Below are 57671 nucleotides of genomic sequence, written 5' to 3'. Positions count from 1 at the left end.
GTGGATCCACTCCAAATCCGTTCGATTCGTGAGAAAATCCGCATTAAATATGGAGATACTTCAGGCGAATGGGTGCCTCAATACGACGAACCCCGCGACGTGGTGCTGACGATGTTCGGAGACTTCATCGCTTATGAGGACAAGAACAAGACGGACATTCCTACGGCGATCGTGCTTACGAAGAGTGACATGCTGCATTCGTTGAAGGACGAGGACGGCGAATACATTAAATCGAACAGCAACATTTTTAACAACATGGTTCACCGTAAACATTTGGATATAACCGAATTCGAGAACATCGACGGCGAAATCCGGCGATTTATCGAGAAGGTAGACCGCCCGTTCAAAGGAACGATGGATGTGTATTTCTCCGATACCGCCTACTTCGCCGTGTCTGCACTCGGCAGCAATCCGGTCAATCAGAAGCTGCAGGGCGTTGTCAGTCCGATCCGCGTGGACGAGCCGTTCATTTGGCTCTTGTATAAATTGAATTACATCGAGGGGAGAGAACAGCTGTGACGCCTATGACTCCCACACCGATCCAGCAGCAGATGTACACGCGAGAGCGGCGCGGGATATTTCGCTCTACGGAAGGCTATGACACGATTGCCAAGTCTGATGGGCTGGACCCTAACTTTATTAAAAAGGTGCTGCATCCGTTCTGCGTCTATGACGCCCCAGCGGGGCTGACCGCACGCGGTGAGAAGGACGATGCCGCTTATCCGAAGGCAGTACACCTGTTTCATACGGACACAGGGCAGATGGTGCTCGGCTGCAGCGTCTATCAAGCGACTGATTTTACGGGATTGCGCAGCGCCTTCTTCTCTCATAACTATGTCATTCCTGCGGAGCGCGCGGCGGATACGGCCAGAGATTATGTCTCTTTACTGAATGCATCGTTTGCCGAAAGCTATGATATCGAGACAGGCATGACGCTTCCGGAATTGGAGCGTTTGCCCGTCGCAGCAGACCCGTCTCTTCCAGCTTCACCCGCAGCGCTGCTCGCAAGCCTCGGCATCGATGAGAAGCTGTTCAAGCAGCTGCTGTTCGCGATTATGTCTTCGGTTGCAACGAAGCGGAAGGTGTACGTTGCGCTGGATGTCCCCGTGGAGTCCATGTCGGGGAACGCAAGGCAATTGCTTAGCGTGCTGTATGCCAGCCTGCCTTATGCGTACCGCAGCGTGCTTGGATTCATCACCTACGCGATGGAGCCGAAGAGCAAGAAGGGCATTCATCTTACCTTTGTCGAGCAAGGAAGCTTGCGTCCGAACGACCGCAATATCGACAAGGATTATACGTTCGATCTCGCTTCGCAGCGCGTCACGAATGTGGACATCGACTTTGCGAAGCAGCCTTATTTGAGCTTTGCTTGGTCGAATCTGGAACATCCGGATAGAGCGGACAGCTTCTACCAATTTGCCGAGCAAATGTTGGCGGATATGGACCCAAAGCGGCATACTGCTATAGCGAGTTATCATGAGCTTGCCGTGTTTTTTCAGATCGAAGAAGGCAATGACGCGTTGTATGATGCGAACAGAAGCATGGTGCTGCGGGCGATGCTTGAATATTTGTCTCCGGCGGGAGCGATTGCGGCCAAGGAGCGCCTGAATGACCTGTTCCTAGGCCGATTCAACCGTGAATTCGAGCAGGCGAAGCAGCGGCAGGTGCCGGAGCTGTCCATTGTGAAATGCTTCAAGGAGTACAATGAGCTGGACGGCGCCAATATGGGCAACAATTTGATTGGTTATTTGATCTGCGCCATATATAATGCCGCGATGGATAAGGGCAAGGAGCGGGTTGAATCATTCTATGGCTTGATTGAGAGCCATCCGGAATTAAGCCGATCGTTCTTCGACACGGTGCTGCGCGGCGGCAAATCCAAAGAGCTGTTCGAGCCGTACATCCAGCATAAATTCCATGCCGCGCAGAAGGCGATTGACGTCGTGCAGCTGGCGCATCATTGGTCAAGTATGCATCCGCAAGTGCTGCGTGATGCTTATTTCATGGAGCTGGCTTCGACACAGCTGGTGGAGAAGCTGCGCCGGGAAGTGGAGCCGGTAGCGGCTGTGAACGAGGTGCTCGAGCGGATTGCGCGACTGCCGAGCGATGATTCCCGATCTTCGGGCGCAGACTATGCGATGTTTATGGAGCGGCTGTCTTATGCGGCGAATGTGTTCCTGCTGTCCGATTTGGACTTGGAGCAGGTGCGGAAGGAGTCATTTTTACAAATTGATTTCTTGCAGCATCCGCATGAGGTGAAGCAGTGGGTTGCGCGCTTCAATCAGCAGGTGCAGTCCCAGGCGGCGGTAATGCTGTCCGCTTATCGCTGGTTCAGCGAACGGGACCCAGACGCAACGGTGTTCGACGATCTGTCGTTGACGGAAATGGATCGGGTGCAGCAGTTAGGCCGCAGCTGGCTGCAGAAGGAGCTTGTGCCTGCTCAATTCGGCAGGCTGGTGCTTGCCTTCTACCGTGAAGCCGATAGGGCGTTGGTTGAATATGGGGCGCTGCTTCATTACTTGAATCAGCATGCTCCGGATAAAGAGACGGTGTACCAGTTCATGAACTGGTCCGAGAAGCATCCGCTCTTTGCTGGTTCGAGAAAGCTTATTCCTGCATATGCAACGGCGATTGTGTCGTACTTCACAAAATATGATCGCGATGCGTTCAAGAAGCGCACCAATCGCCAATATTTTGCACAGGCTGGAACTGGGCTGCAAGCCGTATATGAGAAGGCGCGACTAGAGCTGTCTTCGCCGTTCATGAAGCTGATAAGACGGAACAGAAAGGCAAGCTTGTTTTCATTAGCGGCTGTCGTCGTTATTGGGGGGGCGCTGATTGGTCTGTTTGCCGCAGGGGTATTCGATAAGGACAAGCTGGCGTTGGCGGACAAGTCTGCAGAAGATGCGAAGACGCTGGGTGATGTGCAGACTGCTGTGGATAAGCAGCCGGCGGTATTCGCGCGGGACGTAGAGGAAAACGTTGATGGCGTGAAAAAGCTGGCGACGGAGCTTGTGTTCGACTTCGGCACGGCTTCTGAGTGTACGGCGTTTCAGGCAAAGGCGATTATAGTGAAGCTTGATGACGGTACGGAACGGTCGTTCACGGATAAGCAGCTGCAGCATGCTTGCACGACCGCTGCCGGATCCGGAGAGACTTCGTCAGCGGGTGCGACCAGCGGTACATCAGATTCATCCTCCTCCGATACCGCCGCCGACTCCGACAATTCTGCTGAATCTGATAAGAGCGGGGACAGCAACAATGAGGATGGCGCCGATTCTGCCGCAGATAAGAAGAGCGCAGACGCCGGGAATGTGGAAGTGAAGGATGGCGATAATGTTGCAGAAGCGGCTAACGGTGCTCTCAATGCGGAAGGCAGCGACACTGCACCGGGCACAGATTCGAGTCAGTCGGCTGGTCAAGCGTCCGGCGAGCCGAAGTATCAAGTCGTCGTTCCATTGGGGGAGCAGCTTACGCTCGCGAACATCAATCAGGTCATCGTGGATGGAAAATTGATTCCATACATTGTGAAATAGGGGGCGTTACCCCTATTTTACTGATCTGGAATTTACCGAAATGATGCCGTCAGAACCATATAATTTCTCCGAGATTTATAATATAATATGTCGATATGTATTTTTGCAGGTAGATATAGTAAAGATTGCAAAGGGGTTTAAATAGCATTGAATGTGAATTTAGAACCAACAAATCGACCGTTGCCTTCTTCTTCAACGAATGGCAGCAATGTGCTAAAGCTGCTGTTTACACAGCTGAGACCAAAACAGTGGACCAAAAATTTACTTGTATTCGCGGCCCTGCTATTTTCTTTGAAAGCAGTCGATCTGTCAGCGTTCATCCGTTCGCTGGCAGCTTTTTTTCTGTTCAGTTTTGTGTCCGGGTGCGTCTACATCATTAATGATTATGCAGATAGGGAAGCCGACCGTATACATCCGGTCAAAAAAAACCGGCCTATGGCTTCCGGAGCTTTGAACCCTGCACTGGCATTATGGTTTGGCGGGTTACTGCTGGCTGCTTCGCTGGTTGCATCGTATTTTATTAATCCGCTCCTGACTGTCCTGTTGGTTGTATATTTTATTTTGAATGTGTCATATTCTTTCAAGTTAAAACATATGGTCATTCTGGACATCATGGTCATCGCTTCGGGTTTTGTCCTACGGGCTATTGCGGGGGGCCTGGCCATTTTCGTCCATCTAACGCCGTGGTTCTTGTTGTGCACGATGCTGTTATCTCTATTTCTCGCTATCGGGAAACGGCGCCATGAGTTATTTTTGCTAGAGGATCAAAAAGGCTCTCACCGGAAAGTGCTCGAAAACTATTCCTTTGCGCTGCTTGATCAGCTGACTGGTATTGTCGCTACGGCGACGATTATCAGCTATTCGCTATTTACTTTTACAGCTGGACGCACTATCTATCTCATGTGGACAATACCGTTGGTCATCTATGGTATTTTCAGATATTTGTACCTTGTTCATATAGAGAATAAAGGCGGGGCGCCTGATCGGATGCTGCTAGAGGACAAACACATCCTGGTAACCGTCATTTTATATGTGATCAGCGTTGTGGCTATTTTGCTCCTGTTTGAATAAGGAGTAAGGGGGTTGATATAAATATGCCAACAAAAATGGCGTTTTTCGATATAGATAAGACGATTACTCGGCACGATTCCATGCTATTGTTCGTCAAGTACGGCATCGCGAAAAAACCGAAGGCTATGATTCATTTATTCTCAATTGCATGGAATCTATTGCTTTACAAGCTGAGAAGGATACCTGCCGATAAAGCAAAGCAGGCGTTTTTTCATGCGATTGCTTACATGGACGAGGCTGATTTAGAAGCTTTTTATGATGATATTCTCGTCAAAGATATGTACCAGGACGCTGTGGCTGAATTAAAGAGAAAGAAAGCGCAAGGTTACCATATACTGCTCGTCACGGCTTCACCCCATGCATATATGAAATATTTCACTAAACTGGGCTGTGTCGATGACGTCATCGGGACCCGGCTTGAAATGCGGGGCGGCTGCTATACCCGAAAGATTCAGGGAGTTAACTGCAAAGGGGAAGAAAAGGCGGTGCGGATTCAAGAATACTTGAATCGGCATCAACTTGCCATTGATTATGAGGCGTCGTGCGCTTATTCGGACTGCATGAGTGATTTGCCCATGTTCAAGCTTGTCGGAAATGGTTACTTGATTCACAGTAATGAAGGTCAAAGTGAAGGGCTGGAGGAAAAAAGATGGAGCTCATGAATTTTCGGCACACGGGGAAGGTGCTGATGCTCATTTCGGCTTTTTGCACAGCAACAGGACAATTGTTCTGGAAATGGGGAGTGCACCAGCTGATTTATCTTGGAGTAGGATTTGTGTTCTATGGCATCGGTGCACTGCTCATGATTAAGTCCCTCTCGCTGGAACAGCTGTCCGTCGCTTATCCGCTCATGTCCAGCAGCTATATTTTTGCGCTCATCTATGGCGGCTTGCTCTTGAACGAAACCGTCAATCTGCAGAAGGGGATCGCCGTTCTGTTGCTGATGATCGGAGTGGCGTTGATAAGCTATGAGAAGTGAATGGTTATGGGGCCTGCTTGTATTGATGACGTTATTCGGCTCGGCCGGAAGCGCGTGCTTCAAGATGTTTTCCCTGCGTAAAAAAAAGTGGATTCTGCTCATCGGATTTCTTCTTTATGGAATTGGAGCGCTGCTCAATATATATCTGCTGCGATTTCTTCCATACACGGTTGTCCTCCCAGCTAACGCGTTGACCTATATTTGGACGATGTATCTGGCAAAAGCATTATTCAAAGAAACGATCGGAATATATAAGATGGCAGGCATTGCTTTTATTTTTTCTGGTTTGCTGCTGCTCGTGTGGTGATGGAGACCAGGCCATCTGAATTAAATGGAGGAAATTGATCATGGGATTTTGGAGATCCGTGTTTTCCGTAAAGCGAGATAACCGGAAAGCACTGCTGCTGCTTTTGTTTTTTTTCATATTTTATATAGCTATGAATATTCCTTTTTTGACGTATATGGAACAGAATAAAGCGGTTTTAAATCAGCTCAGTCCTTTTTACGGAGCGCCTTTTACGCTCAATTTGTTCAATTTCGACCCTTCTCTATATTATGCGCCGCAGTCTTCTGTGATCCACCCGCTGCTTAATTACTTGTCAACACCGCTGAAGCAGCTTGCCGGGCTAACCTTTGGCAACGCTCTCTTTCTCGGTATTCAAAGTATGGTTAATGCGCTCGGTGTTGTCATTATGTATTATTATTTGCGCAAAAATAACTGTGGCAATGTATTAGCTTTGGGAACGGCAGCATTCTATGGAGCCAGCTCCTATAGTATATTTACAGCTCTGATTCCGGATTCCTATCCCTATGCCGTATTTGTCATTCTGCTCACAGTATTGTACTGCCAATATTGCAGGCTGAATGATAGGCTGGATACGCTGCCCGCAGCATTGCTGTTATTTCTTAATTTTGGCATTACGGTCACCAATGTAGTCACAACAGCAGGAGCTTTATTCTTCAGCACGCTGGGCAAGGGCAAACAGTTATTGTCCAAATGGATAAGGATAGCCATCGTATCTTTATTGCTTGTCGCTCTCTTTACGATGCTGCAATTCTTTGTTTTTCCCGGTAACTCTTGGATTACGACATGGCAGCAAAATATACAAGCTGGTGGTTTTAGCTACGTCGCTCCGTTTTCACTGCAGCATCATTGGAAAGTAATATACACCATGATTGAGAGCCCCATTGTCACACCCAATCTTGTTATGATTAGTGACTCCATTATGGCTTTTGTCACTAACATGTCCGATCCTTTTCCGCTGTACGGTCACCTAATAGGGGCGGTTATCATCGGGTTGACACTGCTGGCTCTAGTGAGAGGATATGCTTCCAAAGAGGTTCGCTCGCTAGCTGTATTCCCCTTGGTTGCTCTGCTGCTGCACATTGTCATTGGCTTTGGGCTGGGCGCGTTTGAATATGATATGTATTTGTACGCCGGTCATTATCTGTTTGCCTTTTTCCTGCTGAGCGCGTGGTTTGTTCACAGCCTGCGGGGCAAAGCTCGCAGCATTCTCACAGGGGTCATTGTCATCTGTGCGCTAATTACGTTCACCAGTAATATTGTCGGCCACATGAAAGCGTTGGAGAGCGTGAAGCAAATCTATCATGAAGCGGTACCTTCTGGGAAATCCGTAGAGTAAATGGCCTACGTCATGATAAGATGGTGAACAGAATGTAATACTATTGTAAAGGAAGTACGGCAAGTGAATAAAATGTATGAAATCAAGTTGGAATCAAGGCGCTTCCTGCTGCCAACGGTGGTGGTTACGTCATTGCTGCTACTAGTGAAATTATCTATTCTCCGCTTTTTCTATTTTGGAGAAATCACGGCAATCGGATTGCTGAAGGATACGGTGTCCCTGCTCGTGATTATGAGCTTGCTGGAGATCGCGTTGCCTCGTAAAGCAAAGAGCACCGTATTTTGGGCGTTTAATGTTGTTTTTTCGCTCATTCTTTTTGCAGCTACTTTGTATCAGATTCATTTTAACTCGGTGCCGACGTATACGGCGTTTGGAGAATTGGGGCAGGTACCTCAGATCCAATCCAGCATTCGTCCACTGATCAAACCCTCACATTTTCTGTTTTTTGGAGATTTTGTGATTGCCGCGATCATCGGGGGGATTCGCTTCTCCGGCCGCCGTCGGGACTTTCATATTCAGACTTCGGGTATAGCATTTGGCTCCTCGCGGGTCATCGGATACAGATGGAAGGTTGCTACTGCCTTCATTTTGGTGCTATGCATCGGTTTCTCAATGCTTTTCATTCATAATGGAGAAGCCATTGATAATGAACTTGTGAAGGCTGAGAATCTCGGATTTTTGAATTTTCAGGTGGCTACCGCTATTAAAAATAAAAGAGAGAATGATTTGATTGCCAATGGAAATATGCAGCTGACGATAGCACAAGTGAAGTCGCTGCAATCGACCTACCCTTATCAGGAAGATAGCTCACAAGCAGCAAAGCCTGCCTATTTCGGTTCAGCCAAAAACATGAACTTAATTATTGTGCAAATGGAAGCATTTCAGAACTTCCCCATTCATTTAAAATTGGAGCAGCAGGAAATTACACCTGTACTGAACAGCCTTGCCAAAGAAAGCTATTATTTCCCGTTCTTTTATCAGCAAATCGGCCAAGGCAATACGTCGGATGCGGAGTTCTTGTCCAACACTTCCATCTACCCGACGGGGAAGGTTGCCATGTCAACGGGTTTTGGAAACAGACAGCTGCCGAGTCTGCCGCGTCTCCTGCATGAACATGAATATCAATCGGCAACCTTTCATATCAATGATGTTCAGTTTTGGAGCCGTGATTTATTGTACCCGGGACTTGCTTTTGATCATTACTATGATAAGCCTTTTTATAACAATGACTTTTTTAATGACTTCGGCGCTTCGGATGAAGAGATGTACCGAGTCGGCATCGAGAAGCTGGTCGAGACGTCCAGCAACGGCAAGCCATTCTATGCCCAGTTCGTTACGACGTCCAGCCATGCCCCGTTTGTCATTCCGGAAGATCGCCGGAGATTGAACGTCCCAGCAGATATGAAAGGAACGCAGCTGGGCAATTATTTGGAAGCTATCAACTATACCGATTACGCGCTTGGCCAATTCATTGAACAATTGAAAGAAAAAGGGCTCTGGGATAATACGATGCTTGTTGTCTATGGAGATCACTCCGGAGTCAACCCGAAAGAGACGGATGGGAAGGAAATTACGTCTCGGCTGGGCATTCCTTACGATAATCTGGTCAGTCGCTTTAACATCCCTCTCTTCATTCACGTTCCGGGCCAAGGCGAAGGCAAGGTCGTTGAACGAATAGGCGGACAGATTGATATATTGCCGACTGTAGCCAATCTGATGGGAATATCGCTGAAGGAGCAACAGTTCACTGCGTTTGGACGCGATTTGTTGAACACGGATAACAACGTTATTGGGATGCGATATTATCTGCCCACAGGCTCCTTTTTCAATAACGATGTATTATTTGTTCCAGGTGAAGGCTTTGACGATGGAACGGCCATTTCTTTAAAGACGCTCCAACCTGTACAAGTTCAGAGTTCATATCGCAAGGACTATGATTATATAATGTCACTGATGAAATTATCGGACGAATACGTTCAACTATTGCCAAAACGATAGGAACGAATGAACTGCGCCGAGTCGGCAGCAACCTCGGCTTTTCAGACAAGGCGATGTGGTGTACTCTAAAGGAAGAATCGGATACCTACTTTATTGAAAAAGGAGATACGATCTTACCATGGCATACTTTGCAGCAATACTGGAAATGAAAGATGCATCCAAAAATCAGACGTTTCGCCAACAGCATTTGGATTACTTGGACAAGCTGAAGGAGCAGGGCAAGCTATTTGCCAAAGGTCCATTCGGTGACGGTTCGGGCGGTATGGTCGTATACATCGCCGACTCGATGGAGGAAGCTCGGCAGATTGCGGAGAACGATCCGTACGTGGTGGAAGGCGTAAGACAACTCAACTTGCGAGAGTGGAAAATTTAAAAGTACGGAACGTTAGCAACAAAGAAACAAAAGAAACAAAAGCAACGAAAGTAACAAAAGCAACAAAAGCAACGAAAGCAACGAAAGTAACAAAAGTAACAAAAGTAACAAAAGTAACAAAAGTAACAAAAGTAAAAAAAGTAACAAAAGTAACAAATGCTACGAAAGAAACAAAAGCAACGAAAGTAACAAATGCTACGAAAGAAACAGCAACAAAAGAAACAGCAACAAAAGCAACGGAGTAAAAAAACCGCTCCTGCCCTGGAGGCTCAACATGATGGATGAAATGAACCGATTGACGGATAACGGCATAGAAAACATAGAACAAGATGGCGATGTCATCGACGGGCTGGATAATTTGCTGCTGCTGGATCGGACGAATGATCTTGCGGAAGAGGATGCGCTCTATCCGTTCGCGCTTGATGAGCTGTTATGTAGGCATGTGGGCATGGGCGGTGCGCCGTTGTGTCATCTATGGCGCCATCCCCGTGCCTTCGTCATGGGGCAGCGCGACAGCCGCCTGCCCGGAGCCGGGGAAGCGCAGCGCTGGCTACATTCGCTTGGGTACTCGACCGGCGTGCGCAATACCGGCGGCGCGGCTGTGCCGCTCGACCTAGGCGTCGTCAACATTTCGCTCATCCTGCCGAAGCATGAGCGGGGAGACAAGCATTTTCACAGCGACTTCGAGCGGATGTACCACCTGATTCAGCTTGCGCTCCGCGAGACCGGCTGTCGGGTGGACAAGGGCGAAGTCGAAGGTGCCTACTGCCCGGGCGACTTCGATCTCAGCATTGGCGGCCGCAAGTTCTGCGGCATTGCCCAGAGGAGGCAAGCGCACGCGTATATCGTGCAGGCGTTCGTTATCGCCGCAGGCTCAGGACGGGAGAGCACGCAACTGGTGCGCGCGTTTTATGAGCGAGCGGCCGCCGGAGCGGAACGACTGGATCACCCCGTCGTTACAGAGGAGAGCACGGCCAGCTTGGAGGAATCGGCCGGACTCGGTTCCGGGGCGGCCGAGGTGTTCACGGAGGCGGTGAAGCGCGTCATTCGCACTCGGCAGACGGCGCAAGGATTGACCGAAGCCGCAGCCAAGCTGTGGCTGCCAGAGCCAGATCAGGTGCGGGAGACGATGGAATTGTTCCAGCGCCGGTATGGGATTGCGCCGTAGGCTGGTCCGTGGCAACAATTCGCAAAAATGTTAACAAGGGATGGGATAATTATATCCGGTCCCTTGTTTGCATATAACCCATATAACCCATATAACACATATAACACATATAACAACCACTACAGCAATCTCATTTGAATCATTAGTAGAGAATGTGACATCATTCGCTCCTTTGCATCACTCTTTCCTTCCATCAGGAGATATATTTCGCCTGCATCCTAGTGTGTTAATTTCCCCTTCCTTGAGAAGGGGTTCTCGTTTACTCCTTTGCATCACTCTTTCCTTCCATCAGGAGATATATTTCGCCTGCATCCTAGTGTGTTAATTTCCCTTTCCTTGAGAATGGGTTCTCGTTCACTCCTTTGCATCACTCTTTCCTTCCATCAGGAGATATATTTCGCCTGCATCCTAGTGTGTTAATTTCCTCTTCCTTGAGAAGGGGTTCTCGTTTTCTCCTTTGCGTCACTCTTTCCTTCCATCAGGAGATATATTTCGCCTGCATCCTAGTGTGTTAATTTCCTCTTCCTTGAGAAGGGGTTCTCGTTCACTCCTTTGCATCACTCTCCCCTTTATTCAGAACAGCATAACGTTCCCCTGAAAACGAGAATATTTCATAATATTAGAAAATAAACTTGATAAACGAACATTTGTTCTGTATAATGAGTATAGGAACATATATTTTTAAGTTAGGCCAAATCATTACGGGACGAGGAGGATGACTTTATGGAGGCATTGCAATCTGTCGATACATTGGAAGAGTTGCAGCGTCAGTTTCATAACGAATCTTCTTGCGTCTCTTTCCTATATAATTTGAAGTGGCCACATGGTTTTGTCTGCCCACGCTGTCAGCACGCCCATGCCTACGTCATCCGGACACGCCGGCTTCCACTGTACGAGTGCCGCGCTTGCCGCCATCAGACATCGCTCATCGCTGGCACGGTCATGGAAGGCAGCCGCACGTCCTTGCAGAAGTGGCTTACTACATTCTGGCTTGTCTCTCGTTCCGATATCGGCATCAACGCCGTTCGGCTCAGCTCGATTATCGAGGTTACATACAAGACCGCTTGGTTGATGCTGCATAAGATCCGAGCCGCGATTAGCCGTGGTGATACCGTTCGGCCGCTGGCAGGGATAGTTCATGGCTTTGTGGCCTTCTATGGCCATCATCCTTCTAGACAACTTAACCCTCGGGAATGCCCTCTGATCGTTGCTGAATCCGTCATGCCAGACGGACAAACGGGCGAACTCAAGATGAAGCTAGTGGAGCCAACTCACCACTCGAACAAGTTGCTGCTCCGCTCTGACTGCGAACACTTCGCTGATCTGCATGTTGCTAAGACTGCTACCGAGACATCCATCATCCGACACAATTTCCAGGTTCGCCGCAACAGTCCTTTATATCAATCCTTCAAACTGGCGTGGCGCTGGATGAACGACACATTTCACGGGATAGGCGCCAAATATCTTCAGGCATACCTGGATGAATTTTGCTTTCGATTCAATACATCTCTCCAACATACGTCCGCTTGGGAGCAACTATTGTACTTATGCGTGGCTGTGCTTTCCCCTTCCTCAGCTGCTTCTTGCACCCGATTTGAGGAGCCCTTAGTTTCAGGCATACAAATAGCAGCATGACATATTTGATTGCGTCGCACCTTGAACGAGTCGTTATTGCGAAACGTGTTACACCTCATTAGTTTATTCCGTTTCAACTGCGGCTGTTTGAGAGTTCTGGCAGTATTTCTAGCACTGTCCCAGTTGTCGATGATTGAGCGTCTTGGCAGTATTTCTAGTACCGTCCCAGTTGTCGATGATTGAGCGTCTTGGCAGTATTACTAGCACCGTTCCGGTTGTCGATGATTGAGCGTCCTGGCAGTATTTCTAGCACAGTTCCTCTTGTGACTGTTTGACGGTTTTAGTTGTGACTTTTTCACGGTTCCGCTCGTTACTCCTTCGGCGTTCTTTATGTTGAAAATCTTTTTCTGAAATATTCATCTTATGTTGTAGCTCTCAAGTTTTTACTTTTCGGAAAATGAAAAGGTGCTGCTATAATCAAGCACAAGCGCTGGTATCGCCATGTATCAACTTAATGTAGTTTCTGAACTAAGGGGAGAGTGGAGCTAAGTGCTAAAAGAAAGGATCCTACTATGAACGTAATACCTGAAGGATTACAGCGTTTCAAGCGTAGTCTGTAGGCCCGCATTATAGACCGTAGACTGCATTCCGTAGACCGTAGACCCGCATTCCGTAGACTGTATACCGTGGAACGTAGTGTTCAGGTCTAGGGTGCAGCAGCACCAAATGGAATAGGTAAATGGTAGGATAGGAAAATAAGACCGTCTGCTTCAGAGAGGCGGTCTTGTTTCTGTTCTGGAAAAGGGCGGAAACGTTAGTGTTCACATTTTTATCACATTATCGCTATCGCTCATGAAAACAACATGGAACTGGATAATTGTTCTGCTCCAAAGCGCATTGTATCGCACAAAAAAACTTAAAATAACCGAAAATTCATCATTTTTTGACATAAGTTGATTTGCATTGTCGAAAAATCGAAAGTAAAATGAAGGTAGGCGTTTAAGTTTTCATCTTAACGTTCCGATGTATTATATGGGTCTTGAGTTGGATGTTCTATCTGTTTCTCAAGTTTATAACCATGTTTTGTATACTTTAGACCTAATCGACGCAGCATGTCGCGAATGCCAGTGCGTGACATTTCAAGATGAAATTCTGACTGCAGCAAGGCATGAATATCGCGCATGCTCCAATGAGAAGCCCCTTGAGCAAAAGGCGAAGGAGTGGAGACGATACGACGAATCAATTCTCGTTCCTGCTCCTGGGACAGCAACCTTGGTTTGCCTGGAGCGAGGCTGCGGGCAAGTAAATGCTCCATGCCACCTTCGTTGAACAGTTTGACATAAACGGATACGGATTGGCGATGGATGCCCAACTGCACGGCTACGTCTTTGGCGAAAGCACCGGACATGATGAGTTGGATGGCCCGCACTCGATTGGCGAGTTGAACATCGTCTAAGCTGGAAGCCAGTTGTTCTAGTGTTGGCTCGTCCCAGCCATGATTGTTGGAGATAGATAGTTTTTTCATCATACTCACTCACTTGAGATTTTATTTTAGTATAGGTCTTCATGAACAAAGGTATTCATTTCCAGTGGGTGGATGTGTAAACAAATACGTATGAAAACCGAAATATATAACTTGATAAAGGCAAACTTATCGAAAGGTAAGGACGCAAAGCCTCGGGCCTAACATCCAGCAAGCGGATTATGGCGGCCGGGTTGCCATTCTATGTTGCGGTACATCAACATTTATTTGGTGACGAGGCTATTGGGGACAATAGTCTTTTTTTTGCGTTTAGAGGATGAATCGGATTATGAATATTGTCATGTTGAAATTGGAGGGTGGTTCTCCTCACGATAAGATGAACCGGCTGATTGACAGACTAATCCCGCATATTACTCCTGAAAAATACAAAAGACTGGACAGGCTCCGTAAGCATAAGGAGCGGCAGCGCTTGGTCGTCGCGGATATTCTGGTCCGCAGTCTGCTTTGTCGAAAATTGGGACAGCGAAACGATGAGCTTTTTTTTCGCACCAATGAATACGGCAAGCCCTATCTTAAAGGGAATCCCGTTTATTTCAACGTCTCCCATTCAGGAAATATCGTCGTGGCTGCGGTTGATAACGCGCCAATCGGAATTGATATCGAACGAATGAGAGAGTGGGATATGGATGTGGCTCGTCTTATATGCGCGCCGCGCGAGTGGGATATGCTCACATGTACAGACGGTGATCGCGCGCGCCAGGAACGGTTCTTCACCATTTGGACGGCGAAAGAGAGCTGTCTCAAGGCGATCGGAACGGGGTTCGGCATGCTTCCGAGCTTGCTCGAAATCGTGACAGAAACCGCTGCTGTACCGCATAGCGATCCTGTATGGAGTGTTGACGATTACTATGTAAAACAATACTCCGGGGTTGAAGCAGGCTATAGTATGGCGGTTTGTGCACAGCATGCAGAGTTCGCCGAGCAAGTAGAATACATAACAGTGGAACAATTGACTCATCGATTTATGATTTATCGTTGAACGAGATAAAGGAGTGGACATAGATTGGCTTCAATTCAATTGACAGTGGAAAAGTTGGTCGGACACGACGCACATTCTTTTGAGCTGCCGGCGGATACGGTACGCCTCTTGACCGAGCGTTCGAGCGAGCATTCCGTCAAGCTGGAATCCGTTATTTGCGGGGCTTGGGCTGCACTGCTTTCTCGGTTTTACAACTCGGAACAAGTGGCCCTTCATGTTGTGGGATCGGAGAACGGCAAAGGCGCTCATACCATAGTTAGCCAGAGCGACGTAACGATAGCTGGCATCGTGAGCATTCATGACAGTCTGTCGTCCTGCGCTGACACAGTGAGCGTGACTTGCTCAGCAGCATTAGAGGACAGTGGCGTTGCGACTTATTGCTGGTGCGGCGCCGGAATCTGTCCCGAGCTTCCGAAGGACCAAGACGTAAGCGGGCTGCACGGCAGATTTCAATATGCTGGCGCAGATGGTGTGACATCACCGATATTTACGATTTATTATGAACAAAATCACTTCCAGCAAACGACGATAGAACGGTTGGCGGTCTACTTCCTGCAGCTCCTTCAAGAGGCGGCACGGCATCCGCAGAAAACAATCGGCGAGTTGGAAATGCTGACGGAACAAGATAAGCGACAGTTGATTCATGATATGAACCGGACTCAAGTGGAATATCCGAAGACTTTCACGGTACAGGCACTGTTCGAACAGCAGGTGCTTCAAGCTCCAGACCGAGTTGCTGTTGTGGAAGACGAGCGGGAGCTCACATACCGGGAATTGAACAAAAAGGCGAATCAATTAGCCCGCCGTCTGCGGAAGCAGGGGGTGACCCGCGAGCAAACCGTCGGTATTATGGCAGAGCGAACCGCGGAAATGGTCATAGGGATACTAGCGATTTTAAAAGCAGGAGGAACTTATGTCCCTCTAGATCCCGATCACCCGCAGGACCGCATTCAATACGTATTGGAGGACAGCGGCACTCGATTGGTACTGACGAGCCGGTTAGCGGCCGATTATTTACCCGGTGCAATCGAACGCGTCATCATCGACGACCCGGATCTTGCCACTGAACTGGAGGATAATCTGTCCCCTGTCAATCAGCCGGAGGATCTTATCTATATCATTTACACATCAGGCTCGACGGGCCGGCCGAAAGGTGTGATGGTAACGCACCGTAATGTCATCCGGCTGGTCAAACATACGAACTATGTGAAGTTCGGCCAAGACGATCGCATTTTGCAGACGGGATCGCTGGTGTTCGATGCATCGACCTTTGAAATCTGGGGCTCGCTCTTGAACGGATTGGGACTGGTGTTGGTTGATAAAACGACGATATTGGATGCAGAGCAGTTGGAACAAGCCATTATCCGTCACGACGTGACGATTATGTTCCTGACGACGGCGCTGTTCATTCAATTGGTGGACCGCAACCCGCGCATATTCGCTCCGCTCCGCCAACTGCTAGTCGGTGGAGAACTGATGTCGCCGAAGCATTTCTACCGCGCGGCGAAAGAGTGTGCGCCAATCGCGATATCCAATATTTACGGTCCGACCGAGAATACGACCTTTTCCACCTCTTTCGAGCTAAAGCACGAGGTGGATGGGACGATACCCATCGGTACACCGATTACGAACTCGACTGCCTATGTCGTGAATGAGTACGGCAAGCTGCAGCCAATAGGGGCGGTAGGCGAGCTGTGGGTCGGCGGCGAGGGCGTTGCGCGCGGCTATTTGAATCAGGAGGAGCTGACCCAGGAGAAGTTCATCGATAGCCCATTCGTGCAAGGGGAACGGATTTATAAGACGGGTGACCTTGTGCGGATGCTGACGAACGGCAGTATTGAATTCGTAGGCCGCAAGGATCACCAAGTGAAGATTCGCGGCTATCGGATGGAGCTCGGTGAGATTGAAGCGCAAATTCATGCTCACGAGCAAGTGACGGAAGCGATTGTCATCGACTTCGAAGAGACTCCGGGTCAGAAGGCGCTTTGCGCCTATATCGTGGCGGAAGGCGGTATGACGGCGGCCGAAATCCGGGAGTATCTGTCACAGCATCTGCCGGAATATATGGTGCCTGCCTATTTCATGTTCCTGGACCGGATGCCGCTTACGATTAACGGCAAGATCGACCGGGCGAAGCTGCCGCAGCCAGAGAAGCGGGAGCGGGCTGCCGCCGGCTATACGGCGCCTGTCAGCGAGACGGAAATCAAGCTCGCGTACATGTGGGAGGAACTGCTCGGCATTGCGCCAATCGGAACGAAGGACCATTTCTTCGAACTGGGAGGGCACTCGTTGAAGATGGCTCAGCTGCAGGCGAAGATTGCGGCCGCATTCCGTGTCACGCTGTCCTTCAAGGAGCTGTTCGCGAATCCGTTCATCGGCAAGCTGGCCGCGCTGATCGATGAGGGCGAAGCAGGACGGTTCGAGGCGATTGAGCCAGCGGAAGCGAAGCCGCATTATCGTCTCGCTCCGGCGCAGACGCGTATGTTCGCGCTGCAGCAGCGGGGCGGAGTCGGCATGGCCTATCACATACCGCTCGTGTACCAGGTGAAGGGAAAGCTAGACGCCGGACGGCTCGAACAGGCGCTAAATCGGCTAGTGGAACGCCACGAAGCGTTCAGGACCTCGTTCCATTGGGAGCAGGATGAAGTTATCCAGAAGGTGCATGCTCACACCGGCTTCCGGATGCCGCTCATCGAAGCGGAAGGCCGCACCGCAGCGGAACTGGCCGACGAATTTGTCCAGCCATTCCAACTGGACGAGGCGCCTCTGTTCCGGGCGGCATTGGCCAAGCTCGGGGAAGATGATTATGTTCTCTTGCTGGACATCCACCATATCGTCTTTGACGGCACGTCGCTCAGCATCTTTGCAGAAGAGCTGTCGGCGCTGTACGAGGGGAAGGATCTTACGCCAGTACGATTGCAGTATAAAGACTATGCTGAATGGCAATCGCAGCGGAAGCAGGATATTGCCGCACATGAAGGGCATTGGCTGCGCGTTCTGGAGGGAGAGCTTCCGGTACTGGAGCTTCCAGCCGATTCCCCGCGTCCGAACGTGCAATCGTTCGAGGGGGACATCGTGCGTGTGACACTGCCGGCTGAAGCGACTGCAGGCTTGAAGCAGATGGCCCTTGACCAGGGAACGACGCTATATATGGCGCTGTTGTCCATTTACAACGTGCTGCTCTCCAAATATGCGGACAAGGAAGATGTCATCGTCGGCTGTGCGATTGCTGCACGTACACATGCTGATCTGAACCGTATGATGGGCATGTTCGTCAATACGCTGCCGATTCGGAGCTACCCGGAAGGTGAAAAAACGTTCGCCTCTTACTTGGAAGAAATGAAGGTTACTCTTCTGTCGGCGTACGAGCATCAGGATTATCCGCTGGACAGCTTGATCGATCGTCTGCAGCTAAAGCGGGATGTGAGCCGGAATCCGCTGTTCGATACGGTATTCGTCATGCAGAACATGGGAGATACATCGCTCCAGATGGGGGACGCAGCATTCGTGACGGTACCCTACCACAATGGAACGTCGAAGTTCGATTTGACGCTGGAAGCGGTGGAGAACGAGGAATCATTATCGCTTAACTTCGAATTCTGTTCGAAGCTGTTCACTCAGGCAACGGTGGAACGGATGGCCGAGCATTTCGTGCAGCTGGCTGCACAAGCGGCGGAACAGCCGGAGCGCAAGATCGGCGAGCTGGAGATGATAACCAGACAAGAACAGCAGCAGCTGATTCACGAATTCAATCAGACGGAGGCAGATTATCCGCGTAATTCCACTGTGCATGCTCTGTTCGAGGAACAGGCGCGCATCACGCCGGGGCGCATCGCGCTGGTGGCGGGTGAACGGGAGCTTACTTACGGAGAGCTTAACGCGGAAGCGAACCGGCTGGCCCGGTATTTGCGGCAGCAAGGGACGAATCCCGAACAACCGGTAGGTCTGTTCACGGAACGGACAGCAGAGATGGTTATCGGCGTGCTCGCGATTATGAAGGCGGGTGGAGCTTACGTTCCGATCGATCCCGATTATCCACAGGAACGGATTCAGTATTTGCTGGAGGATAGCGGCGCTGCTATCGTGCTGACAAGCGGACATTTGGCTGAGCGTCTGCCAGAAGGCTTGCAGCACATCGGCTTCTCCGATCCAGAGCTGTCCCATGAATCGATAGATAACCTGGAGCATGTGAATGATGCAGACCATTTGATTTACTTGATGTACACATCTGGTTCCACAGGCAAGCCAAAAGGAGTTATGGTCACACATCGCAACGTCGTTCGCTTGGTGAAGAACACGAACTTCGTGACGTTTCAAGAGGATGACTGCATTTTGCAGACGGGCTCGCTCGTATTCGATGCTTCGACGTTTGAAATCTGGGGAGCGCTGCTGAATGGACTTCGGCTCGTGTTGGTGGATAAGACGACGATCCTGGACGCAGAGCAGTTGGAGCGTGCCATCGCTCAGCACGGCATTACAATGATGTGGCTTACTTCGCCGCTGTTTACCCAGCTGGTGGAGAAGAATGAGCACCTGTTCGCACCGGTGCGGACGTTGCTCGTCGGCGGTGATGTCTTGTCGCCGAAGCATATTTATCGTGTGCTGCACGCGTGTGCGCCGATCGCGATTGTGAACGGCTACGGTCCGACAGAGAACACCACCTTCTCGTGCTGCCACCAGATTACGGCGGAACGGGACGGCTCAATCCCGATCGGGATGCCAATTGCGAACTCGACAGCTTATGTGGTGAACGGCTACGGCAAGCTGCAGCCGATTGGCGTGGCAGGCGAACTCTGGGTTGGCGGAGACGGGGTAGCGCGCGGCTATTTGAACCGAGATGATCTGACGCAGGAGAATTTCATTGACAGCCCGTTCATTTCTGGCGAGAAGCTGTATAAGACGGGGGACCTTGTGCGGTGGCTGCCAGACGGCACCATCGAGTTCCTTGGGCGTAAAGACCATCAGGTCAAAATTCGCGGCTATCGGATGGAATTGGGCGAAATTGAAGCGCAAATCCGCAGCCACGAGCTGGTGAAGGAAACGCTCGTTACGGATATCGAGGAATCAACGGGGCAAAAGGCGCTGTGCGCGTACATTGTGGCTGAAGGCACATTGACGGCTGCTGACATCAGGCAGCATCTGCTCTCACACCTGCCGGATTACATGATACCGACCTACTATGCGTTTTTGGAGCAGATGCCGCTTACGACGAACGGGAAAATCGACCGGGCGAAGCTGCCGGCGCCGTCAAAGCAGGAATGGACCGCGGCGAACTATGTATCTCCAGCCAATGACACCGAAATGAAGCTGGCGGATATGTGGCAAGAGCTGTTAGGGATTGCATCGGTCGGAGTGTGCGACAACTTCTTTGAACTGGGTGGCCATTCCTTGAAGGCTATCACGCTCGTTGCCCAGTTAAAGCAGGAGTTCGAAGTCGATGTCAGCGATATATTTGCCTATCCGACGATTCGGGAGCTGGCACAGCATATGAAGTATCGGCCGAATCATATGAAGGACAAGCTGGAGCAGATTCGGGAAGCCTATCTGCACGCAGTATCCGTTGAAGAAGACAAGGCGGTAAGCGAAGGGTGGATTCAATACCGGAGCCGAAATGAACGGTATGGCCGAATGGATCTATCGGAACGAGCGCGATACCGCAATGTGCTGCTGACCGGAGTGACAGGATATTTGGGGGCCTATTTGCTTCGTGATCTGCTCGTCTGCACAGACAGCAAGGTTACTGCTGTTGTTCGTGGGGAGTCTTCCGAACAGTCGCGGCAAAGATTGAACGATAAGCTTGCTTATTATTTCGGACCTTCTTTGGCGCAGCAGCACGGGCATCGAATTGTGGCAATCAACGGCAATTTGAGTGAAGAGCGCCTTGGACTGGAAGAGGACGTATACTCCAAGCTGTCGGACGAAGTTGATTGCATCATTCATGCGGCCGCTAATGTGAAGCACTACGGACATTATTCCGAATTTGTGCTGAACAATGTGACCGCGACGGAGCGCTTGTTGGAATTAGCCGCTGCAGGGAACAAGAAGGAGTTCCACCATGTGTCGACGATGTCCGTCGGGATGGGGACGATCGAAGGAGAGTCTGAGATTCTGTTTACCGAAGACGATCTGGACATCGGCCAGCGGCATGATAACTATTACGTGCAGACGAAGTTCGCGGCAGAGAAGCAGGTAGAGCAGGCCCGGGAGAACGGCGTGAATGCCAACATTTATCGTATCGGCAACATCGTGTTCAACTCCGAGAACGGCCAATTCCAGGAAAATATCCATGACAATGGCTTCTATAACACGGTGAAAGCCTTCATCGAGTTAGGCGCGGTTCCAGAGGCCGGACAGGATACAGATTTGTCTTACGTGGATCAAGTGAGCCGGGCCATCATTACGTTATTTGACAAGCCTGCACTGCATAATGAGACATTCCATATTTATAACCCGCATCGCATCGGCATGTCGGACATGCTTGCGAAGCGGCCTGAATTTTCCGTCATGCCGCTGCCGATGGATCGCTTCTTGGATTATTTGTTCGAGCGCTACGAGCAGAAGGCGGACAGAGAAGCGGTAGAGAACGTCATGCTGCACAGCGGTTGGATGGACGAGGGAACGGCACAGACCTCATTCGCTCATGCCGCCGAGCGGACGACGACCGTGCTGGGCTATCTCGGGTTCGCTTGGACAGCACCGGGAGATACGCAAATTACGAGCATGCTGAACCATTGCCGCGAAGTAGGATTCCTGTCGTACCCGGACAAGTGAATCGGTTGCGAGACTACGTATGGGAGGGATGGCATCGAGAATAGAGACAACCGATAGCAGTATGAAAGAGCACTAACGAATTTGAGCAATAGACGTGGTTATGGAACCACTACATTAGAGGAGGAACGATACGATGTTTGAAGCAAATTATAACGCAGCAAAAAACCGTGTATACGTTAAGCTTGAAGGTATGATGGCGATGGACGAGGCAAAAGATTACGATAAAGCCGTTCGTGACCAAGTGGATAAAGCTAAGGAAGGGTACACGTTCTGCATCGACATGGCGAATGCGCAGCCGGCACCTGCGGAAGTAAACGATTATTTGATAGGCTTGCGTGAATATATGGCACGCAAAAATATTAAAGGTTCCGCGATGATCGTAAGCTCCGCGTTGACGAAGCTTCAATTGTCCCGGTTAGTTAAAGATCTTGGGGGCGCGTACGGCGTGTCGCAAAGCATTGAGGAAGCGGATCGCTATTTGGATACCCTCTAGGAAGCAATCATTGATTCACGTTTCATAGAAAGCATATTGGCAAAAAAGACTTGCCCGTTTTCGGACGGGGAGTCTTTTTTATCAACTGAACATCGTTACGTGCCGATATGGCACTCTATTACAAAGAAGGTGAGATCGCAATGAAACCTCAGTCAATCAACGAACGAATTCGAACATTATGGAGTCGCTGCTTTCAATCGCTTCTAGCACGCATCTTATTGCCAATCTGCCTGTTGACCCTGCTTGTCATTCAGGCGACTTGCTGGGTAAATATAAGTTATATGAAGAACATCATCAACGATCTCATGGTGGAAGATACGCAGACGGTGGTGCGGCAAATCGGAAAGCTCGTAGTGGAGCACAACGGTGAAAATCCGAAGGCCGTGTTGAATACGGTAGCTTTCAAAGATCACAGCTATGCTTTGCTCGTAAAAGACGGAAAAGTCGTCGCACGGGCAGGCATGGGGCTGTCAAAAGAGGAAGACGATTTAAGTCCGCTCTATTCGGGAGAACAGCATGAAATGCACCTTGAAACTGGGCTAGGGGGCTACGCTTTTGCTGCCAAAGCAGGCGAGTACATCGTCATTTCCGTGAGCGATTTCGATGACTTTGATAACGGACTTGATAGTTATAATTGGATCATGTATGGCGTCTCGGTCGGGGCTTTGGTAGTCATCGCAGGGGTAACTTGGCTGCTTGTGAGGAGATTGTTCGTCACTCCGATTCAGAGTGTGTCCTACACCATTGAACATATTGGCGAAGGTGACTTTACAGATCATGTTGCTTTAGATACGTCTCGTAAAGATATTTGGGGAGCCGTTGCACGCAGCTTCTCGGACATGAGGACTAATCTGAAGAGCTTAGTGGATCATGTCGTAGATACGAGTGAGAAGATTACGCTAACGTCGAATGAGTTCGCGATAAGCTCCCAAGAAACGAGTAAATCGTCTGAACAGATTACGATATCGCTGCAAGATATTTCGATGGGTGTCGATGAGGGTTCCAAGAAGCTGGCTGAGGTCAGCCAAATGATTGAGGACGTTACGATGGCGATTGGAGAGGTTGATCAAGTAGTCAAGACGATAACCAATGAATTTGCGAAAGCCAATGACAAGGTCGTGCTTGGAAATGACATCGTAAACCAGACGGTTGGCCAAATGAATCAGCTATCTGAAAATGTTGAATCCAGCTCGAAGATTATGCACAATTTGGAGCAGAAATCGGGTAAAATCGGTGAAATTATAAAAATTATTACCGACATTGCAGGACAGACGAATTTACTTGCTCTCAATGCTGCGATCGAAGCGGCGCGAGCGGGGGAGCATGGCAGAGGGTTTGCCGTTGTAGCCAACGAGGTGCGTGTTTTGGCGGATCAATCGAACAAGGCTGCAATGGAAATTCATGAAATTATATCGGAAGTTCAATCCGAAACGGTAAAAGCGGTCGAAGTGATGGACAAAGGGAATCAGTTCGTCAAATCGGGGATTGGCAGCGTGAATGAGACGGGCGACGTATTCCATGCGATGGTCACCATGATGCAGGAAATATCCAATCTGGCCAGCATGGTGGAGGCTATTGTCCAAGAAGTGAATACCAGTTCGCAAGAGATGCTCGAGCAAGTGCAGGGCGTCGCCCAGATTTCCGAAGAATCAGCGGCTAGCGTCCAATCCATCGCTGCTGCAACGGAAGAACAAAATGCGGTGATGGAAGAGTTGGCTAGCTCAGCGGAAGAATTCAAACGGATGTCACATGGCCTGCAGGAGGCCCTTGGCAAGTTCAAGTTTTAATGGTTGTTGAACCAATCATTTTTTAGAGAAAGCAGAGAACCGATACTCATGATGGGTATCGGTTCTCTGCTTAACTTGCAGTTCATCCCGCGGATTGTTTCTGCAAGTCGCTACGGCTTGCAGAATGAGCACTGGATAGTGCCGAAACCGTAATTCCACTCGTCATGCCGAGCGAACGGAGGAACTCACGTCGAATTGGCCGAACCGCGCAACTTTCTTGTTACATTTGGATGACCGAGTTGACGACGCTATCCTGATCTTGATAGAAGTGATGACGATACTCGACGCGCCCGATCTTGCAGCCGGGGCCAAGCTTGACGTGATTGCCACGCACGATGGCTGCGGTCGTATGCTCAAGCTCGATATGGTCTCCTTCAATGACATCGGCGGTCAGCCGCGCATCAGGCATGACTTGGAAGATGCCCGGAATAAATTTGAGCATATTGGTGAGTCCGCTTCCCTTGCGGACCTTGATGATTTCGCCGCCAATTTCCTTTGCGTGGCAGTTCCAGTTGATGCGTAAATCCATGCTGCCCACATTGAGCAGACCGCGCACTGCAAAGGAACCGGCTGCGGAAAGGGTCTCGACTTCGCAATCGCCTTTCACCTCGATCGAGCCCCTCAATTTCAATCGTTCGCCTTGCAGGCTGCTGCCGATATTCACCATGCCGCTGATGCTCGCCTCCTGCACCTTCACACCACCGGTAAAGTCGCCTTGTCCCTGAACGATGAGCTTATGCGTAAGCAGGCTTCCTTCCATCTGTGAAGTGCCGCGAATCTTCATCTCCTCGGACTTCACGTGGCCATACACCCTTACCGTTCCCGCACATGTGAACAAGCGGCATTCGATATTCCCGTTCACCTCTCCGTCGCCCAAAATGCTGACTTTGTCGTATATGCCTCCTCCAGAGCTTGATGATCCCATTATTTTTAAATGCTGCCGCTGTTCCATTAGCGAACCTCCCGATTAACCATATGCGGATTATAGCTTAATATGGCTGTTTACTTGCGCATTTTCATGCAGCTGCACGGACTGCTTATATTCCACCAGGTCAATCTCGCAGCCCGGACCGATGATCACTTGCGTGCCGCGTACGACGCGAGCTTTAGTATATTCCAGAACAACCTTGTCGCCCTCGATCGTATCTGTTTCCAGATGTGGACTGCTGAATAGAGAAGAGAACAGCTTATTAAATACGGACAACGGTTTGCCTTGTTTAACGGATATATTCTCACCGCCGATTTCCCGTACGTGGCAACTGTGAAGCAGCTTAATATCGATGGCGCCAGCATTGAGCAATCCGCCGATGTTGAAGCTGCCGTGGGATTTGAATTGTTCCGCTTCACAATCGAATGCAACCGATGCGGTTCCGTTTATCTCTATCGTTTCCCCAATTAGGCGTCCGTCGATACTGGCCGTGCCATCAATACGGCTATGAACAGCCTGCATGTTGCCTTTTACCGTGCACATGCCGCGGACTTCGAACTTATCAGTCTGAATACTCCCTGCTATTTTGCCTTTGCCATTGCTCACGAACGAGGCGCAAACAATATCCCCGTTTATTTCCCCTACTCCATCTATGCGAACGCGCTGGAACGATCCGCCAGATGAACTGCCCATTCCAGATATAATAATGTCTCTCAAATGTTGACTCATGAGAGTTTCCCCCAATCAAGTGAGTTTGGCCTTCAATTCTTCTAGACAGCTTGCGAGCGAGATATGTGATACAAGCTTAGTTCCATTATCAAAATACACTTCGCCTGGGCTGGCGGAGAGCAGGAAAATCGAGACGCCCATCTTCCGCACGAGCATCAGCTCGCAGCTTCTCCCTTCGAATCGCTGGTAGTGATCGCGAAGCACCTGTAAAAGGCCCTTGCCTTCCTCAAGGCTCATTTCTCCGGTGTGGAGCATCCGATCCAGTACATACATATGAATCAATCTCTCAAATGTAAAAGCATCTGCATCGCCCGTCTGATCCGTGAAATATTGCAGTGCCATCGTCGACACGATGCCACGATTTATAATGTCTGATTTGTGGAGTGCCATCTCCGCCAAGTTGGGCGAGAACATGTCGGCAAGCTCGTTAAGGGACAAATTGTCCTTCATGTCGATGATTTTATCGATACGAGCCAAAATTTTAGCCTTCGGAAAAAAGGTCTCCTGACCGGTAAACGTCGACTTGCGAATAAACCACTCTTCAGGAATCAAATCTTTGCGCTTCCACCGATACAACTGGCCGTAGGAGATGCCGGTCAACTCGAGCAATTCTTTTTTTGAAATAAGTTGTTCATCCATAACATGCGGAAGCCTCCTTGATCGCCCTGTAGTGTAACATTGTTACGTAATTATCGTAACAGTGTTTCGTTTACTTTGCAATCATTGAAATAAAGCAGGCGACAGATGATACTTACCGTGCTGGAGCGGTGGTCGTAGGCACGACCTAAAAAAGGCTAACCTCGCGGGGTTAGCCTTTTGGCACGTCTAATCCGAGTCCTTCTGCAATCCAACAAGGAAGTGTGGAGCAGGACGGCAAGTGCCGCTCGAAAACTCCGATAACCCATGCTGAAATTAGTCGGGAAAAAGACGTCTTCCGTCTTGGAACCGTTACGTTAGCCTTTCCGAAGCAGGTATTCCTGTTCCATCCTTTGCTTTACTCTCCCCTTTATTCAGAATGGCAGTGCCCCCTTCGCTTTCAGAGGGGAAGAGGCTGTCGGTCCTGCGTGGAATGGCCCTTAGCTCCATTCTCCCAAACAGTCAGGATGGGTTGCGTTGAGGAAAAAGTACATGCCATACATGCCATTTGATATAGATAGGAAGCGTCCGAGCATGGTGGCATTACCCAAAGTCGTCCTAGGTCGTGCCGCCTCCTGATGGCAGTGAACTATAGTCGTCCTAGGTCGTGCCGCCTCCTGATGGCAGTGAACTATAGTCGTCCTAGGTCGTGCCGCCTCCTGATGGCAGTGAACTATAGTCGTCCTAGGTCGTGCCGCCCCCCGATGGCAGTGAACTATAGTCGTCCTAGGTCGTGCCGCCTCCTGATGGCAGTGAACTATAGTCGTCCTAGGTCGTGCCGCCTCCTGATGGCAGTGAACTATAGTCGTCCTAGGTCGTGCCGCCTCCCGATGGGAGTGAATTATAGTAGTTCTAGGTCGTGCCGCCTCCCGATGGCAGAGGGCCAGAGTCGTCAATGGCCATGCTGCCTTCTGATGGAAGGGGAGGATGAAGCAAGGGAGCGGATGAAGCGAATCCCCATCAGTCTGAACGTCCCCCTGCACGAATGGAACATTTCGTGTAATTATGAAGCGTCCATGCCTCGATAGAGGTTTTCTTTTGAAATTGTTGACAAAATGTTAACAAATGGATTGAAGCCGAGCTATAATTGATCTATCATATCTATCTGATAACATAATGGTCCCGAAAGGAGGCGACTTAGCCGAACGGGAACATGGAAATGATCGTCTTTTGAAGTTAGCGGCAGCGGTTGCTAGCTTCTGCTTCTGTCTCCAGATCCCTTTGGCACCGGACTCGATAACAGGTACGGGAAGTGAATACATGAAAGAAAAGACGTTGTTATTCGGTCATGTTCGGTCTCATTTGCCCCTTTATGTGACAGCGGTATTGTTTATGGCGGCAGCCAACGTCATTTACGCTTATTTTCCAAGCTTGCTCGGACAATTTACAGATGAGCTGCAGCAGAATGGATTGACGAGGTCGTCCGTCGTCCACTACAGCTTATGGCTGCTCGCTATCGGAGTCGGGTACGGCACATTGTTCGGCATGGGTCAATTACTGAATCACCGGCTTGGCCGCTTGTTTGAATTCAATACCCGGCAGAGGTTGTTCCAGCAATTTACGCGACTCAGCGAGCATTATTTTTCCAACAACGGGGTCGGCAAGCTGCTTAGTTACTTCATGAACGATGTGACCTCTGTAAGAGAAACGATAGCTAATGGTCTTAATCAGATGACGAACGCGTCGATTCTATTAATCTCGGTTATCGTCATGATGAGCGTAAGCCACATTCCACTCTATCTTGTGTTCGTCTGTGTACTGCCTCTGCTCTCCATCCCGCTCTTTGTCGTCTACTTCGGTCCGCGTATTCGGATGCGATCGCGGGCAGTGCAGGATTCCTTGGCATCGATGACGGAATCGGCGGAGGAGCAATTCGGCGGCATTAAGGTAACGAAGACGTTTGCAGTTGAGGATATCGCGCGGGAACGGTTCGGGGAAACGGTGGATCGCATCCGTGACAATCAACTAAGCCTCGTCCGCATGACATCGCTGTTCCAGGCGCTTATTCCTTTCGCCGGTGCGCTTTCGTTAGTTATCGCGATAACGTACGGAGGCATTCTGTCCATTCGCGGACAGCTTTCTCTCGGTAATTTCGTTACACTGACGCTCTATTTGCGCATGATTATTACACCGCTGCAGCAGATTGGCAACGTCATTAACGTCATGCTGCGCTCCCGGGCGTCGCTTGATCGACTGAACCGGCTGCTTGGGGAAGAGCCGGACATCCGCGAGTCGGAACACGCCGTCCCGCTCGATCCAGACAAGACGGGAATTGATATTAGGCAGCTGTCGTTCGCGTATCCGGATACCGATACCACATCGCTCAAGGACTTAAATATCCAGGTGCAGGCAGGCAAGACGCTCGGCATTGTCGGCAAGACAGGGAGCGGCAAGACGACATTAGTCAAGCTGTTGCTCAGAGTGTACGATCCGCCGCAGGGAACGATATTCATCGGCGGGCAGGACATCTGCGAGCTGACGCTGGAAAGCTTGCGCACGCAGGTGGCGTATGTGCCGCAGGACGGCTTTTTGTTCAGCACGACAATACGGGACAACATCGCGTTCCATGACCGCGGTGTTGATGATGAGCCCATTGAGGAAGCGTCTAGGCTGGCAGATGTGTATGACAATATTGCGGATCTTCCGGATCAGTTCCATACGAAGCTGGGCGAACGGGGACTGACCTTGTCGGGCGGTCAGCGCCAGCGGACCAGTCTGGCCCGCGGACTCATCAAGCATGCGCCGATTCTCATCCTGGACGACAGCGTCAGCGCAGTCGATGTCGTCACGGAGACGAATATACTGCACAACTTGCGCGAAGCGCGCCAAGGCAAGACCAATATTATTATCGCCCATCGCATCAGCGCGGTTCGTCATGCTGATGAGATTATCGTGCTGGAGGACGGGGCCGTCAAGGAACGCGGAACGCATGCAGAGCTGCTCAAGCAGGGCGGCTATTATTCCTCGCTCTATGCCATTCAAGAGGAGGGGATGCTCGATGCCTGAACCGAAAGGTAGTAAAGCGCGTAATGCCTATGATGTGTCTCCCGAAGACCGCAAGCAATCGTTCAAGGCGATGCTTTCCTATGCGAAGCCGCACCGGTTCACGTTTCTTACCGTATTTGTATGCACATTCTTCGCCATCGGCGCGGATTTGCTGCAGCCTTATCTGGTAAAGATTGCTATCGACGATAACGTGCTGACGGGGGAGCACGGCGTCAGGACACTTTTGACGCTGGGCGGTTGTTATTTGCTGCTAGCGGCGATAAGCATGATATTTTCGTACGTGCAGGCGAATCTGCTGCAAAGGGTCGGGCAGAGTATCGTTGGGCAGCTGCGGAAGGATTTGTTCCGGCACATTTCGAAGCAGTCGATGTCGTTCTTCGACCGCAACCCGATTGGCAGCCTCGTTACGAATGTGTCGAGCGATACGGAGACGATTAACCAATTTTTCACGCAAGTGCTGTTGAGCATCGTGCGGGATGGATTGTCGCTTATTCTGATCGTGGCGTTCATGTTCTCGCTTGACGCGAAGCTGGCTTTATACTGTCTTATCCTGTTCCCGATTATATTCGCCATTGCGATTGCTTTCCGCTCTATGCTTCGATCCGCTTATCAGCGGACGCGCGCTGAGCTGTCACGGCTGATTGCGTTTCTGGCGGAGAACTTGTCGGGCATGAGCCTCATTCAAGTGTTCCATCAGGAGAAGGAGCAGACCGAGCGATTTACGGAACAGAACCGCAAATATTTGCGGGAAAATCTACGCGAGGTGCGCACGAGCATCATGTTCAACCGTTCATTCGATATTCTTGGCAACGTATCGGTTGCTTTCATCGTTTGGATAGGCGGCTTCGCTGTGCTTGATACCGCGTTGGAGTTCGGCGTGCTGTATGCCTTCATTAACTATATCCGGCAATTTTTTCAGCCGATTAACCAAATTACCCAGCAATGGAACACGCTCCAATCGACAATTGTGTCCATGGACCGTTTGTGGCGCATCTTCCGCGTACAGCCGGAGGTTCGCGATCCAGAGCCAGAGCAGGCACAGGAGATCGATGCGTCCGATGTGCTGGGACAAGTAGACTTCAACCGCATCCGCTTCGCTTACGTCGATGATCGGGATGTGCTGCATGACTTGGATCTGCACATTTCGCCGGGGGAATTCGTCGGCATCGTAGGCACGACGGGGGCAGGCAAGAGTTCTCTCGTCAACTTGCTAGCGCGCTTCTATGATGTGAAGCGGGGGAGTGTGGAGATCGACGGCGTTGATATTCGTAGTTTGCCCCAAGATACATTGCACCGCATCGTCGGGCTTGTTCAGCAGGATCCGTACCTCTACTCAGGCACGATACTGGATAATGTGCGGCTGTTCAAGGATAATGTCTCACGGGAAGAAGTGATATGGGCCTGCAAGGCGGTTGGGGCGCACGGCATGATTACACGATTGAAGCACGGGTACGACACGCGGCTGTCCGAGCGCGGAAGCGGGTTATCCGCCGGGGAGCGGCAATTGATTTCCTTTGCCCGCATTCTCGTGTTCCAGCCTCGCATCCTTATCCTGGATGAGGCGACTGCGCATCTCGATTCCCATACGGAGCGATTGATCCAACAAGCGCTGAGCGTCGTGTCGGAAGGAAGAACGACACTCGTCATTGCGCACAGACTGTCTACGATTCAACATGCGGATCGCATTATCGTCATGCGTCATGGGTGTGTCGTTGAGCAAGGCACGCATGAATCGCTAATTGCACAGGATGGATTCTACGCGGAGTTGGTTTATCATTCGCGTCCGGTGAAGCTGCAGGCGCAGCATATGGGATAGTAAGAAGCACAATAGCAACCTCCGCCGAACATAATGTTTCGGGCGGAGGTTTTCTTATAAAGGTTGCCTATTTGCGAAGTTCAACGAAACAGCGCTTCCCCGATGAAGCTTCCTTCCTGTGCGCCAGGCGGACAGGCAAACACAGCACTGGAGAGATGGGATGTGTATTTATTCAAGGCATCATGCTGCGCCAGAATGGAGAGCATGGGGATGAACTGATTTTTGATGCTTTGTTGAAAACTGATAAAAAGAAGACCGGCGTCCAAATCGCCACTGGTTGCATCAAGGCCGCGTGAGTAAGAGTAAGAGCGCCGCCACATCTTGGTTCCTGTACCGCGGGCAAGCCACACGTGTGAATCTGTCGGTATGTGGCGCATGGACACGGCATCAGCTTCATTTTTTTTGCCGAACGGGGCCCCGCTTTCTTTCTGACGGCCGAACGTTGCTTCTTGCTTCTGCAGTGCCGTTTGGTCCCATTCATCAATGAACATGCGAATTTTCCGAACGGCTAAATAGGTGCCCCCAGTCATCCATAATGGATTATTTGATGGTGAGGCCCATACATACCGCTCCATGGCTTGATCATTTTCAAGCTCGTTGTTTGCCGTACCGTCTTTAAATCCAAACAGGTTTCGTGGTGTCTGTCCATCAGGAGCACTCAAGAAACCTTCCTGTACCCAACGAATCTTCGCAGTACCTTGGGCAACTCTGGCTAAGTTGCGTATCGCATGAAAACTTACGACCGGATCATCCGAGCAGGCTTGGATACACACATCGCCGCCCGATTCCTGCTCTGTCAAGGCGTCGCCAGGCATAGCTGGAATGTCAACGAGCTCATCCGGTTGTTTTGCGGCCAATCCGAAGCGGTCAACGCCGTCTTTGCGAAACAAAGTGGGGCCAAAACCAAACGTAATCGTAAGCTGTGCTGGGGGAAGTTCGTGCGTTTCCCCTGTGTCATCTGGCGGTGCAAGTCCTTCCAGATTAGCTTTTCCAACCGATTTTCCAGCCGTCATGTTTGCACTATAGTCGGTCCATGTTTTACATAATTGTTCTAATTTCATCCTGTCGGCATGGACGATGTCGAATGCGGCAAAACACATATATTTTTGCGGAGGTGTTGCAATCCCCGCTTGTTTTGTCCCGTAGAAGGGAATGGAGCCGGCAACGCCGGTTTGACTCGTTTGATTATCCTTTGCTGCCGAGCTTGGTTCTTGGCTTGAGCTTGAACTTTTAAGGATACCGCTAAAAGACATAAAGGCCCCCATGCCGCCCATGCCTACAAACATTCCCGTACCCGCAGCGGCGCTTAATTTCAACAGCTCTCTGCGGCTCATTTTACTTTTGCCGGATTCATTGCGCTCTTGTTGCGGTTCCGGCGCTTTCTCGTTCTCAAGCTTCATGTTAACCCTCCTCATTGAACGGCCTCGTTCCCATGTTCAGGTTAGTTTATTAATCATTGCTATTCAATTGAAATGTGTTACAAATTCCCAACAAATGATGCCGAGGCTTTGAAATAAATGCACTAGGCCCTAATAGTAATGAATGCTCTAATCGGATTGTTCATTTTTTTGTGACATTTTATAGCTAGATAGAGTCATGTGCATCCGTCTGTATTGTTTTACAATTTACTATGACATTAATCACATTTGTTTTGAAAAGGGGCGGATTATATGAAAAAGTTAGCGAGTATTGCGATAAGCACCTTATTGTCATTGTCCATCGCCATTCCAGCGTTTGCGCATGACGGTTGGTCGCAGACGAACAGTCCGATCATTGGTGAAGGTGAAGTATCCTATGTTGAAATGATGCTGGGCAATCACTCCAACGAGCATCGCAGCTACCGCATCGCTGGACAGTGGAGCACTGACTCGTCCAAAGTGTACGTCATGAATCCGGCTGGGAAGAAGACGGATATTACCGACACGAGATTTTACACGGGTGAAGCGGCAACTGAAGAAGAGCCAGCGGTCAACAATTACTTCGTCTCTTCTTTTTCGGCGTCGAAGCCGGGAGCCTATATCGTATCGGTCGAAGGCGACAGCATCTTCAAACATGACGGGAAGGCAAGCCGCACGCTTCGCAGCGCGAAATCGTTCGTTGCCGTGATGGATATCCCTGTATTGAAGCGAGCATCGCTCCTGACGGGCTTCGAACGACAAGTGAGCCCGGATCGGGCGGAACTGGTTCCGCTCTTCAGTCCGGCGGCGGTCAGTCCGAATCAGGCAGCATCCGTACAGTTGATGCTGAAAGGTAAGCCGCTTGCCGATACGGAAGTATCCCTCATTCGCCGCAGCAATTCGGAAGCGAAGACGCTGAAGACAGACGCTAAAGGCACCATCTCGTTCAAGACAGGTCCTGCCGACTATTATTTGCTGCGCGCCAAGCCATCAATGAACGAGCAGGTCGAAGGCCAGTACGATTCGGTCAGCTACGAAGCGACGATGACCTTCATCGTGCAGAACGGTTCGATCCAGCTTCCTGGCCAACCGGCTACGGCACAGCCGCAAGTGTTCGTGAATGGCAAAGCTGTGTCTGATCAATCGTTCTCATTTGCAGACGGAACGTTGAAGGCAGATGCGGCTTGGGTCAAATCAACGCTCGGCGATGTGACAGGGAAAGGCCTCGTTTCTTTGCGTGAAGCAGCAGAGAAGACGGACACGGTGCTGGAATTTTTGCCGGCAGTTGGAACGAATCGGGCAGCCGTCCTTCTCTATACGAAGTAAGACAACGATGATTCAATCCTGCAGAGGCCGTTGGAGTTCCAACGGCTTTTGAATTCCAAGTGTGAATAAACTTTGGTGTGAAAGGGGGATGACACAATGACAATGCTGAACAAAGCGGCGAAGCTTGCACTTCTATTTTTGATCTTTCTTATTCCGTTTGTTCTCTTGCCGCAGCCTGCTTCCGCTCATGCCAACATGGCATCATCCTCACCGCTCTCGAATTCGGAATTGACTGATTCGCCGACAGAAATCCGGATTACGTACACGGAAGGCATCGACGCGGATCTGAGCTCGATGACCTTATGGAATACGGATGGCGCAGAGATAGCGGGCGAGGTCAAGAGTGACGGGGAGAAGACGCTGGTGAAGTCGATTTCGTCCTTGCCGAACGGGATTTATAAAGTGAAATGGCAAGTGCTGTCGGTTGACACCCATGTCACGGAAGGTTCCTTCGAATTTGCTGTTGGCGTGAAGCTGAAGCAGTCAGGGCCAGCTGCAACGAAATCGTTGGATGACGATGAGCCGGCGTCCGCGACAGAGAACAAGACGACGACCCCAGCCAAGCCCGAGAAGAATGGCAGCACGAACGGAACGAAGCACGCCGACAGCTCCGCTAATCAGCCAGTGAACAAAGATTCCGGTAAGGGGAAGCCCAATTCGCAGCCAGAGTCCCCCCAGTCTGGCGGCGCTTCGAAAGTGGACAAAACGGCTGCCGGTACCACTGGGCAGAAGGAGAACCCCCCCTCAACTGAATCGCAGTTTAAAGCTGAGCAGGTGAGCAATCCGCCGCGTCAGGAGAAGCGTGACGACACGAGTGAGCCGGATAGCGCAGCGCAGTCCGGGAAGGAGAAAGAGGCTGCGCTAGCCGTACCGGATGCATCGCCTCAGGCAGGGGCAGGAGAGAAAGATCAATCCGGCGCCGCTGCGCCAGCTTCCCCGGTTCAAGCAGAGAAAGCGCCAGCGGGAGCGGGTAACGAAGCAAATCCCGACCAGGGAGAAGTTGATCATAGCCATCATCATGACTATGGAGCTGAAGCAGCTGCGTCAGCAAGCGAGGCAGCAGCCGATCATGCAGACCATAATCATGGCAACGGTAATCTTGATGGATGGAATGCGTTGATTCGCATCATCAATATCGTTGTGACAGTGTTGCTATTCGCCATATTGTATTATCGCATGATGTTAGCGGACGGAGTGAACGAGCGCTTTCCTGCATTCCATCGCGCAATGAAGCGTATATGCAAAGGGATAACGATTAGCGCAGTTATATTGTTTGCAGCTACTTATGCAGCACATATGCTGCTCATTGCGCAGCAGCTAAGCAGCGGCAGGGCGGATACATCTGCTGCATCAACTGCGTTAACGCTTGCCTTGTCAACCCGGGTTGGCTTGGCGGATGGCGCGCGAGTGCTGCTTGCCGCATTGCTCGCCCTCATGATGCTGTTCAAGAACAGCGCAACGGTGCTCAACAAAGTGGTGCAGTTGCTCTTCCTGATCGGGATTGCCTTAACCTTTCCGCTTACGGGACATGCGGTGGCATCCGATTCAGGGCTATTGTCTTTCCTGACGGTCGTCTCTCATACGCTCCATATTGTTACCGCATCGATCTGGTTCGGTGGGCTGCTAGGTATGGGGATGCTAACGGCAAGCTGGCGGCGCAACCAGCTCGGCGCGGAACATGTTCATGAGATCAACGGGCAGTGGAGGCGTTTCTCCCGGGCAGCCTTGCCGCTTACCGTGCTGACGGTAGTGACAGGAATCATACTCGCCGCGATGCGGTTAGGGACATGGTCTGCTTTCATTTCGTCATCATACGGGCAAATCTTGCTCGTCAAAAGCGGACTCTTTCTCCTCATCCTCATCATTGCGGCATTTCACCGCTATTACTGGCTGCCCCGGTTCCCGAAGCATAGCGGTGAGGCGCACCTGCTGCGTCAATTCCTGATTGGTGTGCAGGTGGAAATCGCAGTCGGAATTGCAGTATTTATCGTGGCAGGTATGCTGTCGACTAGTCCGCCACCTGGCATGTGATCATTGATCAATTGAATTCAATACAAGCTTATATTTCCTCCTTCGAATGCAATGACGATGATGTTAACGTCAGCGGCGCTCGGGGGAGGATTTTTTACAATTAAGGATGTTTAAGTTCTGTGAATCGCTAAAGCGAAACCATACATTCCTTGTGGCAATAAAGCCTATTTCTAAACGCGGTCGCCCATCTTCGAAAGGCCGAGATAGAGGTTTTCTAACTGGTCATTTTAATGAAAGTAAATATTAAATTAGAATCATTATTGATTAAATACAATTACTATGTTAAATTAATATCATATGAGTGATTCTTATTATCATTACTTAGCGCGCTTCGGGGCTTTGATTTTGAGCCGGTTGAGCTGAAGGTATGACTGTTGCAACTTATACCGATGATAACAGTAGGCCGTATGATGCTAAATGATTCATTAGCATTCTCGATGATTGATCGCTGAACCGATCAGTCATGCTGGTTCATATGCTGGAGCTGGCGGATGATACGCTGATGGTGAACTCTTGAAAGGAACGGCCATGCGGTGTGTGATAACGATGGCATTTTTGATTTCGTGAATAACATTTCCACAGGAAAGGAATGGGGCCCTTGAATAATCGGCACATGATAACGTTTATGAAAAAAAAGCGTGAAAGTAAGCCAATGCATATGACGCAGCAGAGAGAGGCGGTTTTATCTTGCATCAATCAAGCCGTGTCCCCAAAGACCGCAATGGAAATCTATATTGCTCTGAAGTCGGATATGACACGCATTTCTCTCTCCACCGTCTATTGCAGCTTAAAATATTTCGTCAAGAACGACATTGTACGTGAATTGGACGATGACGGGCTATCCAAACGATATGAATACACTGGCAGCATCTACCGGGAAGCTTGAACAGATCACGATATAACTGAATGACGATATGAGTATAAGCCCTTTGCAGATCCATCTGCAGAGGGCTTCTCTGTGTGTAGCGGACGCAGGTTATTTTCGGAGATAACGTCTTCTGTGCTTCGGAGGTACAATGAAGCGCATGACTACATAACCAATGACACAGCAGATGACGGCCAGCAGCGCACGTTCCTCCAAAGAAAGGTGGAACTGGTTGTTTGGTACCATAGGCAGCAAAGAAGATTTCATAGCTTAGCGGTTGTGGTATATTAAGGAAAGAAGCTCTGTGACAAGTAAGGGGAAATTCGTTTGAAATCTAGTAGGATTGAAGCATTTAAAGCGCAAGTCGAGCTCACGCTCCTTCTTGAGCTTGATATCCGCAGCCATAACGAGAACGACCCTGTCGAGGTGAAAGCTGTACCAGATGGCTGGACAGTAATGGGGAACGGGAATTATGCCGTTGTGTTTGCGCATGCTGATTTTCCAAATCTAGTTGTGAAGGTATACGCACAGAGTCGTCCGGGTTTGCAGGATGAAGCGGAGGTATATCGGCGCTTGGGCCCTCATCCTTCTTTTTCGGAATGCTATTATGTGGGTGAAGCTTATTTGATCATGAAGCGAATGCCAGGCTATACGTTATATGATTGCTTGCTGACAGGAATCCCGATACCGCCTTCCGTTATACGCGATGTCGATGAAGCTCTCGCTTATGCGATGAAGAAAGGCATGTCTCCGCGCGACATTCACGGGAAGAACGTCATGAATGATAACGGCAAAGGCTATGTCGTGGATGTGTCCGACTTTCTGCTGCGGGGGAGCGACGGGATATGGGAGGATTTCAAACGCGCTTATCATTGGCTGTACAAGCCGGTATTATTGCGTTGGACGCTGCCCTTGCCTGCAAGGCTGTTGGAGTGGTGCCGCAAAGGGTATCGCTTCTACCGCAGAAGCCGGAAGAAGTAGGATTTATCCATTTTCAAATGACAGGGTGCTCCATCCACATACGGAACCGCGCAGTTATCAGCCGTTCGGAGAGCTGTGGCTTGAAGATATAAATGCACAGGTCGTTGAGGCAACGACAGTGGAGGGGGAAGGAGAACGGTCTGACTATCGCCGCGAGCTTGATCTGGATACGGCTATTGCCACGGTCGAATACGTGCGAGCTGGAGTCACTCATCGCAGCGAAATGTTCGTGTCGGCTACGGCTCAGGTGCTCGTGCTGCATTGGAGCGTCGACAAGCGGCAGTCCCTCTCTTGTAAGTTATCGCTAACCCGTGGAAGCGCACGGATTGAATCGATCGGAACCGATGCGCTTCTGCTGACAGGGCAAGCGGAACATCGCGGGACTATGCGAGAGTCTGCTTCGCTGGATGCGTCAAGGCGGTACCTCAAGGCGGGCATGTTCAGGCCGACGGGGAGTCGCTATTCATTCGCGACGCGGATTCGCTTACCGTTTACGTTGCCATCCGCACCTGCCTGCAGCTTGGGCGAGTGGGGTGGTGTCGGGCTTGCGTGCGCGGGGCGGCTTCGAAGTTCGATATCGAATGGAAGCAGAATCGTCTGACCCGCTGCCGTATACGTTCTTTGCTCGGACGGAGCGTGACGCTGAGATACGGCACGGCAGAGCGTGTATGTGAGACAAAAGCTGGCGGTTACGTGGAATGGGATGGCTGTTGAATAAACGCCCCGCCCTTTGTTATGATGGACTCGGTATAAGCAATCCCAAATTCTACAATTCTATGGATCAGGTTCTTCCGGCTTGTTCCACCTGTTGGAGGAAGTGAAGATGGGCCGTATGCAGCCGGAACGAACGACAGCGAAAGGATCGAATGGACAATGTCAATAGAGAAACAGCAATCCGCACCCTGTAATACATGGGATAAACAGACGATCGTCGTGCACGATTGCCATGATGAACGTCATTACGGAGCAGTGACGATGCCGCTGTATCAGAACAGCTTGTTCACATTCCCGTGTCATGAAGAATTTTATGAGGCGCTTGATTCTCCGCTCCATTATCATCTATATTCGCGGGGGAACAATCCGAGCGTCAATGAGCTGGAACGGCGGCTGGCGATGCTTGAAGGCGGAGAAGCAGCGCGCTGCTTCGCTTCGGGAATGGCGGCGATCTCCGCATCTATCATGTCCGCTGTCAAAGCGGGCGACCACGTCATTTGCGTGGAAAGTGTGTATGGGCCGACGCGGCAATTTCTGAGCAGCTACTTGCTGCGCTTCGGCATTGAAACGACGTTCGTAGACGGGGAGAGCATGGCGAGCATTGAAGCGGCTGTGCGTCCGAACACGACGCTGCTTTTTCTGGAAAGCCCGACGAGCATGACGATTCGCCTCCAGGACCTGCGCGCCTGCGGAGAACTCGCGCAGCGAATTGGCGCGACTACAATTATTGACAACACCTGGGCGACGCCGATCTATCAGAACCCGCTGGCGCTTGGTATCGATTTGGTCGTGCACTCCTTGACCAAATATGTAGGCGGACACAGTGATATTATGGGGGGCGTCATCATTGGCTCTAAGGAACGGCTCGAACGGATTGGTCAAGAGGAATTTCTGCTGTACGGCGGCATCATGACGCCGCAGACCGCTTGCATGGCGATGCGCGGGCTGCGCACGCTGCCGCTGCGGATGGAGCGGCTCGGGCAGAATGGACGCCAAGTTGCTGCATATTTGGAGCAGCTTCCGTTCGTGAAGCGCGTCAATCACCCGGGTCTGCCAAGCTACCCGCAATACGAGCTGGCTCAGCGGCAGATGAGCGGGTGCGGCAGCTTGTTCTCCTTCGAGGCGGCGCTTCCGGTTGAGCAATTGCAGGCGTGGGCGGACCGATTGGAATTTTTCCGCATTGGCGTTAGCTGGGGCGGCTATGAGAGCTTGGTGCAGGTCGTGCGTCCGGAAGCCTCGGACGAGAGCGAACCACTCGTGCTGGTGCGCTTGTATGTCGGACTGGAAGATCCGAACCTGCTGATCGGGGACATGAGCCGTTCTTTTCAGGCGCTTGAACAGTAAGGAATGAACGAGGCCACAAGTTCGGCGATGTCAGTAAGGAATACTGCCCTTTGAATGTGAATGAGCGAGGAATTGCAAGTAAGTGAGCAAGGATAAGGCTGCGGATCCGAAGCGGGATCGGCGGCCTTTTTGACCATTAAGGCACCTCTAAACGCGTTCGCTCATCTTCGGAAAGCCTCAATAGAAATTTTTTCATGACTGTTCCATAGCTTGCTTCACTCTCCCCTTTAATCAGAATAGCAGCTCTCCTTTCCCTTTCAAACGAGAATAGGTTGACAGTCTTTTTCGTACAATAGCTTCTCTCTCCCATACAGTCAGGGGGGATGACTGAGATAAGGGTACATGCCGTTTCGTAAAAGATATTAATTCCCGAGGGGGTCAATCTTGATTGCAGTGAATATAGAGTCGTTCATTGATGGGCGCCTCCTGATGGACGAGACCAGAGTCGAATATAGGCGTGCAGCATTCTGATGGACGAGACCAGAGTCGAACATAGGCGTGCAGCATTCTGATGGACGAGACCAGAGTCGAACATAGGCGTGCAGCATTCTGATGGACGAGACCAGAGTCGAACATAGGCGTGCAGCATTCTGATGGACGAGAACCAGAGTTGAACATAGGCGTGCAGCATTCTGATGGACGAGAACCAGAGGCCAACATAGTCTTGTTGCATTCTGAAGGAAGGGGAGAATGAAGCAATGGGTCGGATGCAGCGAATCCTCTCAGTCTGAACGCGTCACTATACAAACATAACAGTTCGTACATGATAAAGAATCAATGTCTATTTAACATATCGACGTTAGCGATAGAACATATCATCTGTCTCTAAGCGCGGTCGCTCATCTTCGAAATGCCTCAATAGAGGTTTTCTCACGTGCCTGCTATCAGAGATTCAGGTGGACAGGAGGTAAAAGTTATTTTAAAATGAGCTAAAAATTTCAATGCTGTACTACGATATAACACATTGAAAGCGTTTGCTTATCGTGAAATATAGACGCTTCTGGGGAGGGAGGGCTGCGAAATGTACAAGCTGTTGCTTGTGGATGACGAAGAAGACGTGCGCGAAGGATTGCTGCGTGAAATCGAATGGAGCGGTTGCGGCTACGAGGTAATTGGCACCGCTGAGAACGGACGGGAAGCGCTCGAAGCGGTGGACAAGCTGCGGCCAGACGTCGTGGTGACTGATATACAAATGCCTTTTCTGAATGGTCTGCAGCTGTCGGAAGGGATACGAGAGCAGTTCCCTACGATCAAAATCATTATTTTGACGGGCTATGACGAGTTCGAATATGCGCAAAAGGCGGTCAAGCTGCATATCGACGAATATGTGCTTAAGCCGTTTTCTTCCCAGGAGCTGATTAATGTGCTGCTCAAGGTCAAGACCAGCATGGACGAGGAGCAGGCTCAGCGAGAAAACGTACACGTGCTGCAGGAGCACTATCGCAACAGTCTTCCCGTCTTGAAGGAAGTGTTCCTCGCATCGCTTTTCACGCGCAAAGTGAACCGTAAGGAGATCGATGAGAAATCCAGAATCTATGATTTGCCACTCTGCGGCAGTCAGTTCATGTTGTCGGTAATCAGTCTTGACATCCCGTGCTCATTGCTATCGAATCGAAAAGAAGAAGAGCCGTCTTTACAGCCGTTTATACAGCAGTTTCCACAGAGGGACGCTGGGGTACCGCAGCATGCGCTGTCGCTCAAGGACACGGGGGATTCCCGGCTGCAGCTGTTCGCGGTGTATAACATCGCCGAAGAAATCGCGCATAAGCATGAGCTTGGATTCGTGATGATTCATAACGAAGAAGTCGTGCTCATAAGCTGCGATGAATCGCCTGATATGGAGCCAATCCGTCAGCGGACGCTCCTAGTTCTGGAGGAAATACGGCAAAACGTGGAACGATATTTGCGATTTACAGTAACGGCGGGGGCCGGCACCGTCATTCATACGTTGGAAGAGGCGCCTTATGCGTACAATGCTGCGATCGCCGCGCTCGATTACCGCGTCATTCTCGGCAGTAACCGAGTCATTTGCATCGATGATGTGGAGATGCGCATGGTGGAGAAGCTGTGCTTCGATCATTGGAAGGAAGAGGCGCTCATCCGCTGCTTGAAGGTGGGGACGGCGGAGGAACTAAGGGGGATGCTCGATTCTCTTTTTCAAGGGCTGATGGAGGCTCATATTTCAGTCAAGGATTTTCAGATTTATGTAATGGAGATGCTCATCGCCCTGATGAAGGTCGCACGGGATGCGGGCCAAGCAGCGGATGCGGCTGTCGGCGATGAGCTAGCCTCGTTCGAGCGGATTCGGGAATTCCGCCATATGGAGGAGGCCAAGCAGTGGGTGCTCCAGCTGTGCACTCGGCTCATGCATCATATTGCGGCTGATCGGCAGACCTCGTATAAGAAGCTCGTGCAGGAAGCGACGTCGTTTGTCGAAGCTAATTATGTGAACAGCGATTTATCCATCACGATGGTATGCGGGCATCTTCATATTAGCGCCGGGTATTTCAGCAGTATTTTCAAAAAGGAAACGAAGATGACGTTCGTCAACTATTTACTGCAGCTGCGCATGGAAAAGGCGAAGCAGTATTTGCGCTCGAGCGATTGGAAGACGTTCGAAATTGCGGAGCAAGTAGGGTATAGCGATCCGAATTATTTCAGCTACTCCTTTAAAAAATACGCGGGGCTATCGCCCAAAGAATATCGCAGCCGAGCAGATGAAGGCTGATCCGGGATCTGTCGCGCAGGAAAAGTGGAGGATGGGATGAAGTGGAGACAAGTGCGAAGCATTCAGTTTATCATTGCGGCTTCATTCACGCTAATTACCGTCATTGTGATGCTGTTCGTGAGCTTTGTCGTCTATGACAAATTTGCCAATACAGCGGAACAGAATGCTGTGCTGAACAATCAGCAAATCATTGATCAGGTGAAGTTCAATTTGGAATCATACGTGAGCGGAATCGGCGCCTTTTTTGAAATCATTGACGATCGCCTGAACAGAAGCGGCGGCTTGCCTGTGAAGGAGCTGCAGGAACAGCTCGACACGATCCGGATGACGCGCGACGATGTTGTAAGCATGGCCATTTTTACGATCGACGGGCAGCTCATTCAAAGCATCCCATCGCAGATTCAGCGCCGCAATACCAGCTTGACCGAACAGAGCTGGTTCACAGCTGCCGTTCAAGCGCCAGAGCAGTTGTCCTATTCGCCCCCCCACATTCAGAATCTGTTCGAAGGCGCGTATAAATGGGTCGTCTCGTTGAGCAAAGGAATGACGTATCACAGGTCTGGCATAGGGGAAAAAGGGATTCTGCTGATCGACGTAAACTTTAAGACCATTGACGATCTGTGCCAGCGGGTTACGCTAGGCGGCAAAGGATATGTCTATTTGATCGACTCGATGGGGAACCTGGTCTATCATCCGCAGCAGCAGTTAATCTACAATGGGCTGAAGTATGAAAATGTGGAGCAGGTGCTCAAATATACTTACGGTAGCTATATCGACCGCTCAGGCGGGGTGGAGCGGCTTATTACGGTTAAAACCGTTAGTCCGCTTGGTTGGAAGGTTGTCGGCGTGTCCTATATGGACGAGCTCGTAACGACACAGCAGGAAATCGGCGGATTTTTATTTTGGCTGCTTGCCGCCGTACTCGGCTTCGTGCTCATCGTCTCCTTCGTGCTGTCCGCTCGTATCTCTCATCCGATCAAGCGATTAGAACGAACGATGAGACTGGTGGAAAAAGGCGTGTTCAGCGTGCATATGGAGATGAGCGGCGCCGAAGAGGTCAAGCAGCTGACGAGCCGCTTCAACCTAATGGTGGCCCGCATTCATCAGCTCATGGATCAGATTATCGTGGAGCAGGAGACGAAGCGCAAGAACGAACTAGACATATTGCAGGCGCAGATTCACCCCCACTTCTTGTATAATACGCTCAATTCCGTCGTTCGCTTGGCGGGGAGCGGGCGCACGGACGATGTCGTGACGATGATTTCGTCGTTGTCGAAATTTTTCCGCATCAGCTTGAGCAAAGGCCAGCATATTATTTCGGTGCAGGAAGAGCTGGAGCATGTGAAGCACTACTTGATTATTCAAAATATTCGGTTTAAGCATCAATTTTCGTATGAGATTGAAGCGGAGGAGGGCATATTGAATAGCCGCACCCTGAAGCTCATACTGCAGCCGATCGTAGAAAATGCCATTCAGCATGGCATCGAAGGCAGCGCTGACGAAGGCTGCATTCGCATTTCGGCGCGGGAGGTTGACGGTAAGCTGCGCTTTAAAGTCAGCGACAACGGAGCGGGTATCCCGCCGCCGCGCCTTGAAGCTATTCAAGCGGGACGAGTCGAGAGCCGACAGGGATCTGGTGTAGGACTGCGCAACGTTAAGGAGCGATTGCAGTTGTATTACGGTTTAGCTTACGGTCTGGAGATCGAAAGCCAACCGGACGTGGGGACGGCGGTTACGATGTGGCTGCCGCTGGAGCGCGAAGACGAGTCATGAGGAAGGAGAAGATGAGATGCTTAGTTCATATGCTGGACAGGGGCGCGGATTCAAGGTGAAGCTGCTGCGAGCCATCGTACTGCTGCTCATCATCATGCCCCTTGCTCTCAATACGGCTTGCTCCGGCAACGGCATTATTGAAATCTCTGAGCCGGAGCAGCGTAATTTCGCGCTCGTCGTCAAGATGCTGAACGACGATTATTGGAATACGGTTCGTATGGGGGCAGAGGCGGCAGCCAAAGAATTCAACGTAAAAATTACATTTCTCGCACCTGAGCATGAGAAGGACGTCCAGCAGCAGGTGGAATATACGGAGCAAGCGCTAAAGCTGGGTGTGGATGCGCTCATTCTCGCTGCTAGCGATTACATGGCGCTCGGGCAGGTTGTGGACCAAGCGAGCTATTATAACATACCCGTTATCTCCATTGATTCCGAGGTCGGCTCCACGAAGGTACGGAGTTACATCGGTACGAATTCCTATCAAATGGGGCGGACAGCCGGGCAGGAGCTCGTCAAGCTGATGAATGGCAGAGGCAAAGTCGGCGTTATGAGCTTTATTCAAGGCGCGCATAATGCCGAGCAGCGCGAGGAGGGATTGATGGACTTGTTCTCCCGGTATGACGGAATTGAAGTGGCAGAGAAAGCGTATTGCTACTCGGATCCAGATCTTGCGTATGAGTTGATGCTTCGCATGCTGGCGAAGCATCCGGATCTGGAAGGCATCGTGGCGCTTAATTCGATCTCCTCTCTCGGTGTGGCGCGGGCCGTCAAGGACGCGGATGCCAGTCGGGCGATAAGAGTGGTTACCATCGACAGCACGCCTGAGCTTATGGGGTACCTGCAAGATGAGGTCATTGGGGCTGCCGTCGTACAGAACCCGTTTGCGATGGGGTATCTCGGCGTAAAATATGCGGCGGACGCGCTGCAGGGCTCCGATATACCGGAACGGGTGGAGACGGATGCGAAGGTGATTGATTTAAATAATATGTTCTGGCCGGAAAATCAGAAGCTGTTGTTCCCCTTCGTGAAATAATATGCATCAAGCAGTTTGGCGGCAGCAAAATGAGGGATATTCCGCCAGCCTTCGAGATGATTATAAACGAATTGGTGGATAATTTTAAAATAAAAAATTATATTTTTAAATGGTAATTGAAAAAATATTTCGTTTGCGTATAATAAAGCTAAACCGCCTAGAACCTTCCTCAAAAGTCTGTCACAGCATTTGAACAGCGGCAATTGAACCCTTCCCAGAACTCCTCGATTTGTTGGAAATCCCGTAAATCAATCATTATTAGACACTTCTGCAAACTGCACCTAATCGAAACAAGACTCATTCCTTATCGAACATCACTATTTTGTCATATCTGCCATCCGTCACTAGAAGGGAGAGAGCGCGATGAGATTTTCATTGGCAGGCAAACCGGTACGTATCATTATAGGCTTGATGTCCGGCACGTCGTTGGACGGAATTGATGCCGCCATCGTCCAGGTACGAGGGTGCGGAATGGATGCGAAGGCCGAACTGCTCGCCTTTCATTGCATCGAATACGAGCAGGAGCTGCGGGGGCGATTAAAGGCGCTGTGCAGCAACGAACATTCCCGCGTCGCAGACCTATGTGTGATGAATGCTTACTTGGGGCGGCGATTTGCCGAAGCTGCGCTGGAAGCGGCTGCATCTGCAGGGATCGCGCTGGATGATATCGACTTTATCAGCTCGCATGGGCAAACCGTTTGGCATCAACCGACAGTACTTGATGATAATCCTTATTTTATGCCGTCGACACTGCAGATCGGCGACTTGTCCGTAATCGCGAAGCTGTCCGGCAAACCCGTCGTTGGAGATTACCGTCCGGCCGATATGGCGGTAGGCGGCCAAGGAGCCCCTTTGACGCCTTATGCGGATTATATTTTTTTTCGGCATGACGACATCGGCAGAATTGTGCAGAACATCGGGGGGATCGGGAACTGTACCATACTTCCGGCGGGAGCGTCATCTGATGCAGTCACCGCTTTTGATACCGGACCTGGCAACATGCTGATCGATCAAGCGGTCTACCAGTTATCGGACGGAGTGCTCCACTATGATCGCAATGGGGAGTGGGCAGCGCAAGGGCGGGTGAACGAAGAGCTGCTTGCGGAGATGCTGGCCCATCCATACTTCCGCCTGGAGCCGGTGAAGACGACCGGCAGGGAAATGTTCGGCAGTGAGTATGCCGCGAAATGGATCGCAGAAGGACTCCATCGGCAGTTGTCTGCCGAGGATATCATCGCCACATTCACGTCGTTGACGGTACGCTCGATTGCATGCGCTTACCGCGAGTTCGTCTTCGGCCAGCATTCCGTTAGCGAAGTGATCGTGAGCGGCGGCGGAGCCAAGAACTTGACGCTGATGGGCTGGCTGGCAGCGGAATTGCCGGAGCAGAAGGTGATGGCATCCGATGAAATGGGCATGCCGGGCGATGCGAAAGAGGCGGTTGCCTTTGCGCTATTGGCGAACGATTTCGTGCATGGCGTCACGAACAACCTGCCTGCCGTGACCGGAGCGGCGAGCCCAACTGTCATGGGGAAGCTGGCGCTGCCATAATTGCCGATTGAGAGAGGAGGATATAGAGATGAACGAGAGGGAACAACGAGTGATGGGATGGCTGCAAAGCGTCGTCTTACAGCAAAATGAAAGCGATTCCTTATCTTGAAGGGGCCTATTCTGCCAGGCGGAGCGGAGAGATTGGGCCTAAGCGGTACTGCTCTGCAAGCGGCTTGGGCGCTTCTCGACCATGCGGTCGCGCAGCAGAACATCCCCGGCGGCGTTGCGCTTGTCGCACGGAACGGGCATTTCGCCACTCATGCGGCAGGCCATGCCGTGTTAGGCAACGGTGTTGCGATACTAGCCTCTGCCGACACCGTCTATGATTGCGCTTCGCTGACTAAGGTCGTCGTCACGCTGCCGCTGATTCTGCTGTTGTCGGATCAAGGGAAGCTCCGACTCGACGATCTGGCTGCCGCTTATGTGCCGGAATTCGGGCAATCCGGCAAGCACGCGGTTACCATCCGCCAGCTGCTGTCGCATACTTCGGGATTGGCTGCGCACTGGGATTTGTACTCGCACGGATGGACGCCGGACGAAATGTTCGCTTGCATCTGCCGGATGAAGCCGGCACACGTCCCAGGCACCCGCTGCGTGTACAGCTGCTTGGGCTATATCGTGCTTGGCCGGATAGCGGAACGGCTTCTGGGCGAGCCGCTCGCCCAGGCCGCCGAACGCTTGCTGTTCCGGCCGCTCGGAATGTCCGCCAGCCGCTTCAACCCGCCATGCGAATGGCGCCCGCGCATCGCCGCGACCGAGTATGACCCGGCGTTGGGCGGGTTCCGGTGGGGCCGCGTGCATGACGAGAATGCGTATGCGTTCGGCGGGGTCAGCGGCAATGCAGGGCTGTTCACCACTGTGGACGACTTGGCGCGGTACGCGCAGATGTGGCTCGTCAGCGCCAACGCAGGTGTCGCAATAGAAGACAGCGTTGCAGCCACGACCAACGCCCATACGGGGCAAGCCAATGCGCTGCTCTCGCCGTCCGCGGTCCGTCAAGCCCTTAGCAGCCATACGCCCCGTATCCCGGGGGCCCATCGGGGGCTTGGCTGGGTGCTGAAGGACGACCCTGCAGATGTGACGGGGAACGGACTTTCGCGAAGCAGCTATGGTCATACTGGATTCACGGGCACGAGCCTCTGGATCGATCCCGAGCGCGATCTTGTCGTTGTCCTGCTGACGAATCGGGTTCATTTCGGACGCGACACATCTATTGCGAAGTTGCGCCATGACATCCATCAAGCAGTCGCAGCGGCAATACGAGATTAGAACTCGTCTAAGCAAACGTCCGTGCTCTTTATGCAAACCATTATGAAGCATTGACTCTGAGCGAATGTGGAACAAATTTATAGAATAGGTTGAACACGGACGCCTGCAGCGGGTGCAGCATTTGAAGTGATGGCGCCAACGCCGCCGATGCACTACAATAAGAAGATGAAGGAGGGATGGCGAATGAACGGAGGATTAGTGCGGCTGCGGGAAATTTTGGACGATATTACGCCATCCGAACGCAAAGTCGCCGAATTCATCTTACAGCATCCAGCGGATATGATTGGGATGTCCATTGCGGAGCTTGCTCGTCAGAGCGGGGGAAGTCAAGCGGCGGTCATACGGTTGTGCAAGTCGATGGGATTCAAAGGGTATCAGGAGCTGATGCTGAAGGTGGCCGGCGACTTGCAGGGAGGCAAGGAACCCCAAGGATATCAGGAGATCCAGCCGCACGATTCGGTGGAGACGATTATTCAGAACGTATCGAACAACAATATTCAATCGATTCGCGACACGGTCAAAATATTGGATGCGTCCATGGTGGCGATGGCGGTAGAGGAGATGCACAAGGCGGATCGGCTGTACTTTTTCGGCTTGGGGGCCTCGAACCTGATCGCGCAGGATGCGCAGCACAAGTTTTTGCGGATTAACAAGACAAGCTTTTCGTTTACCGATCCGCATTTACAGCTGACCTCTGCAGTCATGCTCACGTCGCAGGACGCGGCTATCGGCATTTCATATTCGGGGGAAACGGAATACGCCATTGCCAGCCTTAAAGCAGCTCGCGAAGCAGGTGCAACCACGATTAGCATTACGAAATACGGACACTCTACCTTAAGTGCGATTGCGGATATTCCGCTCTTCATTTCCTCGACAGAGAACGAAATCCGCAGTGGAGCGATGGCGTCCCGTATTACCCAGCTCAATATTATCGACATTCTCTATCTGGGGGTGGCGAGCCGGAATTACGACAATTCAGTCACCTATTTGGAGAAGAGCCGCGCCATTATTCACGATGTGAAAGGTCAACGGTAATGACCTGAAGCGTCCGAGAAATAATGAGAGCGGACAATTGAAACCGAATAACGATTGGAGCTCAGCTCCTTGATCCTTGATGCGCCCGACAGGTGTATCAAGGATTTTTTTCGCCTTGGAGCCGTAACTTTATCCTTTCCGAAGAAAGTATGCCTGTTCAAACCCTTGCCTCACTCTCCCCCTCATTCAGAATGGCAGTCCCTTCTCTTTCACACGAAAACATGTTGTCGGGCTTCTGTGCTAAGGCCCTTAGCTCTATTCTCCCATACAGTCAGGAGAGATAACGTCGAGGATAAATAAGGTATATGCCGTTTCATATACCATGAAGGGCTGCTTGATGAAAGTGAACCAGAGTCGTCCCTATACGTACTACCCTCGTTCCCGATAGAAGAGAATCAGAGACGTCCTTAGGGTGCCGCCTTCCCGATAGAAGAGAATCAGAGACGTCCTTAGAAGTACCGCCTCATTCCTGATGGAAGGGGAGAATGAAGCAAAGCGGCTGATGTAGCGAATCACCGTCAGTCCGTCAGTCTGAACGCGCTACTGCACGAGTGACGCATTTTCGATTTCGATAATTATGGTACGCCTCAATAGAGGTTTTCTCATCAAGATGTGAGGATTTCAATAGAAATGATGAGGATTTTCTGTTCTTTATGAACGATGTCTCCGTCATAATAATTTCATAGCCTTATTCATGCTTTACAACAAAAGGGAGGTTGTTAGGAATGAAGAAATGGACAGCAATGCTGCTTTTCTGCGTTATGCTAACGGTTGCGGGCTGCTCTTCCGGTTCGTCGGATGAGGGAGGCGGCAATTCGGGCGGATCCGGCACCGAGCCGAATATCGGGGTTGCGATTTATAAGTTCGACGATACATTCATGACTGGGGTGCGCAATGCAATTACGGAAGCGGCAAAGGGTAAGGCGAAGGTCGATATCGTAGACAGCCAAAATTCACAACCGACCCAAAACGACAAGATTGATTTGTTCATTACGAAAAAAGTGGATGCGCTTGTAGTCAATCCGGTCGATCGAACCGCGGCTGGAGTCATTATCGACAAGGCGAAGGCGGCCGACATTCCGGTCGTATTTCTGAACCGTGAACCGCTGCCGGAAGATATGAAGAAGTGGGATAAAGTGTATTATGTCGGCGCTAAGGCCGAAGAATCAGGCACTATTTCAGGCCAGCTCCTCGTCGATTATTGGAAGGCCAATCCAGACGCGGATAAGAACAAGGACGGCGTGCTTCAATACGTCATGCTGAAGGGGGAGCCGGGTCATCAAGATGCGGAACTGCGCACGAAGTACTCCGTCCAGGCGCTTGAGGATGCAGGCATTAAGGTGGAGAAGGTGGCGGAAGACACCGGCATGTGGGACCGCGTAAAAGGCCAAGAGAAAATGGCGGCGTTCCTAGCCGCTCATGGCGACAAAATTGAAGCGGTGCTAGCGAACAACGATGACATGGCGCTTGGCGCAATTGAGGCGCTGAAGGCCTCGGGATATTTTACGGGTGATAAGAAGATGCCGGTCGTCGGCGTCGATGCGACCGCTCCGGCGCTCCAAGCGCTCAAGGATGGCACGATGCTTGGCACGGTGCTGAACGACGCGAAGAACCAAGGGAAAGCGGCGCTGGGACTGGCCGCTGTATTGGCGAAGGGGGAAGTGCCGAACAAAGACAATAGCGGATATGATCTGACGGACGGCAAGTTCGTCTGGATTCCGTATAAAAAGATTACGAAGGACAACATCGATGACGCGCAATAGACGTTTGATAGCAAACGAATATACGTAATTAACGGCATGGGGCTCGGGTGCTCGAGCGCTAAGGGGCCCCTGTTGCTGTGCCAAAAGTAGAATCGTTATGAGCAGATTGCAGCTTTCTTGAAGCAAGGGGGTTCCCAGATGAATACTCAACCCTATTTATTGGAAATGAGCAACATCTCTAAGCAATTTCCGGGGGTAAAGGCGCTTGAACAAGTTACACTCAAGGTGCGCGCGGGAACGGTGCATGCGCTTATGGGGGAGAACGGAGCGGGCAAGTCAACGCTCATGAAGTGCTTATTCGGCATATACCAGCCTGATGAAGGAGACATCGTATTACAGGGGCAGAAGGTAAGCATTCTCGACTCGAAGGATGCGCTCAAGCTTGGTATTTCGATGATTCATCAGGAGCTGCATCCGGTTCCCTATCGCAATGTGATGGAGAATATTTGGCTCGGCCGATTTCCGATGAAGGGGCTAGGTCCGTTCAAGATCGTTGACGAGAAGAAGATGCTGCAAGATACAGAGCGGCTGATGGCTGATCTAGGCATGAATATTGCACCGTTAGTTAGAGTGGGAAGCCTGTCCGTATCCAAAATCCAATCGCTCGAGATTGCCAAGGCCGTCTCTTTTCAGTCAAAAATCATTGTCATGGATGAGCCGACCTCTTCGTTAACGGGCAACGAAGTGGAGCAGTTGTTTACGATTATCGAGCAGCTCAAGCAGCGTGGCGTAGCAATCATTTATATTTCTCACAAAATGGAAGAAATTTTACGTATCTCCGACGATGTTACGATTATGCGGGATGGCAGGCTCATCGGCACCTGGCCAGCAGATGAGATGACGACCGATCTCATTATTTCAAGGATGGTTGGACGGGATTTGACGGAGCGCTTTCCTGAGCGGAGCAATGTGCCCGGTGAAGTTATTTTGCGCGCAGAAGGATTGACTTCCCCGCTTCCAAAGTCATTCCAGCATGTCAGCTTTGAGCTTAGAAGAGGCGAGATATTGGGTGTGGGCGGGCTCGTCGGCGCGCAGCGGACCGAACTGATTGAAGCGTTGTTCGGCTTGCGTTCCGTGCAATCGGGTACGCTTTCCATTCACGGCAAGCCCGTTCGCATCCGCTCGCCATTCGATGCCAAGAAGCACCGCATTGCCTTGCTGACGGAGGATCGGAGAGTGACAGGAATCTTTCCGGTGCTGTCCGTTATGGAAAACACAGTTATCGCGAATCAAGCGAAATATGCTGCGCCGTATGGGTTATTGAATGACAAGAAGCGAAGAGCGGACGTAACACGGAGCATCGAAATGCTGCGCGTGAAGACCCCATCGATGAGAACGCTCATCCAAAACTTGTCTGGTGGCAATCAGCAGAAGGTTCTGCTGGCGAGATGGCTGCTCACCGATCCGGAAATATTGCTGCTCGACGAACCGACCCGCGGCATCGATGTCGGCGCGAAATACGAAATCTATTCCATCATTGCCGAACTTGCGAAGCAGGGAAAGAGCATCATTATGATTTCTTCCGAAATGCCCGAGCTGCTTGGCATGTCCGATCGCATCATGGTCATGTGCGAAGGAAGATGTTCCGGCATTATCGATGGGAAGCAGGCTACCGAAGAAGAGATCATGCGTCTTGCTGCCCAGCATGCCGCACATTGAAGGAGGACATATTATGGCCCGCATCAAAAATGCACAGCAGTTCATGTCACAAAATGCGATTTACATCGTACTGCTCCTGTTAGTTGTGTGCATTGCTTTTTGGGATCCGAGATTTCTATCAGTGACGACGATTCGCGATATTTTTCTGCAGTCGTCTACGCGTGCGATTATTGCGCTGGGTGCGGCTTTTATCCTTATTACCGGCGGAGTCGACCTATCTGCAGGGCGTGTCGTCGGCTTGACGGCGGTCTTGTCGGCATCCATGCTGCAATTGTCCGAGTATCCTCGCAAATTTTTTCCCGACTTGCAGCAGCTTCCGCTATGGGTTCCAGTCATTTTGGCCATAGCGGCAGGACTTATCGTTGGGCTGATGAATGGCTTTATCGTGTCCAAGTTCAGCGTGCCGCCGTTTATTGCCACGCTAGGCACGATGGTGGCGGTGTACGGGCTCAACTCGATCTATTTCGATATGGAGCCGAATCAATCGCAGCCCATCGGCGGTTTGCGCGAGGATTTCAGCCGTCTCGGAACCGGCTATATCGGACCGAGCGGGCCGTACTCTGTGCCGTATATCGTCATCATCGCGATTGCGGTTGCGCTGCTCGTCTGGCTTGTATTCAACAAGACGCGGCTCGGCAAGAACATGTACGCCATCGGCGGCAACATACAGGCGGCAAAGGTATCCGGCATTAATGTCAGCCGCAACTTGATCGCGATTTACGCCATTGCCGGTGCGCTGTACGGCTTGGCAGGGGTGCTGGAAGCGGCGCGTACAGGGGGAGCGACGAACAATTACGGGAATATGTATGAACTCGATGCCATTGCAGCCTGTGTCGTGGGAGGCGTATCAACGTCGGGCGGCATCGGTACTGTGCCTGGTATTATGGCGGGCGTGCTCATCTTTGGAGTGATCAATTACGGTCTGACCTTCATTGGCGTCAATCCGTATTGGCAGCTTATTATTAAAGGGCTTATCATTGTGTCGGCCGTCGCATTCGATATGCGCAAATATGTGGCCAAAAAATAATGAACAGGGGTCGGAAGCGACCCCTGTTCAGGCTGTCGGGAAACCCTGCTAAGTTGGAACACCGAGGGAGAATATCCGCTGGCGAGTCCTGACGCGGCTTTGCATCTGTGTCATCACTGTTAAGTTTTAACTCAAAAGACTTGAATGACTTGGATTCAACAACGACGGAAGTGGATGCCCCGTGTGTGTGCTCGGCCCAGTCTTTTCTGCTAAGAAAAAAGCAGGGTGAAGGCTTGGCCGCATCCCCCCTGTCTTACCCATTGGAATTTTCCAATGAAAAAGCTGCGTAAACCACTTTAGAATAGGCTACATTGGAAATGATCCAATGGTTTGATACTCCATCCGCAGTATTCGCTGAACAGCCAGATCCACTGGACAAAGTACAGTCCACATGCCGTTTAGCCGTCCAGTTCGCACATTCTGCTGTATATTTTCCAATGGGGCAATTGTCTTCATAGCACGCATTCGTCTTCGTACCACGCAACCGGGTTCGTAAGAACACGGTCTGCATACGAGAATGGCCGCATTGGGGCGGCAGCGGCGCTCACATCCGACTCGGCAGTTTCATCTTGCTCAGTGCTTGCCGCAACGGGCAGGACGAACAAGGACTGCAGGGAACCGAGCAGGAGGGCAAAGCATAGAAACCATTTCACTTTGTTGCGCAACAGGAACGACTCCTTCCGAATACATAGTTCAAACGATTTAGCACGGAGAATGAAGTGAAGCTGGTACAGCACAAATTAAAACGTTTTCACTTAAAGCTATATACCGAAATCTTTGTCGTAATTTAAGGCGAAGTACACAGTACAGCTTCGTATTTAGGCACCGTTACATTACATGTCAGGTTTGTACATCCATAATATACATATGTCCTTTTTCAGGAGACATAAAAGTTGACATGTCCACATGGTAAAAACAAGGAAAAAAAGTTGTTGATCTTTCTTCGGCATCGTTTATAATGATGAAAAATTATTTATAGAAACAGTGTATCTATAATCGGTACGAAAGCCTTGTTCAAGAAAATAGGGGAAGAGGTGAGGATGTGTCGCTCAAGACGCTGGCCAAATCGCTCGAATTGCTCGATTGCTTTACATCGGATCATCCGATATGGGGGGTGCGTGATTTAGCGAAGAAGCTGGGGATGCATCACTCGGTCGTGCATCGTATCATGACGACGTTTGAACAGCACGGCTTTCTAATTCAGAACAAAGAAACACAGAAATACCATCTCGGATTGAAGCTGCTGGAATACGGGAAAGTCATCACCGATCAGCTCAACATTCAGCAATATTTTCAGCCTATATTGAAGGAAATAGCGAATTCAACCGGTGAGTCAGTCTATCTGAACATGCTGGAAGGGAAAGAGGGTGTATGCGTATCCATCGTCCTTAGCTCGAAGGATATTCAATATTTGATTCCGGTTGGCGATCGTTCGCCGCTGTATGCCGGAGCTTCCCAGAAGGTCATGATGGCGTATGTATCCGCGGAGCTGCGGGAAGAAATTATTCAGGAAGGCTTGATGTCCGTCACTTCACGGACGATTACCGATCCGCTGAGCTTGCGTGTTCAATTGGCGCAGATCAAAGAAGAAGGCTGGTGCATTTCTGTCGGAGAATATACGGAAGACGTGGTAGGCATTTCCGTGCCGATGTTGGATAGTCACAGACGCATTTTGGGTTCCATTACGATTGCGGGACCGAGATACCGGATTGATGAAGCTCGGAGCGAATCCTATTTGCGCATCTTGCTCAACCAAGTTCCTTTAATACGGCAAAGCTGCAATATTATCTCGCATATGTGGTAGCCAGGCTTCACAATTTTACACAGTCATACTTTATTCAACTAACGAGACACTGCTTTAAAGGGGGAGGGGTTGCATTGCTACAATTCATTACTCGACGTCTGTTATACCTCATTCCAAGCTTGCTCGGCATCGTGCTCATCACGTTCATATTATCAAGGGTGTTGCCAGGTGATCCTGCCTTGATGATTGCCGGAGAACAGGCGCCGCAGCACGTGGTGGAGAACATTCGCACTCAGCTCGGGCTAAATGATCCGCTGTATGTACAGTTCGGCGCTTATGTGAAGCAGCTGTTGCAAGGGGATCTGGGAGTGGCTTGGCATACAGGCCATACCGTGCTGGAGGATTTCGCTGTCCGCCTGCCTGCCACAATTGAGCTTGGCTTTGTCAGCCTGCTGATCGCGTTATTGGTTGCCATCCCGGTAGGCATCGTGGCCGCAACGAAAAAAGAATCGATAGTGGATCATATCTCCCGTATTTTTTCGCTCATCGGCGCTTGTATGCCAGTATTCTGGCTCGGACTGTTGCTCATTTTATTTTTCTATTCCAAGCTCGGCATTGCGCCTGCTCCAATGGGCCGCATCGGCGGAGACATTCTCCCGCCAACGAACATTACCGGTCTATACCTTGTAGACAGCTTGCTCACTGCCGATTGGGTAGCGTTTAAGCAATCATTATCTCATCTTCTTCTTCCGGCGATTTGCCTTAGCGCCGGCACGATGGCCATTATCGCGCGCATGATGCGCTCCAGCATGCTGGAGGTTATCGGTCAGGATTATATCCGTACTGCAAGAGCAAAAGGCTTGAATGAACGTTCCGTGGTGTACAAGCATGCTTTGGTTAATGCTTCGATACCAACGGTGACAATGATCGGTCTGCAAATCGGCTATTTGCTCGGAGGCGCGGTCATTACGGAGACGATCTTTGCTTGGCCTGGCGTCGGAAGCTATGTTACGGAATCCATTTTGGCAACCGATTACGCCCCAATTCAGGCGTTTACACTACTAAGCGCTGTCGTGTATAGCTGCATCAATTTGCTTGTCGATATGGTGTATGGCTTAATCGACCCGCGCATTCGCTACGAATAATCAATCTCTCATATCATGACATCTTAGGAGGTGCAACTGTGATGAAAGCATCAACCTCACCGTCCGCTGTAGCAGCTGCGGCGAGCGAACCGTCCATGCTGAAGGAAGCTTGGTTTGCGCTGCGGCAGTGGAGCAAGCTGTTCCTCCGCAATAAGCTTGCCGCGCTCGGTCTCTTCCTGATCGTTCTATGGACGCTCTTTGCCGTTGCCGCGCCGCTTGTCGCACCCTACGCGCCGGATGCGACGCAGCTGGAGGCGAAGCTGCAGGGGCCAAGCGGAGCGCATTGGTTCGGAACCGATCAGTTCGGTCGGGACATCTTCAGCCGTGTCATATATGCAGCGCGTATATCGATCTGGACCGGGCTTATCGCCGTCGGAATTTCCTTCTTCATCGGGGTTCCGCTCGGCGGCATTGCCGCTTATTATGGCGGCTGGATCGGGAATCTTATTATGCGCGTAATGGACATATTCCTGGCGTTTCCTTCGCTTATTCTGGCGATGGCTATCGCTGCCGCTATGGGCCCTGGCCTCATTAGCGCGATGATGGCGGTAGGCATCGTCGGAATTCCGGAGTTCGCCCGTCTCATGTACAGCCAGACGATCTACTTGAAGGAACGAGAATTCGTGGAGGCGAGCCGTTCCATCGGGGTGAAGGATAGTGCCATTCTTGTCCGGCATATTTTCCCGAATGCGTTAGCTCCACTGCTTGTCCGTATTACGCTTGGGATGGGGTTCTCCATTCTGACGGCAGCGAGCTTGAGCTTTCTCGGCCTCGGCGTTCGTCCTCCGCTTGCGGAATGGGGAGCGATGATATCCGAAGGACGGGAGTACATTATTACCGGTGAATGGTGGCTAGTCACGTTCCCAGGGCTTGCCATAGCAACGACGATACTCGGATTCAACCTGCTCGGCGACGGGCTGCGCGACGTGCTCGACCCGCGGCTTCGCACGAGCCGGAAGTAAAATACGATTCTATTTTGAACATCTAGGGGGAGGAAACAATGATGAAACGAAGCAACACAATGATGATGGCCATTGCATTGACGCTCATTCTGACCTTGCTTGCGGGCTGCGCGCCGAAAGCGAACCAAGCTGGAGGAGACAGTAACACCGGTGCAGCGGGAGAACAAGCAAATACGCCTGCAAATGGTACCGGGAGCAAGACGCTCACCGTCGCCTATTCCGAAGGCGGGCAGACGCTCGATCCGGCGGAAGCGAACGATCTGACTTCTGATACATTGGTGCTGTCCACCTAT

General features: G+C 50.9%; 44 protein-coding genes and 1 riboswitch (2 of these 45 cut by a window edge). Of the genes, 38 read left to right on the top strand and 6 right to left on the bottom strand.

The window, feature by feature from the left end; genetic code table 11:
• The 12 genes from M3650_RS23525 to M3650_RS23470 all read left to right on the top strand — a co-directional run.
• Window positions 1-519 carry the final stretch of a hypothetical protein gene (locus tag M3650_RS23525; RefSeq protein WP_251578313.1) on the top strand. 744 nt of this gene lie to the left of the window's left edge, so 519 of the gene's 1263 nt are visible here — the last part of the coding sequence; its start codon lies beyond the left edge, outside the window; it ends in the stop codon at window positions 517-519.
• Between the two features lie 5 nt (window positions 520-524).
• On the top strand, window positions 525-3536 hold the full coding sequence (locus tag M3650_RS23520) for a GAP1-N2 domain-containing protein (RefSeq protein WP_251578345.1): 3012 nt from the start codon (window positions 525-527) through the stop codon (window positions 3534-3536).
• A 180-nt stretch (window positions 3537-3716) separates the two neighbouring features.
• Window positions 3717-4607: a decaprenyl-phosphate phosphoribosyltransferase gene (locus M3650_RS23515; protein ID WP_251578342.1), complete on the top strand. Its 891-nt coding sequence runs from the start codon at window positions 3717-3719 to the stop codon at window positions 4605-4607.
• A gap of 23 nt (window positions 4608-4630) precedes the next feature.
• Complete coding sequence (locus M3650_RS23510; RefSeq protein ID WP_251578311.1) at window positions 4631-5269, top strand: HAD family hydrolase; 639 nt, start codon at window positions 4631-4633, stop codon at window positions 5267-5269.
• Window positions 5257-5586 carry an EamA family transporter gene (locus M3650_RS23505; protein WP_251578309.1) on the top strand — a complete coding sequence of 110 codons (330 nt, stop codon included), beginning with the start codon at window positions 5257-5259 and terminating at the stop codon, window positions 5584-5586. The genes M3650_RS23510 and M3650_RS23505 overlap by 13 nt, the downstream gene beginning before the upstream one ends.
• A complete protein-coding gene (locus tag M3650_RS23500) occupies window positions 5576-5893 on the top strand; it encodes an EamA family transporter (protein WP_019422341.1) in 318 nt (105 codons plus the stop codon). Before M3650_RS23505 ends, M3650_RS23500 begins: the two co-directional genes overlap by 11 nt.
• 40 nt (window positions 5894-5933) lie before the next feature.
• Window positions 5934-7229 carry a DUF6080 domain-containing protein gene (locus tag M3650_RS23495; RefSeq protein ID WP_251578307.1) on the top strand — a complete coding sequence of 432 codons (1296 nt, stop codon included), beginning with the start codon at window positions 5934-5936 and terminating at the stop codon, window positions 7227-7229.
• Between the two features lie 72 nt (window positions 7230-7301).
• The gene (locus M3650_RS23490) at window positions 7302-9227 is read left to right on the top strand and encodes an LTA synthase family protein (RefSeq protein WP_251578340.1); all 1926 of its coding nucleotides are present in this window, start codon (window positions 7302-7304) and stop codon (window positions 9225-9227) included.
• Window positions 9228-9345: 118 nt separating this feature from the next.
• Entirely contained in the window at window positions 9346-9600 is a 255-nt protein-coding gene (locus M3650_RS23485) for a YciI family protein (RefSeq protein ID WP_019422344.1), read from the top strand.
• Complete coding sequence (locus tag M3650_RS23480) at window positions 9588-9845, top strand: hypothetical protein (RefSeq protein ID WP_251578305.1); 258 nt, start codon at window positions 9588-9590, stop codon at window positions 9843-9845. The genes M3650_RS23485 and M3650_RS23480 overlap by 13 nt, the downstream gene beginning before the upstream one ends.
• A 41-nt stretch (window positions 9846-9886) precedes the next feature.
• Window positions 9887-10768: a lipoate--protein ligase family protein gene (locus M3650_RS23475; RefSeq protein WP_483311784.1), complete on the top strand. Its 882-nt coding sequence runs from the start codon at window positions 9887-9889 to the stop codon at window positions 10766-10768.
• Window positions 10769-11491: 723 nt separating this feature from the next.
• Window positions 11492-12403 carry a transposase gene (locus tag M3650_RS23470; protein ID WP_251578301.1) on the top strand — a complete coding sequence of 304 codons (912 nt, stop codon included), beginning with the start codon at window positions 11492-11494 and terminating at the stop codon, window positions 12401-12403.
• A gap of 952 nt (window positions 12404-13355) precedes the next feature.
• Here the strand turns inward: M3650_RS23470 and M3650_RS23465 are convergent.
• Window positions 13356-13868 carry a helix-turn-helix domain-containing protein gene (locus tag M3650_RS23465; RefSeq protein WP_251578299.1) on the bottom strand — a complete coding sequence of 171 codons (513 nt, stop codon included), beginning with the start codon at window positions 13866-13868 and terminating at the stop codon, window positions 13356-13358.
• Window positions 13869-13977: 109 nt separating this feature from the next.
• Window positions 13978-14067: riboswitch (cyclic di-GMP riboswitch) on the top strand.
• An 87-nt stretch (window positions 14068-14154) separates the two neighbouring features.
• Here M3650_RS23465 and M3650_RS23460 point away from each other — a divergent pair.
• The 4 genes from M3650_RS23460 to M3650_RS23445 all read left to right on the top strand — a co-directional run bounded on the left by M3650_RS23460 (window position 14155) and on the right by M3650_RS23445 (window position 23916).
• Window positions 14155-14865 carry a 4'-phosphopantetheinyl transferase family protein gene (locus tag M3650_RS23460; RefSeq protein ID WP_251578297.1) on the top strand — a complete coding sequence of 237 codons (711 nt, stop codon included), beginning with the start codon at window positions 14155-14157 and terminating at the stop codon, window positions 14863-14865.
• Between the two features lie 24 nt (window positions 14866-14889).
• Complete coding sequence (locus M3650_RS23455) at window positions 14890-21636, top strand: non-ribosomal peptide synthetase (protein WP_251578295.1); 6747 nt, start codon at window positions 14890-14892, stop codon at window positions 21634-21636.
• Window positions 21637-21769: 133 nt separating this feature from the next.
• Window positions 21770-22129 carry a protein kinase gene (locus M3650_RS23450; RefSeq protein WP_233698297.1) on the top strand — a complete coding sequence of 120 codons (360 nt, stop codon included), beginning with the start codon at window positions 21770-21772 and terminating at the stop codon, window positions 22127-22129.
• 140 nt (window positions 22130-22269) lie between these two features.
• On the top strand, window positions 22270-23916 hold the full coding sequence (locus tag M3650_RS23445) for a methyl-accepting chemotaxis protein (protein WP_251578293.1): 1647 nt from the start codon (window positions 22270-22272) through the stop codon (window positions 23914-23916).
• A gap of 220 nt (window positions 23917-24136) precedes the next feature.
• On the opposite strand, the gene M3650_RS23440 is transcribed toward M3650_RS23445, so the two are convergent.
• The 3 genes from M3650_RS23440 to M3650_RS23430 are packed head-to-tail and all read right to left on the bottom strand — an operon-like array spanning window position 24137 to window position 26212.
• The gene (locus M3650_RS23440; RefSeq protein ID WP_251578291.1) at window positions 24137-24868 is read right to left on the bottom strand and encodes a polymer-forming cytoskeletal protein; all 732 of its coding nucleotides are present in this window, start codon (window positions 24866-24868) and stop codon (window positions 24137-24139) included.
• A 30-nt stretch (window positions 24869-24898) separates the two neighbouring features.
• Window positions 24899-25573: a polymer-forming cytoskeletal protein gene (locus M3650_RS23435; RefSeq protein ID WP_019421646.1), complete on the bottom strand. Its 675-nt coding sequence runs from the start codon at window positions 25571-25573 to the stop codon at window positions 24899-24901.
• A gap of 15 nt (window positions 25574-25588) precedes the next feature.
• On the bottom strand, window positions 25589-26212 hold the full coding sequence (locus M3650_RS23430; RefSeq protein WP_251578289.1) for a YhbD family protein: 624 nt from the start codon (window positions 26210-26212) through the stop codon (window positions 25589-25591).
• A 1257-nt stretch (window positions 26213-27469) separates the two neighbouring features.
• Between M3650_RS23430 and M3650_RS23425 the strand changes: the two genes are divergently transcribed.
• Both M3650_RS23425 and M3650_RS23420 read left to right on the top strand, forming a co-directional pair.
• Window positions 27470-29215, top strand: a complete 1746-nt coding sequence (locus M3650_RS23425; protein WP_251578287.1) for an ABC transporter ATP-binding protein — start codon at window positions 27470-27472, stop codon at window positions 29213-29215.
• Window positions 29208-31031 (top strand): ABC transporter ATP-binding protein, encoded by a 1824-nt coding sequence (locus M3650_RS23420; RefSeq protein WP_251578285.1) that lies wholly within the window; start codon window positions 29208-29210, stop codon window positions 31029-31031. Before M3650_RS23425 ends, M3650_RS23420 begins: the two co-directional genes overlap by 8 nt.
• Before the next feature lie 80 nt (window positions 31032-31111).
• On the opposite strand, the gene efeB is transcribed toward M3650_RS23420, so the two are convergent.
• The gene (efeB, locus tag M3650_RS23415) at window positions 31112-32431 is read right to left on the bottom strand and encodes an iron uptake transporter deferrochelatase/peroxidase subunit (protein WP_251578283.1); all 1320 of its coding nucleotides are present in this window, start codon (window positions 32429-32431) and stop codon (window positions 31112-31114) included.
• Between the two features lie 270 nt (window positions 32432-32701).
• Between efeB and M3650_RS23410 the strand changes: the two genes are divergently transcribed.
• The 16 genes from M3650_RS23410 to mglC all read left to right on the top strand — a co-directional run bounded on the left by M3650_RS23410 (window position 32702) and on the right by mglC (window position 53527).
• Window positions 32702-33754 carry a DUF4198 domain-containing protein gene (locus tag M3650_RS23410; protein WP_251578281.1) on the top strand — a complete coding sequence of 351 codons (1053 nt, stop codon included), beginning with the start codon at window positions 32702-32704 and terminating at the stop codon, window positions 33752-33754.
• Window positions 33755-33850: 96 nt separating this feature from the next.
• The gene (locus tag M3650_RS23405; RefSeq protein ID WP_251578279.1) at window positions 33851-35785 is read left to right on the top strand and encodes a copper resistance protein CopC; all 1935 of its coding nucleotides are present in this window, start codon (window positions 33851-33853) and stop codon (window positions 35783-35785) included.
• Between the two features lie 625 nt (window positions 35786-36410).
• Window positions 36411-36671 (top strand): transcriptional repressor, encoded by a 261-nt coding sequence (locus M3650_RS23400; protein ID WP_251578276.1) that lies wholly within the window; start codon window positions 36411-36413, stop codon window positions 36669-36671.
• Between the two features lie 306 nt (window positions 36672-36977).
• Window positions 36978-37631, top strand: a complete 654-nt coding sequence (locus M3650_RS23395; protein ID WP_251578274.1) for a serine/threonine protein kinase — start codon at window positions 36978-36980, stop codon at window positions 37629-37631.
• Between the two features lie 25 nt (window positions 37632-37656).
• Window positions 37657-38232, top strand: coding sequence for a glycoside hydrolase N-terminal domain-containing protein (locus tag M3650_RS23390; RefSeq protein WP_251578271.1), 576 nt, complete (start codon window positions 37657-37659; stop codon window positions 38230-38232).
• A complete protein-coding gene (locus M3650_RS32745; protein ID WP_369011144.1) occupies window positions 38165-38305 on the top strand; it encodes a hypothetical protein in 141 nt (46 codons plus the stop codon). Before M3650_RS23390 ends, M3650_RS32745 begins: the two co-directional genes overlap by 68 nt.
• A gap of 199 nt (window positions 38306-38504) precedes the next feature.
• The gene (locus M3650_RS23385; protein WP_019421657.1) at window positions 38505-39689 is read left to right on the top strand and encodes a trans-sulfuration enzyme family protein; all 1185 of its coding nucleotides are present in this window, start codon (window positions 38505-38507) and stop codon (window positions 39687-39689) included.
• 1021 nt (window positions 39690-40710) lie between these two features.
• Window positions 40711-42417: a response regulator transcription factor gene (locus M3650_RS23380; RefSeq protein ID WP_251578269.1), complete on the top strand. Its 1707-nt coding sequence runs from the start codon at window positions 40711-40713 to the stop codon at window positions 42415-42417.
• 36 nt (window positions 42418-42453) lie between these two features.
• Window positions 42454-44190, top strand: a complete 1737-nt coding sequence (locus M3650_RS23375) for a cache domain-containing sensor histidine kinase (protein WP_251578267.1) — start codon at window positions 42454-42456, stop codon at window positions 44188-44190.
• A gap of 16 nt (window positions 44191-44206) precedes the next feature.
• Complete coding sequence (locus tag M3650_RS23370) at window positions 44207-45223, top strand: substrate-binding domain-containing protein (RefSeq protein ID WP_251578265.1); 1017 nt, start codon at window positions 44207-44209, stop codon at window positions 45221-45223.
• Window positions 45224-45586: 363 nt separating this feature from the next.
• Window positions 45587-46774, top strand: a complete 1188-nt coding sequence (locus tag M3650_RS23365; protein WP_251578264.1) for an anhydro-N-acetylmuramic acid kinase — start codon at window positions 45587-45589, stop codon at window positions 46772-46774.
• Window positions 46775-46879: 105 nt separating this feature from the next.
• Window positions 46880-48043, top strand: coding sequence for a serine hydrolase domain-containing protein (locus tag M3650_RS23360; RefSeq protein ID WP_251578262.1), 1164 nt, complete (start codon window positions 46880-46882; stop codon window positions 48041-48043).
• Between the two features lie 183 nt (window positions 48044-48226).
• Window positions 48227-49078 carry a MurR/RpiR family transcriptional regulator gene (locus M3650_RS23355; protein WP_251578260.1) on the top strand — a complete coding sequence of 284 codons (852 nt, stop codon included), beginning with the start codon at window positions 48227-48229 and terminating at the stop codon, window positions 49076-49078.
• A 725-nt stretch (window positions 49079-49803) separates the two neighbouring features.
• On the top strand, window positions 49804-50841 hold the full coding sequence (locus tag M3650_RS23350) for a galactose ABC transporter substrate-binding protein (protein ID WP_251578258.1): 1038 nt from the start codon (window positions 49804-49806) through the stop codon (window positions 50839-50841).
• Window positions 50842-50979: 138 nt separating this feature from the next.
• Window positions 50980-52500: a sugar ABC transporter ATP-binding protein gene (locus tag M3650_RS23345; protein WP_251578256.1), complete on the top strand. Its 1521-nt coding sequence runs from the start codon at window positions 50980-50982 to the stop codon at window positions 52498-52500.
• Between the two features lie 13 nt (window positions 52501-52513).
• Window positions 52514-53527, top strand: a complete 1014-nt coding sequence (gene mglC / locus M3650_RS23340) for a galactose/methyl galactoside ABC transporter permease MglC (protein ID WP_251578255.1) — start codon at window positions 52514-52516, stop codon at window positions 53525-53527.
• Between the two features lie 452 nt (window positions 53528-53979).
• Here the strand turns inward: mglC and M3650_RS23335 are convergent, their stop codons facing one another.
• The gene (locus tag M3650_RS23335; protein ID WP_251578253.1) at window positions 53980-54192 is read right to left on the bottom strand and encodes a hypothetical protein; all 213 of its coding nucleotides are present in this window, start codon (window positions 54190-54192) and stop codon (window positions 53980-53982) included.
• Between the two features lie 377 nt (window positions 54193-54569).
• On the opposite strand from M3650_RS23335, the gene M3650_RS23330 reads away from it, so the two are divergent.
• The 4 genes from M3650_RS23330 to M3650_RS23315 form a co-directional block, all read left to right on the top strand.
• Window positions 54570-55331, top strand: a complete 762-nt coding sequence (locus M3650_RS23330) for an IclR family transcriptional regulator (protein WP_251578251.1) — start codon at window positions 54570-54572, stop codon at window positions 55329-55331.
• Window positions 55332-55405: 74 nt separating this feature from the next.
• A complete protein-coding gene (locus tag M3650_RS23325) occupies window positions 55406-56416 on the top strand; it encodes an ABC transporter permease (RefSeq protein ID WP_019421669.1) in 1011 nt (336 codons plus the stop codon).
• 41 nt (window positions 56417-56457) lie between these two features.
• Window positions 56458-57378 carry an ABC transporter permease gene (locus M3650_RS23320; RefSeq protein WP_251578249.1) on the top strand — a complete coding sequence of 307 codons (921 nt, stop codon included), beginning with the start codon at window positions 56458-56460 and terminating at the stop codon, window positions 57376-57378.
• Between the two features lie 38 nt (window positions 57379-57416).
• Window positions 57417-57671, top strand: partial view of an ABC transporter substrate-binding protein gene (locus tag M3650_RS23315; protein WP_251578247.1) — the start only. Its footprint extends 1362 nt past the window's final position; 255 of the gene's 1617 nt are visible here — the first part of the coding sequence; its start codon is at window positions 57417-57419; its stop codon lies off the right edge, out of view.

This window comes from Paenibacillus sp. MER TA 81-3 (genome assembly GCF_023713585.1).
GTDB lineage: Bacteria > Bacillota > Bacilli > Paenibacillales > Paenibacillaceae > Paenibacillus_B > Paenibacillus_B profundus.
This window is presented reverse-complemented; position numbering and strand designations above follow the sequence as displayed.

Bases quoted from the DNA above. Each gene is read 5' to 3' on its own strand.
- M3650_RS23520 (WP_251578345.1), top strand. From the start codon at position 525: ATGACTCCCACACCGATCCAGCAGCAGATGTACACGCGAGAGCGGCGC.
- M3650_RS23510 (WP_251578311.1), top strand. From the start codon at position 4,631: ATGCCAACAAAAATGGCGTTTTTCGATATAGATAAGACGATTACTCGG.
- M3650_RS23505 (WP_251578309.1), top strand. From the start codon at position 5,257: ATGGAGCTCATGAATTTTCGGCACACGGGGAAGGTGCTGATGCTCATT.
- M3650_RS23500 (WP_019422341.1), top strand. From the start codon at position 5,576: ATGAGAAGTGAATGGTTATGGGGCCTGCTTGTATTGATGACGTTATTC.
- M3650_RS23495 (WP_251578307.1), top strand. From the start codon at position 5,934: ATGGGATTTTGGAGATCCGTGTTTTCCGTAAAGCGAGATAACCGGAAA.
- M3650_RS23490 (WP_251578340.1), top strand. From the start codon at position 7,302: ATGTATGAAATCAAGTTGGAATCAAGGCGCTTCCTGCTGCCAACGGTG.
- M3650_RS23485 (WP_019422344.1), top strand. From the start codon at position 9,346: ATGGCATACTTTGCAGCAATACTGGAAATGAAAGATGCATCCAAAAAT.
- M3650_RS23475 (WP_483311784.1), top strand. From the start codon at position 9,887: ATGAACCGATTGACGGATAACGGCATAGAAAACATAGAACAAGATGGC.
- M3650_RS23470 (WP_251578301.1), top strand. From the start codon at position 11,492: ATGGAGGCATTGCAATCTGTCGATACATTGGAAGAGTTGCAGCGTCAG.
- M3650_RS23465 (WP_251578299.1), bottom strand. From the start codon at position 13,868: ATGAAAAAACTATCTATCTCCAACAATCATGGCTGGGACGAGCCAACA.
- M3650_RS23460 (WP_251578297.1), top strand. From the start codon at position 14,155: ATGAATATTGTCATGTTGAAATTGGAGGGTGGTTCTCCTCACGATAAG.
- M3650_RS23450 (WP_233698297.1), top strand. From the start codon at position 21,770: ATGTTTGAAGCAAATTATAACGCAGCAAAAAACCGTGTATACGTTAAG.
- M3650_RS23445 (WP_251578293.1), top strand. From the start codon at position 22,270: ATGAAACCTCAGTCAATCAACGAACGAATTCGAACATTATGGAGTCGC.
- M3650_RS23440 (WP_251578291.1), bottom strand. From the start codon at position 24,868: ATGGAACAGCGGCAGCATTTAAAAATAATGGGATCATCAAGCTCTGGA.
- M3650_RS23435 (WP_019421646.1), bottom strand. From the start codon at position 25,573: ATGAGTCAACATTTGAGAGACATTATTATATCTGGAATGGGCAGTTCA.
- M3650_RS23430 (WP_251578289.1), bottom strand. From the start codon at position 26,212: ATGGATGAACAACTTATTTCAAAAAAAGAATTGCTCGAGTTGACCGGC.
- M3650_RS23425 (WP_251578287.1), top strand. From the start codon at position 27,470: ATGAAAGAAAAGACGTTGTTATTCGGTCATGTTCGGTCTCATTTGCCC.
- M3650_RS23420 (WP_251578285.1), top strand. From the start codon at position 29,208: ATGCCTGAACCGAAAGGTAGTAAAGCGCGTAATGCCTATGATGTGTCT.
- efeB (WP_251578283.1), bottom strand. From the start codon at position 32,431: ATGAAGCTTGAGAACGAGAAAGCGCCGGAACCGCAACAAGAGCGCAAT.
- M3650_RS23410 (WP_251578281.1), top strand. From the start codon at position 32,702: ATGAAAAAGTTAGCGAGTATTGCGATAAGCACCTTATTGTCATTGTCC.
- M3650_RS23405 (WP_251578279.1), top strand. From the start codon at position 33,851: ATGACAATGCTGAACAAAGCGGCGAAGCTTGCACTTCTATTTTTGATC.
- M3650_RS23400 (WP_251578276.1), top strand. From the start codon at position 36,411: ATGAAAAAAAAGCGTGAAAGTAAGCCAATGCATATGACGCAGCAGAGA.
- M3650_RS23385 (WP_019421657.1), top strand. From the start codon at position 38,505: ATGTCAATAGAGAAACAGCAATCCGCACCCTGTAATACATGGGATAAA.
- M3650_RS23380 (WP_251578269.1), top strand. From the start codon at position 40,711: ATGTACAAGCTGTTGCTTGTGGATGACGAAGAAGACGTGCGCGAAGGA.
- M3650_RS23375 (WP_251578267.1), top strand. From the start codon at position 42,454: ATGAAGTGGAGACAAGTGCGAAGCATTCAGTTTATCATTGCGGCTTCA.
- M3650_RS23370 (WP_251578265.1), top strand. From the start codon at position 44,207: ATGCTTAGTTCATATGCTGGACAGGGGCGCGGATTCAAGGTGAAGCTG.
- M3650_RS23365 (WP_251578264.1), top strand. From the start codon at position 45,587: ATGAGATTTTCATTGGCAGGCAAACCGGTACGTATCATTATAGGCTTG.
- M3650_RS23355 (WP_251578260.1), top strand. From the start codon at position 48,227: ATGAACGGAGGATTAGTGCGGCTGCGGGAAATTTTGGACGATATTACG.
- M3650_RS23350 (WP_251578258.1), top strand. From the start codon at position 49,804: ATGAAGAAATGGACAGCAATGCTGCTTTTCTGCGTTATGCTAACGGTT.
- M3650_RS23345 (WP_251578256.1), top strand. From the start codon at position 50,980: ATGAATACTCAACCCTATTTATTGGAAATGAGCAACATCTCTAAGCAA.
- mglC (WP_251578255.1), top strand. From the start codon at position 52,514: ATGGCCCGCATCAAAAATGCACAGCAGTTCATGTCACAAAATGCGATT.
- M3650_RS23320 (WP_251578249.1), top strand. From the start codon at position 56,458: ATGAAAGCATCAACCTCACCGTCCGCTGTAGCAGCTGCGGCGAGCGAA.